Raw genomic sequence first — 57,671 nt, 5'->3', positions numbered from 1 at the left:
TCGGATTATTTCACTACAACCCGTACCCGGCCAAGATTCAATACTTGGGTATACACATCACTGCTATCGCCTTCCCTGTTTGACGCCGCGCGCAATACGGGGAAGTATGTGCCGGGTTTGGAGAACGCATACGTTGCCTCAACAACAACCTGCGTGCCATCTTCACTAACTCGGCTGAAGGTGGCTTCGATCGGAAATGTGGCTTCCGCTTCAAAATCCCATCTTGCAGACACGATCTTACCGGTATTCGGCGGTATTTCGATTATCCCCGATAAGAACACCGGATCGCCTACCGATACTTCAGCACGCTTGCTTCCATTGGCTTCCAGGGTAACAACCGGCTGTATGCCTTTGCGCTGGGTTGCTTCCGGCGGAACGATAACCTGACCGTCGATGACCTCGTAACTCGTGTTAGCGGGAGGGGCAACATCTTTTTCCACCCAGGCGCTCAGATCACGAAGCGCTTGGTGCAGCGCGCCAAGATAGCTTACGTCATGCAGATCTTCCATCCCCTTACTCGCATCGTGATGCAAGGCGTGCTCGATAAACCAAAGTCTGAACCTATTGTCCAATTCTTCTCCCAGCGCTTCTTTCACCTTGGTTCTATACCAGTCGGCCTGCCATGGGAACGCGCTTTCATCCATCAGAGCCTCAACAACGATCATCTTCCCCTCGAAGCTACCGCTTTGAACTGAACCGGCTCCTCCTTTAGCGGTAATCGGTCCCAGCAGGAATGGACGCTGCGGATATAGCGGCTTACCGTTTTCATCCCGGAACTGATCCCATACATAATAATCGCTGGAAGGCACCTGATGGCGATGATAGGTCTGAAGAGCAATGTAATCCGAATTATCAATCACAATCTCATCGCCGGGCTTGATTTTTTCTAGAAACTGACCCGCGAGGTCAAATCCGAATACCGACCCGAAGGTGATAACATTGCCGTCAACCTTACCGAGCGGCAGCTTCTGACCGGCGGCTTCGCCGCTGGTAAAGATGATATAGGCTCCGTCAAAATACTGACCCTCGGTAGGGGCACTTTCCAGTCGAAGGGAAGGTGTGGCTGCAAAACTTGCTAATGATTGCCAAGCATCATCAACTCCCGTTTTCTCGTCATCATCATGTCCCGAATCCCCTTGCTTTGCGGGCCAAATAACCTCTGAAATGACGGTCGTATATTGTACGCGTGCCCGAAAAGCAGAGCTATTAGGGTCTGCACCAAGGTAACCAGGAACGTTCCAAAAATCCTCAAAATACGAGGGATCCATCTTAAACACAATGGGAGAAAGAACCGACAACGAGCCGTCTCCTATCTTGTCATAGGCAAACCAAGCCTTAGGTGGGAACCCCATTCGTGTCACTTCTTCAAGAGCCTGTCTTTCTTCTTCATTCAATCCGGCATACATATCTCCGCTGCCGCCGGGCTCCAGCGCGTCAATGATGGACGGAAACTTATCCTTGAGGATCCGCATGGCATGAACACGTACAGTGAAGACATTAGGCAGAGCCAGGGGCGAGCCAATTACATACGGCACCGCGCCATCCCAAACCTCTGTCGTGTTTTCCATGCAGCTAATGGTTTTGAATCCGCCACCGCTTCCACCGTAAAGATAGCCGTAAGGGCGATGCGGGCCGTACAGCTCAGCAGCTTTGATCCGCGAATACTGCGCCACAGCGGCATTTGCGCGATAAACAAGGGTAGAGTCCGGGGACATACCGCCCATATTGGATTCTACAAAATAGGCACCGCTGGAAATGGCAAAGCCAATTTTGTTTTCCGCGAGGTCGTTGTAGCTTTGGGACGCGTTTTCACTGCCCTGAACTGGAGCGAGAAACTGAAAGAAACGTCTCTCATAGCTGTCTTCGGACGGGAAATAAATCGAAAACCTGGCGTTAGTCCCCTCGAATCCACCGTGGATATAACGATGGCGAACCGGCTGACCCCGCCATTCATCGATGTCCACATAGGGCTGCTGGAACTCAGGGTCTATTAGATTGTTATTACCTTCAGCTTTATAACGTTCCATATTCTACCTCCAGGGTTACTTATTATTTTTGTAAAAAAATTCAGACGTGTGTTGTTTATATCCAACCCAAATGCATCCAGTAACGCCTGCACGAAGGGTTAAAACCGCCGTGTTAACAATTGACATGCCAATGGTCGTCATAATCGATAAGTACTCAATTGATAACTCCTTCACCTCCTCAATGCCTTGTGAAGTGTTTGCAACTACTATTATTACATCTATCAGTTTTGATTTATGGTAGGATGTATAGAATAATTGTATGAAATCGATGTACATACTTTAAATTACGTTCCATTTTTGAACTTGGAACCCTCCTATAGTTCCATCCGATCATGCGCTTCTTTGATATCCCCACTTTGACTTGCTGCACTGACCCTAGCACCCGCTTGTCTCGTGCTAACTCTCAGTACGGTCTACTTATGCCCATAATAGTTACCTTAGTCGATGCGCTGCCAAGCGCACAAAAAAAACGCCACGCGGTTTGCGTGGCGTTCCTTTACCAGTATCTGCATTATGTCTGCGAACCTATATTTAATGGACCCTACAGAGGTTGGTCACTAAGTAAACCTTATTCCGAATCAAGTTTTAACAAATAACATTTCTATTTCAGAGGATCCGTCTTCTTTTTACACTCATAACTTTTCAATGTTTGAATTAACTCTTGTTTACTTAAGAATATTTTATTAAGACCCAGTCTTTCTGGTTTTATATACACTTGGATTCCAGATTCAAATAAGAACTTGTAGTAGTCAATTAAAGTTCCCTTAGTTATCCTAATAAAATATTTTTGTGAATGGTAAAAAACGATTAAGTTAGGCTCATTGATATATATTTTACTTTTATGTTTGAATAAGTCCTCAAGGTTTTCTATGAAGTTTTCTTTAATAAAAAAGCTATGACCTCGTTTAACCGAATTCCCTCTTGTTATCTTTAATGCTGTTCTAATAGATATTCCCAATATTTTTGCAGCTTCCTCAATATTTATATAACCCTGTTTTTTCGCTATATCAGCTTCAATTTTATCTTTATTATATTTAGGTTCTTTCTTTATGTAATGATCTAACGAAAGTTTATCGATTAGTATAAAGTTTTTAGTCGGTTTGTAGATAATTTCACCTGCAATTAAGCCACAACTAATTAGTAATGAGAAATTTATTGATCTCTTTTTCATTCCAAGGAGTTTACATGCTTGAGATTCACTGATATACCCATTGCTTAAACTCGCTTCAAAACCTCTTTGTTCAGTCGCGTCATCCCAAATATATCGTAAATAATTCTGATATTCATCTGTAAGAAATCTAAAGCTAGGGATTAGAGTTAGTTTCTTAATCTCAAAATGAAAACGTCCAAAATCTTTTTTCAAACCTCTTAAAAATTGATTTTTTTTAGGTGCTTTTTTGAAATCATTCAAAAAACTATGTAATGATTGCGGCCAATTAATAAAAATACCGAAAGCTTCGTTTACAATTTTATCATTAAAATACACATCACTAGATTCAGTAAATGCAATTCTTCTCTGATAAAAAACATGTGAAATTTTTATTGATAAGAATATTATTAGATACAATATTAAATCAATCTCTAACTTTTCAAATCCTTCTGAAATTGTAGCATTTATCCGATTTACATTGCCGGATTTTTCAATTTTTGTAGATATTAGTTGTCCTAAATCAGAATTATTACACCCTATAATCAAATTACTCGATATCATGTATCCACATTTACAAAATCCACTTAAAATATCTTGGTTTGTTATATGTCTATTACAATTAATGCATCTACACATTAATAAACAATTATGAATATGACATCTTGTATAAATATTTAAATCCCAAATTTCCCTATAATAGATACTCTCTTTTAAACACAAAGGACAGAACTGTTTTTTTATTTTCCTAATTGCAAATTGATCAATTGTGTTTTGTATTACTGTATTTGAATTTTTGATATTAAAAGATAAGCCGTCAAATACAATTTGATCAATTCCAGTAATTTCAGCGAGAATGGATGTATCTATTTTTCATTTCCCAGTTGAAATCCATGTGTACGTATTTTACTAAGATCTATTCCTAGCAACTCATATATCCAAGCCTTATCATAATTATTTACATTAGCTAATCTATAAATATAACTAACCAAACTTTCATCACCAAAAACTTTGGGTACAAATAGCATTTTCCTTCTATTCATAATTCCACAGCCTCATTCCATCTACGATTATTATGCAAATAGGCAAACGATAAATATTATCGTCTGCCTATGCATATTTATTCATAAATTTGCATAAAAACTATATTCTAAGGAATTCTGCAACAAATCGTCTAAGGAATTATGGAACAATTCTAAAGAATTATGGAATTTCACAAAAAATGTGAATTGTAACTTGTTTTGTCGTTTTTCAAGTACTAATTCTGATGTTATTGCATTTTAGTTTTGGCGCTTTTTGTATTATAATTTGTCGTTTCATATGGATATTGTAAGATGATATGTCGTAAAACAATCGAAGAATGCAAAAAAATCACGATACCCAAGTGGCTCGTGATTTTCTTATCAACATTGATCTTTAAATGCTTCGTTTATAACTAGTATTTCCATCTGAATCAATAATTGGTATCATTCTTTCTTTTTGGCTCACTTTGTATTTATCTTGAAACCAGTTGATAATTTCAGGATTATTTACTGCCATTTCAATGATTTCTGCAGCCAATTGTGTCTTATTTATGGAACATGCTAAGGCAAGCAATTGCAATTTTTTATGTGCATCGCGACTAATTGCTGGCAATACTTTGTGCTTTGTCTCGGATAGGTGCTCACTTTCTTGCTCAATTTTTATTGACATTTAACCTCTCTCCTGTAGTTGCATAATAATTCTGAAGCATCTTACAACAAATACTGGCGTTATAAAAATTAATTGGTTATTAGCACCGTGATCTATTAAAATACTCTTGAATTATTTCTGTTCTAGCCATAATAAATATTTTCATTTTATCCAATGAAAATACGAACCCATCCTCACAAAATTCGTTGTAATCAAATGGAAAAAAACAAAGTGTAATTGCATTCTTTCTTTTATTTAATAACATTGCATTTATCTTTTCAAGATTAAATTTATTTAGAAAATCCAAGAAGTTACTTGGCCAGTTTTCAAGCAAACTTAAAACTAACTTAATAAGCAAATGTAACTCTTGATTTCTCATTGCTCTTAAAATACTTGAGCTCCAAGACCGATTATCCGATTCACTTAGTGATTGAGTAAAAAGTTGACCAATGAAAAATATGATTAGATTCAGAAACTCAAAAAAATGTTCTTGAAAGTTCGATTCTTTTTCCTTCGAATTTAAATATTTGTTATAGTACAACTCTATATAATTAGAAAGTTGAATCTCGTTTTTGGCTATTTTTAACGGCTTAATTTGTGATAAATCAAAACCGCAATTGCAGTAAGTTTTTGAAATGGTATCCCAGTGTAGTAGACTTGAACAATTTGAACATACATCAATAAGTAGACATTTATGTATAGTACAAATAGTAACAAGGTTAATTTCCCACAATTTACGACCGTATATTTTAGATTCATTTAAACATTCTGGGCAAATCTTTCTTTTTTTATTGTGAAGAGCGTATTCTGGGACTTCACGTGTAAACGCATTAAATGTTAGTTTTAAAAGCTTTTTTTCTGCTACTTTTCCTAAACTACTAAGTTTTTTTAAATTCCACTTTGAAGTATCAAACGAATTTAATCGTATTATTACTGTGGCTTTTGAAAATCCGGTTATTAATCCAACTTCTTTGAATAATACTTTCGATGATGAGTATCCATTTGCGTCAGCTAATCTCACAATGTAGCTCCCTAGGCTTTCATCACTAAAGGGAAAAGGTCTTTTTGGTAAAAAATTTAAACTTTCTATTGATACATTTTCATCGTTTATTTTTTGTGAATATTTATTCATAATTAAATAAGTTTCTATAGTAGAAATATTCTCTCCATAACAAACAATACAAATCTAATCATGCCTCTCTCAAAACGATTAATTCATCTCAACTTCTTACTTCATCGCTTCATTTTAATGGACAATAATATCCATATTTATTAACTATAATTTCCGAAATATTCTAATAATAAACACTACTCTTAACATATTTTATATTCGGAGTAGGTTCAAGCTAAAGTTGGCGGCAAGAAGTTGATAGTACGAATAACTGATACAATAACATTATTGACGATACCAAAAAAAGCTAAGCCGCGGTATCTCCACCACAACTTAGCGCTATTTCTATGTACTCATTCTAATACAATCAACTCAAGATATCCTCCTGATATACCAGTGCGAACAATCTTACATTGACTCGAACCCATATAGTTCCGCGAGCGTAGAAGGTTTCTACCGGAACATCCTCGAAGTTTGTACCATTTAGACTGCGTTGCTTGTTTGTTGTACACAACCTCTTGAGGTTGTGTACACGAAGCAACGTAAATTAATATTAATAATGTAACAACCGTGGTCTCCAAACAATTCAAACACGAAAACCCAGACAACAATTTGTCCAAGCCCCTTGAAATTAAAACTTTTACCGTTCGTTGACTAACCTTTGGAACATGTCTGTATGCCAATAGTTATAAAGTTAATCCACCATCAACAAGCACATTAGAACCGGTCATATAACTTAAACGATCCGAAGTCAGTAATGCAATGACATCTGCCAGTTCTTCAGGTCAGCGTATCTCCCAATTCTCATATTCGGGAATTCATTATGCACATAACCGATCTCCTGCAACTGTCCAGGCACACTTGCAGTGACTGCCATAGTAACACCGCCTGGACAAATCGCGTTTACACGAATGCCTTTTTTCACATAATCAAGCGAAGCGGCTTTGGTTAAACCGACAACGCCATGTTTACTAGCTGTGTATGCAGCAAGGCTTTGTTCTGCTCGAACTCCTGTTGTAGAAGGCGTATTTCATTCTGAGGAAATCCCTTTAAGATTCAGATTCACGTCAATAGTCCGTTCGAAGTTTTCCCCATAGAATCAACGGCTCTGTATAAATACTTCCACTAACCTTTAACTTTGATGTAGGTTTCGTCAGTCCTCCACGAGTCGTTCGTAGGCTTCAAAAAAGGGCGGATTTGTTTGTCGATTTCGGGTCCAAATTCATGCACCCATCTTATGATCGTCGTATGGGAAATCCTTAATCCTCGATCACTCATCATTTCAACTATATCTCGAAAGCTTAAACTATATTTCAAATACCATCTCACCGTTAGTAAAATGATTGCAGATTCATATTGCTTCCATTTAAATATATCCAATTTCGTTTCCAAAGCAAGTTGCTCCATCCCATGACTTCAATATCAATTACGTTATCATGAATTAGAGCTTTGCACCACAACCATAAATTTTATTCCCTAGGATCATTCCCAAGACATTTTAATGTGTTTTCTTCATATATAACCTCTTAAATTACTTCTGCAACAATGGTTTATTTGGTAAATAATGCAAGGAGCGTATAAAGCGGATGGTTTTGGTTTGTGCTCTCATAACGATAGAATGAGTCTCAGCACGCTGATCAGAAAAATATTGGACCCCTCCCAAGAATTCACCCGGTGTCACACCTGTAGCAGCAAAAATAACATCTTCATTTCCCACCATGTCTTCCATAGTTAGGACTTTATATGGATCTTCGATCCCCATTTGAATACATCGATTAAATTCATTGCCATCAACTGGCATCAAGCGTCCTTGTAATTCTCCTCCTAAACATTTAAGAGCGGCCGCAGCTAAGACTCCTTCTGGAGCACCACCAGAACCAACATAAAGATCAATCCCCGCTTCTGGAAATGCAGGTGCCATTGCTCCTGCAACATCCCCATCTGACAAAAACTTAATCCTTACACCAACCTTACGCAGCGTTTTGATGATTGATTCATGGCGTGCCCTGTCCAAGATCATGACAGTAAGATCGGATACCTTTTTATTTAGCTTTTCTGCCGCTTTTTTGAGAGTAACATCTAAAGGTTCACTCATGTTGAGATGGCCTACTAGCGCAGGTCCAACCGCCAGCTTTTCCATATACATATCTGGTGCGTGAAGCAAATTCCCTTTTTTAGCAATAGCGATTACTGACATCGCGTTATTCAGACCTTTCGCTACAAGCTCTGTTCCCTCTAGCGGATCTACGGCCACATCTACTTCAGGTCCATTTAAGCTACCAACAACTTCACCGATATAGAGCATAGGAGCTTCATCCATTTCACCTTCACCGATTACGACAGTTCCCTGAATCGAAACCGAGTCAAACATGGCACGCATTGCCGAAGTTGCTGCACCATCTGCATTATTTTTATCTCCTCTGCCCATCCATGGAGCTGATGCCAGTGCAGCCAACTCTGTCACACGGACTATTTCTAATGCTAGTTCTCGTTCCACTGGTTACCCCCATTTATTATGATTTTTCCGCTTGTTTTATAAATATCTGGATATAATGCACTCCAAATGAATCCTCTTCTGCTGCGCAACCAGTAATTATGGCAACCTTTCGTGAAAATTCAGCTTCCCTAAACTACTTCCTTTCAGGCCGTGGAATCTTTTACCGTCGATTTATTAGAAGAATTCCCCCCTTCAGTGCCCCTTCCAAATAACTGATCCATCGAAATCATGTTAAGGCTGATTTCCTCGTCGTTACACCCTACCTGAAGTTAATTCATTGATGTTCGGCCGCCGGATGCTGCTGTCTCTTGGCTGAAGAGCCTTTAACAAAGAACGACAGAATAATTCCAGCTAGCGCAAACAGGGTGGCCAACATGAACGCCGCATTAACGCCTTCAATCATTTCCGCCGGATTAGGCCGCCTTGATATCGTAAACGCGTTGGACATGACAGTAACCAAAAGAGCCGTGCCAATCGAACCACCGACTTGACGCATCGTGTTGTTCATCGCCGTGCCGTGGGAGATCAGCTTGTAATCCAGACGGTTAATGCCCGCCGTCGTCAGTGGCATCATGACAAGAGAAATACCGACCATCCGTATCATATACACTGTTAGAACATAGCTAAAGGAAGTAGCAGGTTCCAGTTGGGTAAACAGATAACCCGTCACCGTAATGATCGTAAAGCCGACGATTGCCATCCAGCGTATTCCAAATTTATCGAACAAACGCCCCGTTATCGGCATCATGACGCCCATCAGGAGTGCGCCTGGCAGCAGCGCAAGCCCAGATTCTAGGGCATTGTAGCCCAGCATGCTTTGCATAAATAGCGGGATCAGCGTTTCAGCGCCGATCATGGATGTGAACGTAATCACGCCAAGAATTGTCGTCAATGAATAGATCGGATCTTGGAATACCCTGAACTCCAAAATCGGCTGCGTTAACCGATACTGCCGGAGAATAAAAGCCATAATGCCTAGGACACCTAGAATCAGGGTCACCATAACCTCCGTGCTGCTCCAGCCGCGCGTACCTGCCTCGCTGAATCCATAGAGCAAACTACCGAAACCGATGGTCGATAGAATAATCGATAGCAGATCAAGCTTTGGATGCGTTCGCTCGGTGACATTCTTCATAATAAACACAGCTAGCAGGATATTCAGCACGACGATCGGCAATATAATAAAGAATATCGAGCGCCAGGGGTAATGCTCCACCATTACTCCGGCAAGAGTGGGACCGATCGCAGGCGCCAAACCGATAACCAGCCCGACAAGTCCCATGGCCGCGCCACGCTTATTGACCGGGAACAGAGACAGGATGACGACTTGGCTAAGCGGCATCATGACCCCTGCTCCAACAGCCTGCAGAATACGCCCAATCAACAGCGTTATAAAGTCCGGTGATATGGCCGCGGTCAACGTTCCAAGACCAAAAAACATCATGGCACCGATAAAAAGCTGCCTAGTAGAAAAGGTACCGATTAGAAAAGCGGTAATAGGAATCATAATCCCATTCACAAGCATAAAGGCCGTCGTCAACCATTGTGCGGTGCTTAAATTAATTTGTAAGTCCTCCATAATCGGAGGAAGCGCCGTCGCGAGCAACGTTTGATTTAAGACTGCGACAAAAGAGCCAATTAACAAGACCAATAAGATAGGACCTTTCTTGAAAATCGATGGAGCTTCACTCGTTCCTTTCATGTTTAAACACCCTCTGATTATTAATTGGATTGAAATGTCTTCCTAAAGGAAGGATGATGCCCTAATCATCTTTGACGATTAATTCCCTCCCTAGTTAATTAATAGAACAATACATATATAGTGATACAATTTCAAAGTGAATTTAGTATTGGGTATGGAAAATAATGTGACCTAGATTCAAAATTATGCGATTTCGGCTAGATGATCGGTATCTTCTAAAATCGGTTCAGCCTTTGGAGACATTTCCGGGATTGGAAGAACCGCTAAGGCACTAAGAATTCCAGAAAAGGCCAGAATACCAAAAAATAGTTTGAATCCACCGAGTCCAATTAATGGATTGGCCATGGTTGGGACAAATGTCCCTGGTAAGGTAGCACCAATGTTCATAATTCCAAAATCCTTAGCGGCATCCTCCTTATTGGGAAGAATCCTAGCAACCAATGCAATATCCACGGCAATGTAAGCTCCATAACCTAAACTAAGAATTGCAGTTGCAAAAAAAACCACATGAATAGAAGGGGCCATAGCCATCATTCCAATTCCAATTGCAACAAGTACAGCTGCCACCGCCACAAAAGGCTTTTGTTTCCTATATTTATCAGATAAAAAGCCCCCCAGAACACTCGAAAGGGCAAGAGCTACTGTACCTATCAATAAAGATAATGAAACTAATGCGATGACTTTATCTTGAGGCACTCCAAACTTTTGCATTAAAAATATTGGTGTAAACGTTTGTGAAGCATAGGCAACCCCCATTAAAAATCGAGTAAGCACTCCCCAAGAGAATGCCGGATATTGTTTGGGATTAGGGTACATCTTTGATAATTTCTCACTCAGTGATTTTTGTTTGTCATGCCGGGCTTTCTCAGTCTTTACTGCACCATCTTTAACTAAAAGACATGTGATGATAGACATGACAACAGAAATTGTGGATATTACAGCAAATTTATTAAACAATGAGAAGTCATTAAAAACATTCATTAATAACATTCCGAGCATGATGGCAATTGGACTAAAAATACCGATAATCCCAGATGCCATACCACGCCGTGACTCTTCGACTTGATCAGGAATCAATGCATTGAGTGCTGAAAACGAAAAGGAATAAAATAAAATTGTCAAACCCCAGTATATACAAACCATCGGTACTGTTTTGGCCATCCCGACACCGAGAAGGGCAAAAGCACCCAGAATGGAGCCAATCAAAATCCAGGTACGTCTACGACCAAACGATACTGAGGTTCTATCACTTATATAACCTCCTAGATATATTGCAAATAATCCAACAAATGCCCCAACCCCTGATGCAAGGCCAAAATTAGCGGTAACATTTTGGGGATCGATTTCTAAAAATTTAAATGTTAACAGTAGAGCTATTGGAATAACAAAGGCTAAATAATATCCAAAATATCCAAAACAGATGCCTGTAATTAATCGTCCGTATGAGGTGGTGGTTTTATTCCCAGTGAGTTGCTCCATACTTTCCCCATCTTTCCTAGTTTAGTTTATTAAACGCTTTCACTTTGATCAGTTATTTTCCATTCAAGTGAAAGCCAAGTGTATGCAATCATCTATGGAATTTTTACGAATACCTATTTTCGACATGAGTGTCGAGGAGATATAAGAAAATATGCCTATCGACCTTAAACTTATTTCAAGCTTTTTCAATCCAAAAAGCATACCTTGCCCTAGCCAAATAAGCTAGCGTAAGGTATGCCCGTCACTAAACCCTGCGAAGTTCCATGAAGGAGCGCTGAAATCTTTCTATTTGCGGCCAATCGGTGAATGGGCAACTACCTTTAAATCAAGCTTATCAATTATGGCCATCACACGATCCATTCTGACCGGAGAGGGCGTCGTTGGAAATGAATAATCCTCTGTAGGATCTCCTACAGCACGAAAGAATGGTTCAAACAATCCTGATGCCAATAAACCAACAAATTTCGTATAATGTGCGTCTAATCTGAAAGAATGTAAGGTCCCAGGTGGCACATGGAGGAAATCACCAGGGTAAATTTTCACTTCTTCATCATTTACCCAAAATGTCATTTGTCCCTGTACACAGAAAAAGGTTTCGGTATGATGCTCATGATAATGTACAACAATAGGATCTCCTTTAGGCCCTTCTGTGGTAAGCATTATATATTCCCCATCTGTATTTTTCTGGGCCGCAAGAAATGCGTTGAGTTGGTCACCACCGATAAACCGATCTCCTTCGCCATTCTCTATAACATACGGAGCAACACAATTAGGTAGGGTATTCCCCTCTACCAACCTAGGAGAACTCCAAGTAAATTTTTCTTGAGTGAAAACGATATCTGCAACTTTGGAGGCATCAATCAATTGGCTGGCAGAATACGTTTTCAGTGGCTGGGGTGGTTGTTCAATATGAGCGTATGGTTCCCCAATGATTTCATATATTTTCGTGAGGTTTCCCTTAACAGAATAAGAGGCAAAGCTGTTTCTGTGTCCAGCCATCCGATAAGCGTGAACGGTTCCAGGTGGAATATGGACATAATCACCAGCTGTTAGCAGGTGACATACACCATCTAGTATAAATTCAATTCTTCCTTCCAAAACATAAACAGATTCATACGTATTCTGGTGAAAATGAGGAGGAAACTCTTCACCTTTTGCACCCGCGATCGTTGCTAGCTCCATTACCTCTCCCGTGCTATTAGAATCTGCGATTATCGTAGCCACCTGACTACCAAAAACGTAACGTCTTCCTTCCCCTCTTCGTATCAGATATGCCACTTTTTCTTCCGGTAGTTTTGTTCCCAATGTATTTGTAATCATGCCTATTTCTCCTTTACTTTTGAGTCGTCTTCGTCCATTCTTCATACTGCTTTTGTTTTTCCGCAATCACTTTGTCAAGTCCAGCCGCTTTCAGTTGCTCTTCGAAAACAGGCAACGTTTTAACCGGGTCAAGACCTCCCGACTCTAGCGCAATTCTGTATTTCTGGTTGACATTGCTGAGAGCTGCTACTTCCGTCTTAACCGTTTCACTGTTAAACAGGAAGCCAAATCCTTTGGATTTCAACGACGAATCGTTCCAAGCCTTCATCTGTTCCCACTTCTTCGGATTCTCCGTATCCCAGACTGCACTCAGATACGGGTTTCCGATCATCATCGTTCCAGCGTATCCTGTATCCACAACTCCAGCAGGCTTCGAGAAGACATTATCTGAGATTTTCACGTATTGCTTGCCTTCCACACCTATCGCCAGAAGATTTATAATTTCTTTATCGGTATACGCAAGATTCAAGAACTCCATCGCCTTCTGAGGCTTTTCGCTGTTCTTTGCAATGGCCGCCATAAACAAACCCGCTTGTATCGTCCCCAGGGATGGCTTTGTAATTTGAACTGCTACCATTTCTTTTCCTGCAGCGGCAGAGATTTCTTGTGCAGTTGTTGCCGTTAAGCTTGAAATAAGGGCAAATGCTTTTCCTGCCTTGATCAAATCTACACCGGACTGTTGCGTAGTGGCGGCATCCTTTTGCATATACCCTGCTTCAAACCATTTACGAACCAAAGTGAGCGTATCCATATATACCTGAGACTCTAAAGGATTTACCAGCTTTCCATCATTGGAGTTCAAGCTTAGAGCACCCCATTCGGTACTCAAGAAATCGAAGTTCTCATACATGGCCAAACCAGATAGCGAAACCTCTTTCGCGTTATGAGCCAACGGGGTCATACTTGGCTCGTTCGCTTTAATTGTCTGGAGAACCGGCTCCAGATCAGCCCAATTCTTGATTTTCGCTATATCAACTTGATATTTGTCCACAAGATCCTTGCGGAGGAGATAACCGCCAGCTTGACCCGCGGCTGTTGCAGTAGGAATGGCGTAAACCTTTCCGCCTACTGCTCCTGCTTTCAGAAGACTCGTATCCAACGTTGATTTAATCCCTTGACCGTACTTGTCCAGCAATTCATCGAGCGGGAGCAGCTGGCCTTTCACAGCTTGACCCACATAGCCGAAGGGAATTCCTGTCGTGATAACATCCAGTTTTTCGTTAGCGGCAAGCATTAAGCTAGACTGCTGGGTATAAGCGGAAATCGGGATCGCGGACAGCTTGACAGTCGCGTTGATCTTTTTTTTCGTAATTTTACTAATCGCTTCAGAAACCGAATCAATATCGGCATTGTTGCCAAAGGTCATAAAAGAAATGTTGATCTGATAAGGCTTTTCCGATGTAGCCGTATCTGGGTCGCCAGATGCTGCCGTTTGTGTCTCTTTCTTAGAGCCGCCGCTGCTGCAAGCAGCTAAAGCGATTGCTATAGCAGATACGAGAGCAACTGATTTCACGCCTTGCTTCCAATTCAAGACCATTCGTGATTCCCCCAATGTATAAAATTATATGTGCCAACCGAGTGAAACACTCGAGAGCGGCCAACTGTTTCGTGAATCCAAACCTGGATTAGCCTTTGACGGCACCAATTGTCAGCCCACCGATTAAAAACCTCTGAAAGAACGGATAGGCAAAGGCGATCGGAAGGAAGCCCAGGACACCTATGGCAAGCCTGACCGATTCGAGAGGAACGTTGGCCTGTAGCTTGGTTGCTTCACTGCCAAGATTGTTTGACTGTAAATATTGGGCATCCTGCAACATTTTGTTCAACAAATTTTGCATACTGAACAGTTTAGGATCAGATAAAAAGATAAGTCCGTTATTCCAATCATTCCAATAGAAGATCGCAATAGTGAGCCCCGTTGTTGCAACGATCGGCAAAGAAAGCGGCAGCGCAATACGCCAAAATATTTTAAACTCCGATGCTCCATCGATATAAGCCGATTCAATGAGCGCATTCGGAACAGTGAATCCAAAAAACGTCCGAACCATAAAAATCATAAAGCCATTCGTTAGAAAGTTAGGAATAATCAGAGCCCAAATTGTATTTTTTAAATGAAATACTTCCGTATACACCAGATATGTCGATACAAGACCTCCATTAAAGAGCATGCTGAAGAATACAATGAATGCAATTATTTTCCGAAATGGTAAATCGCTTCTGGATAATGGATACGCAACCAAAGTAGTAATAGCAAGTCCAGTTATAGTTCCTACTACCGTCACGAATATCGTTATTCCATACGCATGTATGATGGCGCTCGATTGGTTCCACAAATATGAATAAGCAGAGAAGCTAATATGATCCGGTAAGAGTGCATACCCATGCAGAACTAACGACTGATCATCTGTTAAAGATGCTGCTATTAAAAGTATGAATGGAAAGACACACGCCATACAGAGCAGGACAAAGCTTGTATTCAGAATCCATTGGTTCATTCTAACCGAGTGCATGTAATCAATCTCCTCCCCTTCTAGAACAAAGCCTGTTCGCGGTTTCGTTTAGACACGATGTAATTGGCGATGATGACCAAAATAAAACCTACTACAGCTTGGTAAAGGGCGGCGGCGGAAGACATCCCGTAATCGCTTAATGTCATCAACCCGCGGAACACGTACGTATCTATCGTGTCCGTCGTCGATTGCAGTGGCCCGGAATTAAGGGGCACCTGGTAAAACAAACCGAAATCGGAATTAAAGATTCGTCCGACTTGCAGCAATAGGTTCATTATAATGACCGGCATAATCATTGGTACCGTAATGTTGCGAACTTGATGCCATTTGCTCGCCCCATCAAGCGTAGCTGCCTCATAATATTCCTGGTCGATCCCGATAACCGCTGCAAAGTAAAGGATACTAGTATAGCCTACACCCTTCCACATGTTGACAATCGTTAAAATGTAAGGCCAATATTTCGCTTCATAATACCAGTTCACCGGCTCAATGCCTAACAATGGGAGGACATGACGGTTAAGGAATCCGTTCTCCACATGCAGGAAGGAAAGGGTCAAGTAAGCGACGATGACAGTCGAGATCAGGAACGGGAGCAACAAGATCGCTTGATATAAGCGCTTCAGGAAATGACTCCTCACTTCATTAAGGAGAATTGCAAGAAGAATGGCCAGCACTGTTCCTAACGCTATAAACACGACATTATAAAGGACTGTATTTCGAGTAATAATGAAAGCATCCGAGGTACTAAAGAGGTACTCGAAATTTTTAAACCCTACCCATTTGCTATCCCGGAGCCAATGCTCGTGAGAAAAATTAATTTCCTTAAACGCAATAATGACGCCAGCCATTGGCATGTAATTGTTAATCGCCAGGTAAATAAGTGCCGGCAACGTCATCACGAGTAAAGGGCTGTAACGTTTGAGTTTCTTCATGGTGCTTCCCCTTCTCCTATGCTAGTAGGTGATTGTTATTTGTCTTTATTATATCGGGTCACATTAAGACTAAACCGACCAACCTATAACACAGATCTGACCTTATTTCCTCACTCCTTCATACTTAAACGGAATTCATTCGGTGTCATATGGGTTACCTTGCGAAACGTTTTGGCGAAGTAGGACATATTGTTAAAGCCTGTTTTTTTTGAGATCACACCTATCGACAAATCAGATTTCAATAACAGTTCTTTGGCCAAGGAAATACGCTCGATTGTGATATAATCCATTAAGGATAATCCAGTTTCTTTCTTGATCAATCGGGTCAGGTAATCCGGGTGTAGATACAAATGATTCGCAATATCCTCTCTTGAGATCTCTTGGTCAAGCCGAGGCTTCACATAACGTCGCACCTTCTCTGATATGCTGGCTGTTTCCTCACTGACGTAGTCCATGATTTTCTGAACCACTTCCGTCATCCAGAGAATCATATCAGGGACGGAGCTTGTCGCGCGTGCTGTTAATTCTAATGTTGCTCGCTCCCGGAAGAGCTGGTCCGCCTCAATGCCTTTCTTATTAAGGAATGAGTAGATCATTTGCAGAAAATTTTGATGGAAACGGTTTAGAAAGCTAGCATCCATACCCGGCCCCTTGGAAACGTGCAAGAGATAGCTTATCGCTTCGTCCAGCATCTGCTCCATTTTTCCTTCACCCAGCATTGCGGACCATACTCTCATATCAGGTAGAGAAATCTGTAGTGTCGTCGTCTTTTCCTTGTCCGATAACGTAAATACCCGATTGTAATAAGCCACATTGCTCTTATCCAGCTGATAAAGCGCATCCAACATATCCGGAATAACGTGAACGTCCGCTTCACTTCCTATATAACAAGATAAATCGCAATAAAAAAAACCATGGCACGACTGGATATACTTCCGGAGTGTAGTATACAGTTCTGCATGCTCGAGCTCATGCTGCTCGAGGTTAAGAAGAGCAACCAGCGTTCTCCCATCGATCGTCAGGAGTTGAACGTCATAATCCTTTCCTTGTAATACCTCTTCGGCCGCATTACTTAGAGCATACGCAAGAATACGCTCCTCACGCTGCGTAACAACCTTATTCCATCTATTAATCTTAACGAGTACCGGTAAAGCCTTCATCCATATCGTCAACCCGCGTTCCGCCGCAGCTTGTTTAATGGCATCCGCACGCGAGGGAATATTGCGATTGATGACATCCTGCCAGAACCGCTCCAACAGATGCGGTTGGTTCTTCTCCCACGATTTGTTAACCTGCTCCGTCCGGGAATCGGCTTTGATTTTCTGGATTGCCTTCTGAGCAGCATGCTCAAGCTCAGCCGGAATAACCGGCTTTAACAAATAATCCAGACTTCCGAGCTGGATCGCTTGCTTCGTAAAATGGAAATCAGCATGACAAGTTAGAAACATGCATTCAGTTCGGGGATAATGCTCGCGCACCCAAGCGAGCAGCTCCATTCCGCTCCCTTTCGGCATTTCGATGTCACAGATCATGAAATCAATCTTATATATTACAAAAATATCCTGCGCCTGCTTCATGCTTCGCGCCGTATAAATTTCACAAACTCCTAATTTTCCCCATTCTATTGCATGCTGTACGGCTCGAATGGCGGCCGACTCGTCGTCAACAATCAATATGTGGATCATCACAGCTCCTCCTATTTCTCCGGTTGAATCGGAATACTGATTTGTACAATAGCATCACGCGGAGGTTCATTGGCGAATCTTATGGATGCTTTTCCGTTGTACAACAAATTCAGACGAGCTTGCACGTTCCAGACTCCTATATGCTCTCCCAGTTCGTTCTTCATCGTAAGCTCATCTTGCAGCCTCTGAAGAACCTCCTGCGGAAACCCTCCACCCGAATCCTGGATAATAATTCGCAGAGATGGCTCGATATTGGTGTCATCCAGTTCGACAGATACCGCCAACCGAATTTGTTCATCCATTGAAACTGCATGTTTGATCGAATTTTCGACGAACGTGTGGATCATCAGCGCCGGAACCGGCGTCCGCGCCACAATATCAGGTGCTTGCAGGTCAAAAATAAAACTGTCCGGATAGCGCAACTGCTGAATGTGGATATAATTCCGTACATGCTCTAGCTCGTCCTTCAAGGGGACGAACGTCAGATTGCTGCGGAACATATAACGGAAATACCGTACAAGGCACAAGGTCATTTCCCGAATGAGCTCATAATTTTTTTCTTGGGCAAAGTTATAGATAATGTTCAACGAATTCAAGAAAAAATGAGGATTAATTTGCAGCTGTAGATGCTGAAGCTCTGCCTTTTGTTTGTTAAGCCGCTCCTCATATACATCTATCTTTAGCTCTTCGATTTGGGACATCATCTTGTTAAACGATTGGTTCATGATCATAAACTCATCGGATGTTGGAGTAGCCGGAATTCGATTCGAGACATTTCCTTCTCCGATTCGTTTCATCACCTGGATGATGCGGTAGATGGGAACCAATACGGTTTTTCTCAGGAATAGGAAAAAAGCCGGAATTAACAAAATACCACACCCAATCACCACGAATACGATCCGATTCAAATAAGGAAGATTCTCCAGTATCGATTCATCGGGTATGACGGCAATTAATCGGAACGCCCCCTTCTCTGAAGGTTCCCCAACTACCAAATAACGATTGTACTCTCCCGACATGTAATACTGCTTCAAATCCTTGCTTAGATCGATGTGATTGCTCTCGATTAACTCAAAGCTGCTCATAGGTGCGCCGCTTTCTGAAGCAAACAGGGCTGCTCCCTGTTTCCCCATATGGATGAAGGTAAGCGGGACAAGCAGTCTGTTCGCTTTCACCCAGGCACCTACGAAGGTATTCCCAGATGGAACAACCCGAAACAAATAATACTCTCCATCGATCTGCTCCGAGAACCAACGCTTCGAAACCTTGCCCGGATCTGACAACAGGTTCATTAAGTAATCGCGGATCTTCTCTTGTCGTAATATGGACTCGCTAGTATCCCCGGACCGATCTACCTTTATCCACTCCTTGTTCACCATTGTAATGACAAACATAGAGTCGATCGACTTATAGGTATGAATATCATTAATGAATTTATTAAACACATTAACTTGGGCGAGAAGAAATTGTTCGGGATCTGCATTCGGATTTACAAGGGTGTTGATGCTGTTCTCCAGTACAGCGAAGTTTTCCAAGTATTGATCCGCCTCCTCTAAGCCGGCATCAATCAGCTTGAGGTAAAGCGCCATCATGTCCTTATTCGTGCTCGCCACTTGGGTTCTTACGACATCAATCGAGTAAAAGTTGTTATATAATAGCAGCGCGAAAATAGGCAAGGTGATGCCCAATACACCGATTGTCAGCTTCATCCGGATCGAATTCCTTGAAATTGGAAGCCATGTTAAAAGCATAATGTAACCCTCCAAGCATTTAGTTAACATGATTATATCGCAGGAATCACTGCCTGGAGTAATCGTTCATCCTTTTACATCGCTTTCAAACCTTTAAATTACATGGCGGAATTAGTATCTCCTAAAAAAATAAAAAGCAACGAAAGCTTCACTCTATTACAGAGTAAAGCTTTCGTTGTATAAAATCGATCACCTAGCCGTGCAAATCCGATAAACCAGCCAAAATGGCTTCATACTGTTCTTTTGTCATAATCGACATGGGATGATTGTATATTTGCTTTAAGCTTTCCTTCCGAATGAAGTTCAGCGCCGGCCCCGATAGAATGTCTGGAATATGCTTTCTGAGCACGTCCAAAACCGCTACATCCGCCATAAGTTCCTCGAAAACCGTATCGCACGTATAAGAGATTCGGAAAACAGCTGTACTCTCATAGGTGAAATGATAAGTGCCGGAGCCGACCTCGAGCTTCACTCCTTCTTCCGACTCTGTAACCGCAAGGATTCCTTTTGCACTCCCAATCGGTTCTCCGCTTTCCATCAAGCCGGTTTTCAAAGCACCTTTCAGTAATACTTCACCTGTGCAGTTGGCCGGAATGGTTACCGTTACATTGATTTGCTTTCCGTTAGTTATGTTCCAGCCGGATTCGATTCGGCCATACAACGAGTTGTGTGCAGCGCGCGCATGAGTCAGCTTGTTCAGACCGAACATCGGCTGAATCCGGATCCGCTTGAATGCCGGTATGGAAGGATCCATATCAAGCCCAGCTACCTTCCGGTAAAGCCAGTCACCGATAGCGCCATAAGAATAATGGTTAAACGAATTCATATCGTCACTCCAGAACGATCCGTCCGGCTTAATACTGTCCCAATGCTCCCAGATCGTTGTAGCGCCCTTGGACACCGAATATAGCCATCCCGGGTAGCTTTCATGCAGCAGGAGCTTTACGGCTGTATCGTGATATCCGGTATTCGAGAGTGCCAGACAGAGATACGGGGTGCCGACAAAGCCTGTGGTCAGATGGTACTTGTTGTCAACAATCATTCGATTCAGTTCTTTAGCGATCCGCGGACGCACGCGTTCTTCCACTAGGTCGAACATAAGAGCAAGTACATGGGCGGTCTGCGTCTGCACGGCCACTCTTCCGTTTACCGTTACGAATTCATCGCGGAACGCCTGAACAATATCACCTAGAAGTTCCTCGTAAGCTCGAGCATCTTCCGCATACCCTAAAACTGCAGCAGTGTCGCGCAAAATGCGGGTCGAGTATGCATAGTAAGCCGTAGCGATGAGCTCAGTCGGCGTAGCTCCAATGTAGCTGTTCTCCTCGGCATCAAGCGCCAGCCAATCGCCGAAGTGGAAGCCGGTATTCCACATATATTCGTTATCGCCTTGGGCGCGAATGTATTCGACCCAGGCTTTCATACTTTCATATTGCTCGGCCAGCAACTGCCGATCGCCGTAATATTGATATACTGTCCACGGACAGATGACTGCGGCGTCTCCCCAAGCTGCCGAGTTCTCCCCAGGCATTACTTTCGGGATCACGAACGGGACGCCGCCATCCGGATACTGCTCCGCTTTCAAGTCATGAAGCCATTTCGTGAAGAATGGCCCCCCGTGATAATTGAATAATGCTGTACTGATGAACACCTGCGCATCGCCCGTCCAGCCGAGGCGCTCATCTCGCTGCGGGCAATCGGTCGGTACATCCACAAAGTTGCCCCGCTGCCCCCACTTAATATTGCTTTGCAGCTGATTGACCCGGTCGTCGGAGCATTCGAACTCCCCGGTCGGCTCCATGTCGGTGTGAATGACTTCACCGGTAAATGCGTCAAGCGGCAATCCGTGCTCCCTTCCCGGGAATCCCTCTACTTTGACATAACGAAAGCCCATGAAAGTGAAATGGGGAGCATAGTTTTCCGTCCCTTCTCCTTTCGCTGTGTAGACGACGGTTTGCATTGCGGAACGAAGATTGCCGAAATAAATGTTTCCATCTTTGTCCAGCACCTCCGCATGTTTGAGAATAATTTTGGTACCTTCAGGCGCCGTCAGTGTGAAACGGATGCGGCCGACCATGTTTTGTCCCATATCGAGCACATGATCTCCAGCCGGAGTAACGAAGCTGGAAACCGGATGGAGGGTTTCCGTAACACGTGTCGGCCAGTTTTCCTGCGCGACCAACACACTCATCGGCAGGTTATACATCTGTACCGGCTTCCAATCCGCCACTGTGGCTCCTGCCTCACTCCAACCTGTAAGCTCAAGACGCGCGTCATAGGATTCACCGTTATAGAGATTTGAATAAAGAATCGGTCCAGTAGTCGCCCTCCAGCTTTCGTCGGATGTGATAATTGCTTCTTCACTATCCTTATATACCACATGAAGCTGAACGAGAGCCGAGCGATGCTCGCCATAAATAAATCGGTGTTGTTCGTGGCTCAAACCGCTCTTGTACCAGCCGTCACCGAGCTGCACTCCGATCGCGTTCTCGCCTTGCTGTAGATATGCCGTTACATCATACGTCTGATACTGGATTCGGTTCGGATAACTCGTCCACCCTGGAGCGAGCAGGTCCTCCGAAACTAACGAACCGTTGATGTAAAGCTCATACACCCCGGCAGCTGAAGCAAAGACGCGAGCAGAAGCAATTTCTTTTTGAAGTTCAAAGCCTTTACGTAGAAGAAAGGTAGCCTCTGTCTGGGGATTGATCTGGTCTGTATTCGGGGTGATCCAATTCGCCTGCCATTCTTCGGTTTTGAGTAGTCCCGTTTCAAACCAGGAAGTCTCGCTCCATTCGGATTCCTCACCATCCTGATTCCAGACTTTTACTCTAAAGAAATACCGGCTTCGGGATCTCAATGCAGGTCCTTCATAGGTAATCTGGATCGATTGATCTGACTCCACACGACCGGTATCCCAAAGCGGTTCCTCAAAAATCCCGTCTGGGCCGGCAATCTGAAGGTGATATGCTCTTTGGAGCATATCACGGATACTGGACTCGATTCGCCAGCTTAAACGCGGATTCACGTTACCGATTCCAAGTGCTTCTCTTCTATATTCGCATGTTAAATTGGTTATAAGCATATTGAAACCCCTTTGTTCGCAGTCTTCGGTTGCTCCGATATAAATAGGCTATCATAGTCTGCTAGTACGATTCTGACATATCGTTGCGACTATTCCGACTTTAAACATACGACTTCTATAAGAACTTTGATAACAGAACGCCCATTTAATTAGCAAAGCCCACTGAATCGAATAAGCGGCTGCCTAACGGATTTACCGGACAAGGGAACGAAATTGGCAACGTTGCAGCACGTTGTTCGACAACTAAACATTAGCGATTACCAAACAAGCGAAGCAAAGATCTATCATTGCAGGAGCCTATAGTCACGGTTAAGGAGGGAAAGTGTCGTATACAAGCTATCACTGAAGATTGAGAAGAGTAAAATCTACTTCAAACAGGATATTTTTGATGACGGACAAGGGAGACTGTAGTTGGCCTTTTCCGTACAGTTATTGATGGCCGATAAAATAGAACCGTGAATCAATTTATCTTAGCCAAGTCTGTCTGATGAGTCCTTTTATCAATTGAAAGCGGTCTTTAGTCAGTCGATTTGTGTGATTTTGGTTCTATTAAAACGGAAATCGTGTGGAGTCATGCCGCACCTTTCTTTAAAAAGCCTATAGAAATATTTTATATCTTGAATACCGACCTCTAAAGCGTTTGTCTGCACACTCCAATCCGTGTCGAGAAGCAGATCAAAGCTTCGATGAAAACGTATGTCCTTTAATATTTTAGTATAGGTTACTCCGGTAACTTCTTAAATTTTCGTTGAAAATGTCGAGGGCTGATCATGAACATTTTAGAAATTTCTTCAACTGTCTGCGGATTTTTGTAATGTCTCGTCATATTGTCAATACGTGCTCCGATGTACAAGAAAGCCCCAATATGCCCAAAATTATCGTTATCGATATTTTGCTCTATTTGGAACAACATTATCCTTGTTGTTCCGCTATATTTATTGCTTCAGTTTCTCTAATCAAAAAAGAGTAGACGATTTACCAACAACCTGTTGTAACTACAAGATCATTGCCAGAATCCTTTTCTGAATGCTGGACTAATGCACAGGTCAAGCAAATGAACCATATAAATATTCTAAATACGGTTAAACAGGTTGGCCTGGTCTTCGAACAAATTTTTTATTGAACAACGATTGAAAATAAGGACTCAAGCGTAAAGGTGATTATGCATGCGATTTAAAAGGGTCGGCAATGAAATGCACGAATGTTGCGCATTCCTTCCTGGGACTGGAGATACTCACGGTATTCAAGGAGCTCCAGCAGGATTACTTCGGCACGCTTAAGAAAGTCGCGGAAATGGGCTATAAGCTTGTAGAGACTGTCAGTTGGAGTTATCTAACTCTTCCAGCTAATGTACTACGAAATATGCTGGATCAAGCAGGATTAAGACTTATATTGACATTTGTAAGCGACGTTCTATTAGAGGCTGATTTACAAAACCAAATTAATTACGCTCGGACGATTAGCGCTCGTTACATCATTTTCGGGTCAACAAAAGAAAGGATCGCCGATGAGGCGGCGCTTCACGCCACCATTTGTTTATTACGTAATATCGGAGAAAAGGTCAAGCTTCAGGGAATGCAGCTTCTCTATCATCCTGAGCTTGACGATTTTAACCTAATGAACGGAGTAAGAGTCATCGATCGAATTCTTATTGGAGTTGGAAGTAATTTGCAATTGGAGCTGGATTTAGCCTGGGTAAAGAAGGCTGGATTGGATCCTATTCGTACACTAAAGAAGTATAGAGGCATAACTCCGATTGTCCATGTAAAGGATGTTGACCAGAGCGGTAATTTCACAGATGTTGGAAGCGGTGTGATTGACTGGACTTCGGTGTTTCAAGTGATGAAGAAAGTCGGCGTCCAACATTATTTCGTAGAATTTGAAGTAAGTCCCGAACCATTAAGAACCGCTGCTAACATCCACGATTATTTGAAATCGATTGGCGAAGCATAAGCCTTTCCTAACCGCTACCGCCTTTAACATCTAATTCATCGTTTAGTTAAAACATATCCCCTTCGTTATCACATATAATTAATGGTAGCGTGTATGAAAGGCTGTGATCCAATGAGAATATATGTCGCCCGTGATGGTGATTCTCTTCGTATGATCGCCGACAAATACGATATTGAATTGCAGCTTCTGTTAACCCTTAACCCCCGTATTCCCGGTGCTGATACGAATGTTGCAGGTCAACAAGTAAAACTCCCCTCTTCCGAAGGCCCGACTGTAAGTGATGGTGCGTCTATTCTAAGCTTTTTGGCTAAACCATTAAATGTTAACCCAAATGAACAATGGATACCACTAACGTCTCTTGAAGATATGCAGAGCAAGGAATATGATGTACTAATTGTAGGAACTGGGGCCGGAGGGGGAGCTGCCCTCTGGAGAATCATGCAACAGCTTGGAAATAGCGGCAAAAAAATCGGTATCATCGAAAGAGGGGGTTTACTGCTTCCTACACATGTGAACAATATTGCGACAATGGATAGTTCTCGACCATACCTTTATAAATTGAGCATAGCTAAACATCCCTCTCCCAATTATTTGTCTCCACAAGTATACGCATTAGGAGGCAGAACCTTATTTTGGGGAGTAACCAGTCCCCGAATGCCAACTCCATTCATTGCCAAATGGCCTATTCCCATTCAAGAGATGGAGTACTATTACAATATTGCTGAAAAGATCATGAACGTTACACAAAACTTTACCAAAGGCGCTTCCACGACCCAATTTATGCTCAACCGCCTTCAGCAAGGCGGTATCCACGATGCAACAGATGAGCCGCTAGCCATTAATCTAGAACCGCCTAGCCAGTTTGGCGTCATTAATTCAAATCCATTTTTCAGTTCCATTATCTTTTTAGCCCAAGCGATGAACTCTCCTTACGATTTAGCGGTTCATGCACGTGCCGTTAAAGTCTTGACGGAGAATAACAAAACCGTAGGCGTTGAAGTAGTCACACCAGAAAAAAAGCAGTACATTTTAAAAGCAAAACATGTTGTATTAGCAGCGAGCACCTTCGGAACGACACAAATATTGTTGAACTCGGACATACAAGGTGAAGCAATCGGTCATTATTTGACCAATCATTCAAAGGTTTGGGGAGAAGCGAGAATTAGCCGGGATGAGTTTCCAGAGGTTCTAGGCCCCCTTCGTATTCTGATACCGGGAAAGGAAAATCGCCCTTTTCAAATTCAAATTCACGGGTTAAACATGGATTGGACCCAGCATCAAATTCAACCGCTGCAAAAAGAGTTATATATATTATTTGCAGGATCAGGCGAAATCGAATCACAGTTTAACAATAGAGTCACTCTGAATTCACACAAACGAGATGAAGATGGAGTGCCTGAAATTGAAACTAATTTCACTTATAGTGATAAGGATAAAGCAATTATTCGGCGTATGACTCAATTGGTGAAACATACAGCATCGATAATGGGCTTGACCAGACCTGGCGAGTTGATCGTTCGCCCACCGAATTTTGATTCTCATGAAATGGGCACCTGTCGAATGGGAGACAACCCTGCGACGTCCGGAACGAATCGTTTCGGTCAAGTTCATGGCGTTCAAGGTCTTTACGTTGCGGATAATAGCGTTATTCCCTCCAGCGGCACAGCCAACCCAACATTGACATGTGTAGCTTTAGCTATCCGTACAGCGGATTATATTATCCAGAAGTTAAAGTAAGGTCCTTGGAAGGCAAGGAGACAATACGGTCCGATATTGGTTCACTAGCGTTGCATAAAACCTTTAGCCATTCATGCAGCGCAAGACCAGCGCTGCACCACAGAGGATGAAAATGGATAAAATCTGTCAATACTTCTACTATGGCTGGGAGAAGAAGTTCTATAAACTATGGTGCCATTAGAGCCCAACCGTTAGTCTGACTCCAACCATCACGGTGCATCACAGACTGTCGCACCCAATATGGGTAACACTTGTGGGAGATAAATCCTTTTTTACTGGTTAAACCAGCCTTACCTTGTCCAGGTCTGATAGATTGGTAATTTTGCAGTGTACGTACACTCCCCTAGTCATAAAATCTATTTTATTGAGATATCAAAAGTAATAAAAATCAATTGTGACTAACTCAAGGATATGTTGCCAGCATTGAACCGAAAAGATGTTATCCAAATCGCAATGCTTGTACTTCCAAATCACCGACATTGGTAAACAGTAATCTTACTTCATGTTTGCCAGAAGCACTTGTAAGCGTTGAAGAAATAATCTGCCCATCACGAATTGTTACACTTCCCCCTTCTTCGTACTCATCATCCAGATAAATCGTAATATCTCCGCTGCCTGTAGCCTCAATTGAAACCTCACTTACGGTCTTATCCCACTGCACATATCGATAAATCGCCTGATCCCAATCCTGGATCCCCTTTAACACTTCCTGTCCGTTGCTTGTAGGAGCAATGTATACACTTCCCAACAATTGGCATGCTCGATAAGCCTCTATCGTTTCGTTGATTCCGAACGGCCTGCCTGCACCTTGCGAGGTCATCGGCACTTCCTGAATCGTACCGTCTTCATTGAAGGTAATTGGTTCAATGCAAAGCCTGCGCTTTTGCTGCCTATTTTGAGAGCTTCGGTGGTAGAAGACATACCACTGCCCATTCACTTCCTCAATGGAGCCATGGTTGTTCCAGCTCTGCGGATCACAGCCGTCATTATCGACTATAACCCCTCTATACTGAAAAGGGCCCAGCGGTGATTTGCTGGTCGCATAGGCTAACGATGTTGGTTTGCCGCGCACCATGCTGGAATATACGATGTAATACGTATCGCCGCGCTTGCGGAGAGAACTGCCCTCATGGAAATAATGTTCTTCTTCCGTTACGAGATTGTGGACGGTCGTTCCTTCCTCGAACTCGACCATATTCTCTTTTAATTTCACACCATGCGCATAGAATTGGCCCCAGTAGAAATAAGCCTGTCCATCATCGTCGATAAAGACGGCCGGATCGATTCCTCCGCATGGCAGTTGAACCGGACTATGAAAAGGCCCCTCCGGCTTATCTGCTACGGCAACGCCTTCACTCGAATCCGACATGCAAAAATATAAATAGTATTTGCCGTTTTTGCTAATTGCGTCTGGTGCAAAGAGCAGGTCTTTCGGAAATTTGGGAATCTCAATCTTTCTATCCTTGGTGTCTCGCTCAATCATTTTTTTAAGGAATGGAGTTGGCTTCGACCAATCTACTCCAGGGTATTTAGGTGCGTTCTCGTCAAAAACCCACGGAACCATGCTTGAATCGTAGGATACGCCATGATCCATCCAGTCGACCATATTGGAAGAGGATAACACCCGATACTCCTTGCTGCAGAAAATATTTTCCTCTTGATCCCAAGAGCCATATACGTACACTCTTCCGTCAGGCATAACATGTGCCTCCGGATCAGGAATGTGCAGATTTGTTGGTAACACCGGATTGCGGCAGTCTTTGAATTCACTCATTTTTATCTTCCTTTCGGTTTATTATTATTTGATACAGAACCCGGCATATGAATTTCGTCAGTTGTACCGTCCTCGCAGGACGGTACGCAGCCCATATAATATTCACTGACTACTCTTCTCCCTCAGCAAAACCGTTATCGGCTATGACTTTCTGATACCAATAAGCACTGTCTTTCCAAATTCGTTCCTGTGTCTGCGAATTGAGATGGATCAGCCCATATCTTCGGTTAAAGCCTGCCGCCCACTCGTAATTATCCATTAATGACCACGCATAATATCCGCGAATATCTGCTCCATCTTCAATTGCTTTGTGAATCCATCTAAGAAACCCTTCAATGTACCGAATTCTTTCCAGATCGTGAATACGGCCATTATTTACCTCTTCTCCACAGTTGTAAATACCATTCTCCGTAATATAGATGGGAATGGACAAATTGTATTCGTTCTTGAGCAGCATGACCGCATCGTAAACCGCTTTCGGGTAAAACTCCAGTCCGTTATCCATGAAGTTTCCGCCAGCGTGCTGCTCTCTCTTCCCTTGTACAGCCGGATCCGTCGACAATGCGGGGTCGGAAGATGCCATGATTCGGCTATAAACGTTCAGACCATAGTAATCCATAGGCTGGGAGATGAGCTCCATGTCCCCCGTCCGAATGTCGGGAAGCGTCCCGTCAGCTTCCATCTGACCAATGATATAGTCTGAGTAACTTCCCTTTAAGAGCGCATCCAGGAAAAACTTGTGCCCATTCTCGTCGCCGCGGCGGGCGATCTCATGATCCTCCGGAAGGTCGCGCGCAGCATGTCTTTTCCAAATATCAACGACAATCCCAATTTGAGAATCCTTCATCCCTTCTGCCCGAAAAGCCTTGACCCCTTCCCCGTGTGCGAGCAGTGCATGATGCATGGCTGCCTTTGCATCTTTCTGGTTACTACGCCCCGGTGCGAAGATCCCAAATCCATAACCAACATATAGAGCAATCGGTTCATTAAGCGTGGACCACATCGGAATCAAACCGTTAAATTCTCGGAACATAAGCGCAGCGTACTCTGCAAACCAATCCTTGATATCCCGATTTGTCCAGCCTCCCTTATCCTCCAACGCTTGTGGAAGATCCCAATGATACAGTGTAGCGTTAGGTCGTATATCATTCTCAAGAAGTTCATGTACAAGCCGTTTGTAAAAATCGAGCCCCTTCGTATTTACCTTCCCAGTCCCTTCCGGAATGACACGCGGCCACGAGAAGGAGAATCGATACGTATCGAGACCCAATTGTTTCATATGGGCAATATCTTCTGGATAACGATTGTAATGATCGCATGCCACATTGCCAGGAATATTCCCCCAAACTTTTCCAGGCGTTTGAGTGAATGTATCCCATATCGAAGGACCTTTCCCGTCTACATTCCATGCTCCTTCTATTTGGTAGGCGCTTGTGGCAACTCCCCATTGAAAATGCTGTGGAAATTGAATATGTTTCATCTCGCCATCTTCCTCCTAAGTGATTACTTTTATGGTTTGTTCAGTGATGTCTTTCATTTTACAAGCGCCTATTATTCATGTTCCGACCTCTTGTTATCCTGAATCCGACTATTGGTTTCAAATAAAAGGAGCGTTCCGGCAAATTGCCGAAACGCTCCTTATCATAATCAGTCCGCTACTACTTCTTGGACCACTCATCGAATTGCTTCTGTTTTTCTACAATAATTTTCTCGAGACCCGCAGCCTTGAGCGCTTTATTAAACTCGCCCAGTTTCTCGGGACTTACCATACCGGTTTCTAGCCCGATCCGATACTGGTTGGTTACGTTCGTGACCGCAGCGACCTCTGTCTTCACCGATTGCGGATCGTAGGAGAAGCCAAGAGCTGGAGATTTAACCGAGTTTGCATTGAATTCTCTATACTTATCCCACAATTTCGTGTCATTACCTTCCGCCACATAAGCCAGGAAGTTGTTCCCCACAGCCCATTGATTAAATACCCAACCGACTTCGGGTACACCAGCCGGTTTGCCGGCAGTACCGTCGCCTTTCACCTCGTAATGCTTTCCTTTAATCCCGTAATCAATCAAATTGACGATGTCTTTGTCGGTATACATCAGGTTCATCAATTGCATCGCTTTATCCGGGTTTTGGCTATTTTTAGCAATTGACATCATAAAAGATGCGACGTTAATCGTTCCGGTAATCGGCTTTGTTAGACGTACGGCAACCATCTCTTTGCCGATAGCTATCGTTTGCTCTTTTTCAAACCCCGGGTTTATATTGGTAAGATAGCTAAAGGCTTTGCCAGACTTTATGATTGTTGCGCCTGTTTGCTGTGAAGTAGCAGCATCTTTACTCATATAACCAGATTGATACCATTTGTTCACCAGGTTAACGGAGCTTACGTATTCCGGCATCTCGAACACGTTAATGAGTTTCTTGTCCTTGGATGTCATCGGAATGACACCGGAGCTGTCACCAAGAAAATCTACTTTATCATTCATCATCACACTTACCGGCGTATTTCCAGCACCCGCGTTTACCAATGGCGTTATTCCAGGTTCATTATCCTTGATCGTTTTGAAGATAGGCTCTAGGTCTTCATAGGTTTTCACTTTCGTCAGATCGATGTTGTATTTATCCACCAAATCCTTACGCATCAAAAGACCGTATTCGGCGGCAAAATCACGGATACTCGGGACACCATAAATTTTTCCGCTTATACGTGTTGCATTAAGGACATCTTCACCAACAACATCTTTAATGCCCTGTCCTTGCTTCACCAAGAGATCATCCAACGCTACAAGCTGTCCCTTGGCTGCTTGGGTACCATAACCGAAGAAAGGCGTGGATACGAACAGATCAAGCTTCTCATTGCTTGCCAGCATCAGGTTGACTTGTTGGGCGTAATTAGAGAAGCCGAATGTCGTAAGCTTAACGGTGGCATTGATCTTCTCTTTCGTAATCTTGCTGATGGCCTCTTCAATTAGCGGCATATCTGTTGCATTCGTAGGCGGCCACAGAACGACGTTCAATTCAGTAGGCTGTTCTGTCGCAGTTTGTGTACCTTTGCTTGCGCTGCCTGGCGCTGGACTGCTGCCGCCGGACGAAGAGCATGCAGTGAAGAGCAAGGACAGAATGGAAATACTACCGATGAGAGCCGAAAGCTTTTTCTTGTTTCTTTTCATGTAAGGCTACCCCCTAGTAAATTTGTTATCTATGTCTACCGAATCGTGAAATTCGGAATAGACCTTACCCTTTCACCGCACCAAGAGCCAGTCCGCCAACCAGATATCTTTGAAAAAACGGATAGGCAAAGGCAATCGGAAGAAAACCGATCGTACCCATGGCCATACGAATGGATTCTATTGGCACATTAGCACTGGTCGACGAAGAATGTCCTCCCATACTGTTCTGTTGAAGGAATTGTGCGTCGCTTAGCGTCTTGTTCAACAGATTCTGCATGCTGAAAAGCTTGGGATCCGTCAGGTATAACAAGCCGTTATTCCAGTCATTCCAGTAAAAAATCAACATCGTTAACCCGGCAGTTCCCAGCACAGGCAAGGAAAGCGGAAGGACAATCCCCCAGAAAATTCGGAATTCACTCGCTCCGTCAATATAAGCGGATTCAATTACTGGAGTCGGCACGGAGAAGCTGAAAAATGTCCGAATCATGAAAATGATAAATCCGTTTGTCAAAAGTCCCGGCACGATTAAGGCGAAAATGGTATTTTTGATATCAAACACCTGAGTATAAACGAGATAGGTGGATACGAGCCCGCCGTTAAACAGCATGCTGAAAAACACGATGAAGCTAATGGCACCACGATGCGGCATATCATTTCTGGATAGCGGGTAAGCGATCAGAGCGGAGATGAAAAGCCCTACAGCCGTACCCACAAGGGTTACGAATATCGTATTTCCGTAGGAACGGAGGATTTCTTGCGATTTTGACACCAAGTAGGAATAAGCATCAAAGTTAATTTGATCTGGAAGTAGAGAATATCCGTTCTTGATTAGACTCTCATCACTCGTTAACGATGCCATGACTAACAATAGAAATGGGAATAAACAGGCTATACCGGCCAGAATAAAAGCTCCGTTTACCAAAAATTGATTCAATCGATTTGCAGCCATTCGAAAACCCCCTCCTATTTAAAACAATGCTTGCTCACGGTTACGTCTTGAGACGATAAAGTTCGCAATAATAACCAGAACAAACCCGACAAATGACTGATAAAGTGCAGCAGCTGAGGACATTCCGTAATCGCTTAAAGTCATCAAACCGCGGAATACGTATGTATCAATGGTGTCGGTCGTCGGTTGAAGTGGACCGGAATTTAGTGGCACCTGGTAGAACAATCCGAAATCGGAATAGAAAATCCGTCCTATGGCTAGTAGCGTCATGAGTGTGATAACCGGCATGATCAAGGGAACGGTGATTGTGCGAATTTGCTGCCATCGGCTCGCGCCGTCGATTGTCGCGGCTTCATAATATTCCTGGTCGATGCCAATGACGGCCGCAAAGAAGATGATGCTCGAATAGCCGACGCCCTTCCATAAATTAACTAAGGTAAGGATGTAAGGCCAATATTTCGGTTCACTGTACCAGGAAACAGTTCCTAGGCCGAAAAATGGAAGGATGTGACGGTTCAAAAATCCGTTCTCTACATCCAGGAACGAAAGTGCGAGATAAGCCACAATAACCATGGAAATAAGAAACGGTAGAAGCAGGACTGCTTGATAGAGCCGCTTCATAAATTGACTTTTGACCTCGTTAAGCAAAATAGCTACGCCTACCGCAACAAGGGTGCCCAGAATAATAAAGATGCCATTATAGAGCAGCGTATTGCGAGTAATGACGTAAGCATCTTTGGTAGCGAACAGGTATTCAAAATTTTTGAATCCGATCCATGAGCTGTCTAAAAACCAATTGTCGTGGGCAAAATTGATGTCTTTAAAGGCGATGATGATGCCAAACATCGGCAAATAGTTATTGATAAGTAGATAGACAAGAGCGGGAACTGTCATCAGCAGAAGCGCCCGGTAGCGCAGATATCGTTTCATCATGGTTCCTCATTTCCTTAAGTGTATAGTGGTCACGGTTGATTGTCTCTATTGTACGCTGTCTGCTTATGCTGTTTCCGACCTCTTGTTATTGCATTGCCTACCTCTCTCCTCGACCTTGTTCCTTCTGAGTCCTGTATTCATTCGGAGTAACACAGAGATTCTTTCGGAATGTGCTTGAAAAATGAGCAAAGCTCTGGAACCCTGAACGCTTCGCCACAAGCCCTACAGGCAAATCCGTATTTGCGAGCAGATCCTTTGCCAGCGATAATCGTTCCGAAAGAAGTAATTCCGACAGGGTCATTCCCATCTCTTTCTTGACCAACCGGGTCAAATAATCGGGATTCAAATAGACGTGGCCTGCAATATCGTCCCGGTTAATATCCTGATCTATGTTGAATGCGATGAAACGTTTGACCTTGACGATGATCGTATTCGATTCCTCGAATAAGTGCTCGATCAACTTCGGTATGATGGCGCCAATCCATGAGATCATGTCCGTTACAGAACGAAGAGGTTCGTCTATGTGCTGCCATGCGCTGTCCTTGAATAGCTGACGGGCTTGAATCCCCTTGCTTGCAAGTAACGAATAAACCAACTGAAGAAAATCCTGATGGAAGCCTTGCAAAAAGTTGGAATCCACCCCTGGTCTTTTGGACAACTGCACAAGATATTGCGAAGCTGATTCCAGAACAGCTTCCTTCTTGCCTTCACTAAGCAGAGTTGACCACAGCCTCATATCCGGATGAGGAAGCTCCAACGTCGTCTGGAACTTGTCCCCCATGAAAAAAACTTTATTCTCGTAAGCAACATTCATATTATCCAGACGTTCCAGATAATCTGCCGTATCGGGCAAAGCTTGAAGTTCTACGTCGCCGCTTACATAGCAAGCAATATCACAATAAAAATACTTGTTACAGGAAGCGATATAACGGTTAAGGACTTCATGCAGATGATCCTGATCCGCCTTCTTGTCGTTTCTGGTCAGAATAATGGCAGATAAAGAGCCGCGGCCACCTGAAATAAGATGGACCTCATACTCATTTCCCTTCAAAAGCTCCTCGGCGGCATTCCTTAAGGCAAATTCTATGATTTTCTCTTCGCGGAGTGTCAACGGCTTCCGCCATCTTCTTACCTTAATCAAGACATGGGTAACTCGAGGATGGTCTCCCAAATAAACGTTTCGTTCCTCCGCTTCTTTGCGGATCGCTTCTTCATGAGGCGGAATGTTTCGGCTAATCAAATCCTGCCAAAAGCGCTCGAACAATTGCGGCTGTTGCTTCTGCCAGAAGCTTCTGTCCTTCATCATTGCGGTATTGGCCTTTATTTTATCTAACATCTTGACAATGACAGGCTCCAAATCCTCTGCGAATACAGGTTTCAGGAGATAATCCATGCTGCCCAGTCTTATCGCTTGTTTGGAGAAATTGAAATCCGCATGACAGGTCAAAAACACGCACTCCGTCTGTGGAAAATTTTCTCGAACCCACGTTAATAGCTCCAGGCCGCTGCCCTGCGGCATCTCGATATCGCAGAGCATCATATCAATCGGGTGTTCTTGAAACATGTCCTGTGCCTGCTTCATGTTCTGTGCAGTATGGATATGTCCGATTTCAAACTGGCTCCACTCTAATAAAGAGCTAACCCTCCTGATGGCCGAGGCTTCGTCATCCACAATAAGCAGTTGAAACATCACGTATCCCTCATTTCTTAAGCATTTAATGGCAAAACGATCTGAACCAATGCTCCATTTGGAGTTGCATTGGCATACTGTATGGTTGCTCTTCCTTCATAAAGTAAACGAAGGCGGTTCTGTACGTTCCAAATGCCGATATGCTCACCTTGTTCATCTGCAATTTTGACGCCGACCTGAAGCTTCTCCAATATTTCCTGTGAGAAACCTTTCCCCGTATCACGAATCGTGATCCGCAAGGATGTCTCGCTTTCGCCTAAGACAAAATCAATCGTAACGAATATGGTTATCGTTTGGTCCAGTGACATGGCATGCTTGATTGAGTTCTCGATAAAGGTTTGAATCACTAAGGGAGGTACGGGTGTAGGCAGCAGTATTTCCGGTGCCTCCAGCTCGTAGAGCAGACTTGTTGGATACCGAAGCTGCTGAATGCGAATATAATTGCGAACGTGCTCCAGCTCATCCCGTAACGGGACGAACGACAAATTGCTTCGAAACATAAATCGGAAATAGCGAATCAGGCTAACGGCCATCTCTCCAATCAATTCGTGTTTTCGCTCTTGGGAGAAATCGAAGATGACATTTAACGCATTCAAGAAAAAATGAGGATTGATTTGCAATTGCAAGTGCTGAAGCTCGGCCTTCTGCTTGTCGATCCGCTCCTCGTAGACGCTGATTTTCAGCTCTTCGATCTGAGACATCATCTCGTTAAAAGTCCGGTTCATCAGCGAGAATTCCTCAGATGCTCGGAGAATCGGAATCCGGAGATTGACATTCCCGTCCGCTACTCGTTTCATTACGTTAACAATTCGATTGATTGGAAGCATCACGGTTTTGCGGAGAAAGAGGAAGAACGCCGGAAGTATCACAATCCCGCTAATTAGGATGAGGTAAATGATCTTGTTCAAATATGGAAGGTTCTCCAGAATCGCCTTGTCGGGAATGACCGCAACCAGGCTGAAGTCTCCCATTAGCGAATGCTCCCCTAATACAAGATAATCGTTCTTTTTCCCCGACATATAATAGTTCCCCAGGTCGATTTTGCTTAAATCAACTTCATTCTGCTCCACCAACTCGACATTACCCATAGGTTGTCCCTGACCGGTTGACAGCATGGCGGCGCCTTCCTTGCCGATATGGATAAATGTCAAAGGCATCAATAGTGTCTCCGCTTTGACCCAAGCGCCGATATAGGTATTTCCCGATCGAAGCACACGAAACAAATAATATTCTTGGCCGATTTGGTGGGCGTACCATTGGCTCGATCTATTCGTTGACTCGGTCAAGCTTTCCTCGAGATAAGCTCGGATGGCATCCAATTTTTCCTGCGGTTCTTCGAAATCCTTCTCCCTGTTTGCGCTGATCCATTCCTTGGTCGGCAGTGAATAGACGAACAGGGAGTCAATCGATTTATAGTTGTCGATGTTCTTGACAAGTTTATTGAACAAATTAATTTTGGAAAGCGCGTAATCATCTGCCTTCGTCCCCGGATTCTCCATGATGTCCAAATTGATATCACTAGTAGCAAGCGACAGCAAGTATTGATCGGTCTCCTCCAAACCATCGTCTATTAATTGAATGTATAGTGACAGCATGTTGTTATTAGAGTCAGCAACCTGGCCGTGGACAACGTTTATCGCATTCATATTGATGTAGATCAATAGAGCCAGTAACGGGACAATGACCGAAATGACTCCAATCGAAAGTTTTAACCAGATTGAGTTTCTGGGTATGCGAAAGATGCTTAAATTCATTGGACTACCCCCAGCTTCATGATTGCGAAATTGATAAACTTACCCACTCTTCATTATAATTGACTGATTTTCTCAATCCAGACCAATTTGTATTGATTTTACGACTTTAGCTATGAGAAATAATTTAGCCTCTAACGGTACCTTCCTAAGGGTACAACTAACTCAATGAGCAATTTCCGCACAAAAAACTACTTAGATTAATTGAATAGTGATGTCGACTGCATGGATTTACCCGGAGTTCGGATTTATTAGATCGCCCAGGCCATTCAAGCCTAGTTGCAGAATTGTCTGGATAAAAAAGTGGCCCTCTCTACTTCGGAACGTATTCAGAATATTCAACAAATTAAATAAGTTCAGCCAGCTCTACGAAGATGTGAAGCGCTGGGCACAACCGTTGCATCATGTTGCTGCCATACTCAAACCGGAAGTCGATCAACGCGGTGAAACCGTGAGACTCCAGATGCAATGCCTAATGCAATGGCTAGAACGAACATACATTTTGGAGCATGACAATCCAATAATTTCTAATTTAAAAACTACACCAAAGGGTTCTGCAAAGAGCTCTTTGCTTGCGATGACCATCCCTACATACTTCGGACAAACATATGACGAAATCAAAGCTGAAAGACAACACTGGACTACACCGGCCGGCATACTCCTGTTGTCGTTATTTATTAAGTTCTTCAATCAGCACGGCGAGCGTCTGTTCAGTGACCGCTCCTTGGCTGAAAGCTGCTAGCGCGTGCAGCGGCATATATCTCGTCATCGCCTCCGTCAGTTCCGCATGCGCATGGTCTTCCTGCATGTCGTCTCCAAATTTTCATGATCAGAGTTATTTCATTAAAGCTTTCAAGAAACAAACCGGAATCACGCCCAAAAGATGCAGCGGAACGGATCATAAGAAAAACCGTCAGGGAAAAACATCCTGACGGTCCTTTTGCGTGTAAACCCATACTTTTGTGCATGGGGAGAGATGGATGTGGGGTTCCAACCGCTGTTGAAGTCGTGTTTTTTTAAATTTATTATGCGGTATAAACACGACTTCAGAGGCGGCCAGTAAACTTTCCACCCTCACACCCATCCCTCTTCTGTTCTACTTTGAGCTGCGGCAGTCAAACCACATCTCAACTACACGATAATACGAACATCCATTTACTTCTTGAAGAACTTTGGATGAAATAATTCTTCGTACCTAAGACATCTTTGAAAATTCTTTCAATCTATTCTAAAAATTAGAAACCACAATTATTTTAATATTACAAAGTTCTTTATTACACTCTTTGATTGGTTCATAAATTATTCACCTGGTTATCCAGTACAGCAATATTTTTCTCCTTAACATCCTTGTGACTAACTGTTAGATATCCCAAAATAGCAACAATAATGATGGTTAATACCAAACTAACCGGCCCACTACCTATACCAAGCCCGCCATCACTAGTAGAAGCACCCATCCAATCTGCAAAGGAAGCTCCTAGTGGACGCGTCATTATATAAGATAGCCAGAATGTTATAGTTTCGTTTAATCCAAAGAACTTTCTTGCCAGAATCGGTATAATAAACATAACTGCAAATATCACGCCTGAGGAAAAATAGCCCCATTGAAAGTTTCTCGCGGTAAGGTCACCTACTGCAGTTCCCAGTGCAAAAGTTATTAATACTATGGCCCAATAAAAAGTTTCACGTCGATGGGTGTAAATACTATGTACAGATAAAGTTTTTTCACTAGCGTACCAAGCACCAAATATAACTATCATTGCAATAATAAATGCTAAAGATGATATAGGTAATGGAATATCAAGTACTCCATTCAAAACATCAGAGAACATAGTCCCAAATATACTTACCATTATAATCGTTAACCAGTAAATCCATGCTACATAACGTCGTAAGGAACACTGTAATTTTAAAGCTACAATCAAGCCAACTAATCCTAAGATTACGGCGATTATTGGGGTCACAGCCCCGTATAGAACGTCCGCAAATACCTCACCCATTCCAGTGGATAGTATTTTCACAATCCAGAAAAATACGGTAATTTCCGGAACCTTGTTAAACATTATCTCTTTGTAATTCATATTGTTTTCTAAGAGTTTATTCATATTCAACTTCCTTCTCTAATTTCTTGATATCCTATTTTCACATATATTTTTAAAATCACCTTAAAAAATCAAGAATTTAAAATCTTAAGGTTTTTTTAATTGCCCATTGGACATCCACAGCTAAATCCTAAAATCTTTTTTTCATTTTACTACCTCCAAGTCTTGTTATTTGTTTGCTTGTGTGTGTTCGAATATAATTATATTTGAACACACACAAGTAAAACTATGTCGTCACAAGACATAGTCCGTTACAAAATCGGACATAAAGAGGTAAGCATATTATGAGATATTTTAATATTCAGCAAGAACTAGAACTAAGTATGCTTGAGAAATGCTTTAAGACACTGTGTGAGAGTCACCCCGAATATAATTTTCAGCAACCACAAATGTTTTGTGAAACAAAACATTTCATTGAAAACATACCAAACTATGCTAATCTTCCTAATGTGGATAATATATTAAATATTTTAAATGAAGAATCCTTCATTCCAAATGGTTTTGACGTTGCTGTTTATAAACATCTTCGTTATCTTCCTGCGTACTGGCATTCTCATGACTTTTTTGAAGTATTATACGTCTTAAATGGTAACTGTGAAAATTATACAATGAATATAGTTCACAAAATGGAGAAAGGAGACGTTTTTATAATTGCACCAAGCACTAAGCACACACTCAGTAACTGCTCCGATGATTGTATAATCTTTAACTTTTTAATTCGACGCACTACTTTTCATACAGCCTTTATTGAAACTCTAAATGATCAAAATGTTTTATCTAATTTCTTTTCAAGACATCTATATAACAAAAAAAATGGTTCTTATTTGCTTTTTCATACCGGTGATAATACAGATTTACAAACATTTGCTTTCTATGCATATTGTGAATATCACGAAAACCGCCTTTATAACACAAAAGTATTGAATCACCTTATTTCTAGCTTTTTCATTTTTTTGCTCCGTGACTATGAGAATGATGTAATATTAGATATAGAAACTACTCATCAGATGGATGAAAACTTGATTTTGATACTGAACTATATTCAAGACAACTACAAAACGTTGACTATGTGCCAACTTGCTACTTTCTTTAATTACAGCGAACGTCATTTATCGCGCCTTTTAAAAGATCATACAGGCCATTCATTCAAAAGGCTAATTCAAAGCGTGAAATTGCAGAAAGCCGAGAAATTACTAAAAAACCCCAATCTTTCAATTCAAGAAATTGCTGAAGCTGTTGGATATACAAATATAACTAATTTCTACCGGTTATTTAAAAGTGAACATGGAATATCTCCATCCGAATTTAGACATACCATTGGTTCCTAGGAGTGGGCTTTTGTCATATATAGAAACTACTGGTGATATTTGTTTTACATTTTACATTGTACTAATCGTTGAAGTTTCGACATACAATGGTGTAAGGATTAAGTTTTTGTCAGATGGGGATGTCGCAGGGGCAATGGCACCTGCATTTCCAGAAGCAGGGATTGATCTTTATGTTGGTTCTGGTGGTGCTCCAGAAGGAGTCTTAGCTGCGGCCGCTCTTAAATGTTTAGGAGGAGAATTACAAGGACGCTTGATGCCAGTTGATGGCAATGAATTTAATCGATGTATTCAAATGGGGATCGAAGATCGGCGCTTGGGTCAAAGCGGTGACACTATTGATGCCTTTGACATTTATCCCTATCGGCTAGGAAGGCGCCGCCATGCTGGCAACCGGTCAGGGACAACCTATGGGTAATGTCGAGCTGGTTGAGTAGAATGAAGTTGATTTAAGCAAAACCGACCTGGGGAACTATTATATGTCGGGGAAAAGAACGATTATCTTGTATTAGGGGAGCATTCGCTAATGGGAGACTTCAGTCTGGTTGCGGTCATTCCCGACAAGGTAATTCTGGAGAACCTTCCATATTTGAACAAGATCATTTACCTCATCCTAATCAGCGGGATTGTGATGCTACCGGCATACTTCCTCTTTCTCCGCAAAACCGTATTAAATTTACGACTTTATGCTATGAGAAATAATTAAGCCTCTAACGGCACCTTCCTAATGGTACAACCAACTCAATGAGCAAGTTCAGCACAACAAATTACTTAAATTAATAGAGTAGTGATGACGTTGACTGCATACATCCTCTAATTTCCTTGTGTATTACTTTGTATTTACCTTCCAATCAGGTCCTGCTTTTTACGGCAATGAATACATGTTCTTGTCCAAATCCACTTTAGTCGGTAGATCAAGTCTTCTGTCTCCCTTTAAACAAAAAAGCTGGCTGCCGATTTGCCGGCACCAGCATGTTCCTGGAGTTATTGAACTAATGGCCCCAAAAGTGGAACGCCTACTTTAATGGTTTTGTGGCTTTGAAAAGTTCACTTTCCTCCTGCGATAACAATCAACTGATCGTTTGTTCGGAGTAAATTAACTTGGAAACAACAGTAGATTTCTTCAAATGGAAACATTATGAATCGGAATTTATTTTGTTAACTGTCAGATGGTATTTGAAGTATACCTTAAGCTATCGGGATCTAGCAGAAATGATGAAAGAACGATGGTTACGTATTTCGCATACGACGATCATGCAATGGGTACATCAGTTCGGACCTGAGATAGACAAACGAATTCGCCTACTTGAAACCGACTAACGATTCTTACAGGGTCGATGAAACTTACATCAAAGTTAAAGGAAAATGGAAGTACCTATACAGGGAAGTTGATTCCGAGGGAAGCTCGATTGATTTCATGCTTTCCGAAAATCGGGATATTCACGCGGGGAAACTCTTTTTCAAGAAGGCGTTATCCTCTCCTCACAATCAATCGCCGCGAGTGATCACACATAATTTTTTTATCATCTATGATTAAGCCTATCGTTTTAATTTTTTGCAACACAACCCCCTTCAACCGCATCTAAACGTTCTCTCCAATTGGATGTTCGATTGGCAGATTTTTTGAGCTCCTCATAGTTTGAAGGTAACTCACTTTTAACTTCTATATGATTCAACAGCTTCAATCTCCTTTTGTTTCTATAATACGTAAGGTTCCTTATTGTACTACTTTCTTACACAATAAACACACATCGTTGTCTAAGCATTTTCATTTTACTTATTTAGTTTTATATATACCCAAACGATATTGACGATAACCAGCACCATGAGGAGGCTATAAACGGTACCAAATGTGGACGGGTGGCCGACAGCTGTTAGGTTTAAGTTGCTCCAGTCGAACTCAACCGCTTTGGTGAGCACAGCGCCGCTGATGGCGCCTGCCAGGAAGTTGTTGAGGTTATACACACCCATGCCGATGCCCGTCCGTTCCTTGGGGAGCGCCGATGAGATGACTTTGGCGAGTGATGCCTGCACGAACGTGAATGGAATATTAACTAACGGCAGGCAAAGTGCAATAACCCAGGGATTTACTCCCGCAAATACGGACAAGCCCAGTAAGCCGACTGCTAGTAACGCGTACGCCACATACAGCATGTACTGGCTCCCCCGCGTATCGACAATCTTACCTCCATACCGCCCGAAGATCGCGGCTAGCATAGCCGCTGGAAACAACACGAATCCGATGGATTGCGGGTCTAGTCCATGAATAGCTTTCAGCATCATCGGCGTGAGCAGAAACACACCGAATACCGCGAAGAAACCGATAAATGCGACGATCAGACCGTTCGAAAAGCCCGATATCCGGAACAAAGAGAGCTGAATAAACGGATTCGGTACGCTGCGGACACGTATAACAAACAGTACCAGCAGGACCATGCTGCCTGCCAAGAACCATCCGTTGAATTGGGTGACGGAAAGCATGAATGTCGCTACGCCGAGGCCAAGCAGTCCTGCACCAATCAAATCCAGCTTCTCTCCCTCTCTTACCTGCTCCTGGGGCAGTGATTTACGGATGAAGGGCAGGACGATTGGAGCCGCCAAGGAAATTAGAAATAAATAATTCCAGTTCAAATGCCCTGTAATAAAACCGCCCACAATCGGTCCGAGTCCAGAAGAGAATGCGATTGTCGAAGCGATAACACCCATGACTTTGCCCCGCTGATCCGTTGGAAAGAACCGTACAGGAATTAGCATGACCAGCGCAGGTACGCAGGAAGCCCCAGCTGCCTGTACCAGCCGTGCTGCCAGCACCATCGCATACGAATCTGAGAGAAATCCTACTGCAGAAGCCGCAGCAAACACAAGAAGTCCTATTGTAATCAGCCGCTTCAACGGATACTTGTCAGCCAATTTACCGAACAACAGTGAGCCTAACGCATACACAATGGAATATCCCGTTACGAGCCAGCTTACAGAAGAAGGCTTTTGCTTGAATTGCCCCGCGATATCTGGTAGGGCTACATTGAACATTGTGGCATTCATTACCGAGAAAAAGAGGACGAAACAAAGAGCCGACACCAATCGGCCACTCACAGCCGCTTCTTCGCTACTTGATATTATTGCTTCTTGCTGTATCATACTCACTCCACTTTCCGTTGTAAAAGTAACCATTGTAACAGGATTGGCGTTTGTAAAAATCGAGCCCCTTCGTATTTACCTTCCCAGTCCCTTCCGGAATGACACGCGGCCACAAGAAGGAGAAGCGATACGTTTTGAGACCCAATTGTTTCATATGGGCAATATCTTCGGGATAACGATTGTAATGGTCGCATGCCACATTACCGGGAATATCCTTCCACACTTTACCGGGCTTTTGAGAGAATGTATCCCATATCGAAGGACCTTTACCGGCATTCCATGCTACTTCTATTTGGTAGGCGCTGGTGGCAACCCACCATTGAAAATGCTGTGGAAAGTGAATATGTTTCATCTCGCCATCTACCTCCTAAAACACTTTCTATCCGTAATGTAGATTAATCCATAGAACCAGTCGTTCCAATACAGAATTTTATAAAAAAGACCAACTGTCGCTAGCAACGGCGTGGAAAGCGGCAACACGAAGATGCTTTCCTGTTTCATACTATCAGAATTCGCTCATGCCTGCTTTCAGAATTCCGTCAATATCTTTAAGTATTAATTTGTTTTACACCGCAATTTAGGTCCGTTCCTACGGCTAAGGATATAAGTTCCATCAGAGGATATATGTTCTTATCCTTCACTTTGGACAAGGACATAAATCATTTAAAGACAAGCACATACTTGTTCAGTGTGTTGGGGATGGCAAAGGCAGAATCCATGTCGTTGATACAGTGGATAGATCAAGATTTGTTCAGCAGCCTCGTAATTATAAGACCCAAAACGTATACTTGATAAAATCCTGTTTCTCAGTTTTTACAAATACTTCTGGAGCTCCTCTTTTACGATCTCGTAACCCTTGACAGTCAAATGAAGGCCGTCATACGAATAATCCTTACGCAATTGTCCTGTCTCATCAATCAACTTTTCAAAGAGGTCGATATAAGTCATTTTGTTGTTTGTCGCTATTTCACGAACGTCATTATTTATCCGTTGGATATCCTCATTGGTACGGTTACCCACCACTGGAAATGGGGTTATATTTACAAATTCACTTCTATTTACCGGGTATATGGATTGAATATATAGTTCTACTTCTGGCAGTGCATGCTTTATGCGTAAACATATTTCCTCGATTCTTAGGACGATCTCTCCTGATTCTTTACCATCCCCCAGGTCGTTCGTTCCAATCAGCAAAAACACTTTTTGCGGCACCAAATCGAATACTTCATCCTTCAGTTTATTTAAAACACCACTAGAAGTATCGCCGTTAATGCCTCTGTTGTATATAGGCTTATCACATTGGAGCATTTCATGAATGGGGAAACCCTCAGTAATGGAATCTCCTACAAACACGACTCCCCCTTTTTTAGCACGTTGATTTAACTCTGTGAAAGAGGCTAGCCGTTGATTTCGGTTAAATTCTAAAAAAGCTTTTGCAATATTAATATTGAATTGGCTTCCCATATTGTTTTCGCTCATCTCAATAACCCCACTTTCATGTGTTCCTTACTTAATTGGTCCATATCTTCTGATTCGTCCATCCCAGAAGGCATCACTTGAAATCAATCCCTAGAGATCGTTATGAGTTGTTTTCAGAAAACACGTGGTTCTCTGATATCCGGTTATAGTACAAAATAAGGAGAACCCTTGATTCGTTCAACTTTTTTAGAATCAAGGGTCTTCCTTTGACTAAAACATGCAGTTGTAGAAAGTCTCACTGCTATTCGTAGTCTTCTACACGCCACTCATCTTTCCAATCCAAGTAAGCCATCTTCCCGTCAAATCGAATTGGCAACCATACATAATTCGCCTCGGATGTATTTTGCTCTAATTTTATTTTATTAAAATCCGGTCGAGGTTCATCTTGTCGATTGGGGTTAAATACACGATCAGTAAAATTACTGACTTCTTCATAACTCACCATTTGCGCTTCATCTGTAATCCAGCGATCCGCCAAAGCAATGTATAAATCCTTCTTTCCCGGGTGCTTGAAAACCGATGAGATCTGAGAACGATATGAGTTGTTTGACCTATCATTGACATGCGGGTTACCAAGGACTTCAAAAGGACCGTGATAGCTTCTGGCACAAGCGACCTCGGATGGATTCGGGTAGTATCCAGTCGTACCCGATGTAATCAGATAGTGTAATCCTCTTCGCTCGAAGTAAGCAGGCGCCTCGCGTACCAGAGGAGGATGGATATTCGGGAAATGGGTGGAATAATTCCCCGTTACATCCGTATAATCCTCGGTAAGGTCGGCGCAAATTAATTCAGAATGAACACGTTCGTAGTAATAATAAGCCTTTCCATCCGGCGCTACGGCCAGATCAAAATCACCAGCACTCATATTTAACGGACGATATTTTGTTTTTACCATCGTATATGGACCAAGCAAATGATCTGCAGTTAATATGGTTAGGGCTTGGGTATGTTCCTTCTCCATTATCTTAAGAAAACAAACATACTTTTCGGTTTTCTTATTGTAAATAATATGCGGTCGATCCATCATGCTGGCAGGATGAAGCGGTGATGTAACGTAGTCTTCGTCCGGCGGAATGATGATTCCTTCATCCTTCCAGTTATAGAGGTCCTTTGAGGAATAACACCGGACTCCCCAGTGCCATATTCCGCTTCCAAGCGTCGTTTTTTCCTTGTTTTCTCCATACCAGTAGAATGTCTCATTTTCATAAAAAACGGATCCGCCGTGCGCGTGAATCCGCTTCTCTTCCGTATCCATCCATAACTGTCCAGGTCTGATAGATTGGTAATTTTGCATTGTACGTACACTCCCCTAGTCACAAAATCTAATTTATTGAGATATCAAAAGTAATAAAAATCAATTGTGACTAACTCAAGGATATGTTGCCAGCATTGAACCGAAAAGATGTTATCCAAATCGCAATGCTTGAACTTCCAAATCACTGACATTGGTAAACAGTAGTCTTACTTCATGTTTGCCAGAAGCACTTGTAAGCGTTGAAGAAATAATCTGCCCGTCACGAACTGTTACACTTCCCATTTCTTTGTGCTCATCATCCAGATAAATCGTAATGTCTCCGCTGCCTTTGGCCACTATTGAAACCTCACTTATGGTCTTATCCCACTGAACATATCGATAAATCGCCTGATCCCCTTCCTGGATTCCCGTTAACACTTCCTGTCCATTGCTTGTAGGAGCAATGTATACACTTCCCGACAATTGGCATGCTCGATACGCCTCGATCGTTTCGTTGATCCCGAACGGCCTACCTGCACCTTGCGAGGTCATCGGCACTTCCTGAATCGTACCGTCCTCATTGAAAGTAATTGGTTCAATGCAAAGCCTGCGCTTTTGCTGCCTATTTTGAGAGCTTCGGTGGTAGAAGACATACCACTGCCCATTCACTTCCTCTATGGAGCCGTGGTTGTTCCAGCTCTGCGGATCGCAGCCGTCATTATCGACAATAACCCCTCTATACTGAAAAGGGCCCAGCGGTGATTTGCTGGTCGCATAGGCTAACGATGTTGGTTTGCCGCGCACCATGCTGGAATATACGATGTAATACGTATCGCCGCGCTTGCGGAGAGAACTGCCCTCATGGAAATAATGTTCTTCTTCCGTTACGAGATTGTGGACGGTCGTTCCTTCCTCGAACTCGACCATATTCTCTTTTAATTTCACACCATGCGCATAGAATTGGCCCCAGTAGAAATAAGCCTGCCCATCATCGTCGATAAAGACGGCCGGATCGATTCCTCCGCATGGCAGTTGAACCGGACTATGAAAAGGCCCCTCCGGCTTATCTGCTACGGCAACGCCTTCACTCGAATCCGACATGCAAAAATATAAATAGTATTTGCCGTTTTTGCTAATTGCGTCTGGTGCAAAGAGCAGGTCTTTCGGAAATTTGGGAATCTCAATCTTTCTATCCTTGGTGTCTCGCTCAATCATTTTTTTAAGGAATGGAGTTGGCTTTGACCAATCTACTCCAGGGTATTTAGGTGCGTTCTCGTCAAAAACCCACGGAACCATGCTTGAATCGTAGGATACGCCATGATCCATCCAGTCGACCATATTGGAAGAGGATAACACCCGATACTCCTTGCTGCAGAAAATATTTTCCTCTTGATCCCAAGAGCCATATACGTACACTCTTCCGTCCGGCATAACATGTGCCTCCGGATCAGGAATGTGCAGATTTGTTGGCAACACCGGATTGCGGCAGTCTTTGAATTCACTCATGTTTATCTCCCTTACGGTTTGTCATTATTTGATACAGAACCCGGCAGATGAATTTCGGCAGTTGTACCGTCCTAGCAGGACGGTACGCAGCCCCTATAATATTCACTGACTACTCTTCGCCCTTAGCAAAACCATTATCGGCTTATTGAACTAATCCCCCAGCGGAACTCAAGACTCCATAACATCATTCCATTTAGCCACAGGAAGATGAATGATCGCGGTCGTGTTCGCCGTAATCGTTTTTTGCAAAGTTAGTTCCTGATTCCTAATGCCACTCCTATTTCATCGAAAAGCTTATTTTTTCAAAGAGAATTTGATTTTGGGTAAGGATCATAATGTGATTTAGATTCAAAATTATGCAAATTCGGCAGGATGATCGGTATCTTCTACAATCGGTTCAGCCTTTGGAGACATTTCCGGGATTGGAAGAACCGCTAAGGCACTAAGAATTCCAGAAAAGGCCAGAATACCAAAAAATAGTTTGAATCCACCGACGCCAATTAATGGATTGGCCAGCGTTGGGACAAATGTACCTGGTAAGTTAGTACCAATGTTCATAATTCCAAAATCCTTAGCGGCATCCTCCTTATTGGGAAGAATCCTTGCAACCAATGCAATATCAACGGCAATGTACGCTCCATAACCTAAACTAAGAACAGCAGTTGCAATAAACACCATATTGATAGAAGAGGCCATAGACATCAATCCAATTCCAATTGCGACAATTACAGCAGCCCCAGCAATAAAAGGCTTTTGTTTCCTAAACTTATCCGATAAAATGCCTCCCAATATACTCGAAAGGGCAAGAGCTACTGTACCTATCACTGAAGTTAATGAAGCTAATGCGATAACTTTATCTTGAGGCACTCCAAACTTTTGCATAAAAAATATCGGTACAAACGATTGTGAAGTATAGGCAACCCCCATTAAAAATCGAGTAAGTACTCCCCATGAGAATGCAGGATACTTTTTGGGGCTAGGATATATCTTTGATAATTTCTCATGCAATGATATTTCTTTATCTTGCTGAGCTTTCTCATACTTTACTGCGCCGTCTTTTACTAAAACACAGGTGATGATAGACATTACAACTGAAATCATTGCGATAACACCGAATTTATAAAACAAAGAGAAGTCATTAAAAACATTCATTAATAACATTCCGATCATAATGGCAATTGGACTAAAAATCCCGATAACACCTGATGCCGTTCCTCGCCGTGATTCTTCGACTTGATCAGGAATCAATGCATTGATAGCTGAGAACGAAAAAGAATAAAATAAAATCGTCAACCCCCACATTAGACAAACCATCGGAACTGTTTTTACCATTCCAACACCGAGAAGGGCAAGAGCACCGAGAAGGGATCCAATCAATACCCAGGTACGCCTTCGTCCAAATGATACAGAAGTTCTATCACTGACATAGCCCCCCAAATATATAGCAAAGATTCCAACCAATGCTCCAACCCCAGATGCAAGACCAAAATTAGCAGTTACGTTTGCAGGATCAATTTCCAAAAATTTAAACGTCAATAGTAATGCAATCGGAATCACAATGGCTACGTAATATCCAAAATATCCAAAACAAATACCTGTAATTAATCGTCCATATGAGGTGGTGACTTTATTTAATACTTGCTTCTCCATAGTTCCCCTTCTTTCCAAATTTCGTTAATTATAAGTTTAGTTTTTAATTCTAGAAGCGCTTTCATTTCTGATCTGAGAAGATTGAAAAATGTAGAAAGTACAAAACGTTACTAACTTGCTATTCTTCTGACAAAGGCATCAATAGGAATACCTCCTCCAGAAAAATATGTGTGACGTATTCAAACATTATAATCGAACTTCGGAAAACGCTTTATAATCAATGATACATGAATCACATCTATATATATATAACATAAGCATTGATCTTTTTTTAACATATTCAAACCAATTCACTTGTGGCATAATATTTATTGAAATGCTTATTCTACAATCATTAGAAAGGGACATACAAAATGGACATAAAAGATTTAATACAATACTTATTTTCTTTGAACGATATCGAACATGAGGCTCTCAAAGATCCAAGAATGCCTAGATTTTTCCCGGAAAAATCCTTTATTAATATTGCTCAGGATGACTCCTTTTTAAAGCCAGATCAAAAAATCGTATTTTTGAAACACCCACGATATATGTTAACCCCTGAACACAAGCATGATTTTCTGGAACTCAATTATGTATATTCCGGAAGCTATGTCCAAACCATTAACGGTAAAAAGGTAACCCTCAAAGAAGGTGAATTCTGCCTACTGGATACTAACGTGGTACACAGCATCGCAGCAGCTGGAGAAGGGGACATCATCATCAATTGTATGATGAGAAAGAACTACTTTGATTCCGATTTATTACGCCGTTTGCAAGGCAATCATCTGATATCTGAATTCATTATTAACACGATTTATAAAAATAAAGAATATAACCAATACATTATTTTTCATTCAAGTGAAAGTGAAAAGATTAAGCATATAATGAATGAAATTCTTTGTGAATATTTTGATCCTGGCATTTGTTCGATTGAGATCATTAATAGTTATGTAATGATACTGTTTTCGGAATTGTTGCGAGTATATAAAGCAACCAATGGAACAAACAAAGCTCTGAGTGTGGAGAAAGTGCTTATCACAGATATATTGCTTTATTTAGAACAAAACTATTCCTCCGTAACCCTTACTTCTGTAGCACAGCATTTTGGTTTTCATCCCAATTATTTAAGTAGACTGCTAAAGAATCATGTAGGCATGTCTTTCATTAAAATAGTTCAAGATCTTAAATTAAACAAAGCCTGCGCCATTTTGGAAAATACTCAAGTTCCCGTTTTAAAAGTAGCTCAGGAGGTAGGAATCTCAAATATGAATACCTTTTATGAATTGTTTCAAAATAGTTTTGGACTAACACCAAGAGAGTATCGATTAAATAAACAAAAAAATGGTTGACTGTGATGAAGTCAAGTAAAGAGGTGCCGGGTGGAACAGCCATTTGGCATCTTAAACAAACAGGCACACCTCACTTTAGCCCAATAAGCTAACGCAAGGTATGCCGAAGTTCTAGGTTATCTTAAGACTCGTTGGAATCCACTTTGTTTGTTTCATTGTAATTCGGAGCTGAAACCTTATTCTTTACGGCCAAAGGGTGAATGAGCTACTACCTTTAAATCAAGCTCATTAATTATAGCCATCACACGATCCATTCTGACCGGAGTTGGCGTCGTTGGAAATGAATAATCCTTTGTAGGATCACCTACAGCACGAAAGAATGGTTCAAACAATCCTGATGCCAATAAACCAATAAACTTAGTATAATGTGCGTCTAATCTGTAAGAATGTAAGGTCCCAGGCGGTACATGGAGAAAATCACCAGGGTAAATTTTCACTTCTTCATCATTAACCCAAAATGTCATTTGTCCCTGTACACAGAAAAAGGTTTCAGTATGATGCTCATGATAATGAACAACAATAGGATCTCCTTTAGGGCCTTCTGTTGTTAGCAGTATATATTCCCCATCTGTATTTTTCTGGGCCGCAAGAAACCCGTTGAGTGAGTCACCACCGATAAACCGATCTCCTTCCCCATTCTCTATTACATACGGAGCAACACAATTAGGAAGGATATTCCCCTCTACCAACCTAGGAGAACTCCAAGTAACTGTTTCTTGAGCGAAAACGATATCTGCAACTTTAGAGGCATCAATCAATTGGCTGGCAGAATACGTTTTCAGTGGCTGGGGTGGTTGTTCAAAATAAGCGTATGGTTCCCCAATGATTTCATAAATTTTCGTGAGATTTCCTTTAACAGTATAAGAGGCAAAACTGTTTCGGTGTCCTGCCATCCGATAAGCGTGAACGGTTCCAGGTGGAATATGGACATAATCACCAGCAGTAAGCAGGTGACATACACCATCTAGTAAAAATTCAATTCTACCTTCCAAAACATAGACAGATTCAAACGTATCCTGGTGATAATGCGGAGGAAACTCTTCCCCTTTTGCACCCGCGATCGTTGCTAGCTCCATTACCTCTCCCGTGCTATTGGAATCTGCGATAATCGTAGCCACCTGACTACCAAAAACATAGCGTCTTCCTTCCCCCCTCCGTAGCAGATATGCCACTTTTTCTTCCGGTAGTTTTGTTCCCAATGTATTTGTAGTCATGCCTATTTCTCCTTTAAGTTTATACTATTAGTTTATTTGTTTTGGAGTAAGGATTTTGCTTTAAGAGATGTTTATACATGCAGTTTAAACGCAATCTCAAGATCATGGATATTACTCTTATCAATATGCACGATGTCACCTAAAGCTTTAGCAGCTAGGATAGATTTGGCGCTGTACTCTGCGACTTCCAAACGGTCAAAAGTAGTCAAAAGGCCTTGTCCTGTAACGACGATACAATTATTATTGATGATCGCTATCGGGGTTGACGGACCAAATACTGCTGCCGTTCCCTCCGGATCATTATACACGGCATCAAAAGGTAGCTTGGGCATCCCGCGTAATAAAATGTAACTCTCCGGAATCGTCCGGGAATCAAATACAGCATCCGTAATAGCGAATGCCATAATATTCGGAGGATGTGCGATGATAATTGAATTCACGTGAGGGTGCTGCCGATAGATTGCTTGATGCAAGAGAACGGACTTGCTTGGTGTTTTTCCTGACTCCGTTTGGCCATCCTTGATTTTCACCAAATCTTTCGGCGTGATATAATTCCGATCTAAACCATAAGGTGTAATCAGGAATCCGGAATCGTTCAGTCGATGCGAAAACGTTCCCTGGGTGCTGGTAAATAATCCTTGATTATAGGCGCGCCGGATAAATCTACATATCTCCCCCCTTGTTTCCCTTTCCTCCGCAGGGCAGGGCTCAGGTTGATTTACGGACAAAACAACGTTCTTTGACCGAACCAACTCATAATCTTCATCCGTCAGAAGAGTCGGTTTTCCGATCCGGGTAGCTTCAATCTCGAGCCGCGCACAGAAATCAAGCGTCTCAAACACTTTAAAAGCTTCATACAAATTCTCAGCACCAACGACCACACCATGGTTTTCCAGCATAACCGTATTAATCCCCGTTGCAAAAACAGAAGCGATATTGTGGCCCAACTGTTCGCTTCCTGGCAGTGCATAGGCCGCCATGCCGATCGGTCCACAAATTTTTCTTTCATTCGGAAGTATTCGAGTGTCCGGAATTCGTCGTACGATACTGAACGACACCAACGCCGGTGGATGTGCGTGGACGATCGCTTTCAAATCAGGTCTGGTTTCATAAATAAGTCGATGAAACGGAAATTCACTGGACGGCTTATGAAAGCCTATAATGGTGCCATCAGCTTTGACTTTAACCATATCTGCTCTGGAGAGCGATCCCTTATCCACACCGGCAGGCGTTATCCAAATATCACCATTATCGTCTTTAATGGAAAGATTGCCTCCAGATGTTGTCGTCATGCCATATTGATAAATTCTCTCCATCATTTGCAGAAGTTGATCAGCTGGATGCAAGTAATCCAGATTCATTTTTATCCCCTCCATTAAATACAGTCCCTAAAGGAATCCGTGTTAAGTTAATATCCGTTATTCTTCTCAGGTTTTTCGTGAGCTTCTGAAATTTTAGCTAAGAGAAGCGCGGAATTTGCATTCAAGCAAGCAGCCACTAGCTCAAATATTTTCATGACTTACTTATGTCATTTAATTTTAAATTGCTTAACCATATCTTTAAGCTCATTAGCGAGGGTTGTTAATGATTCTGCAGAAGCTGTTATTTCAAACATCGATTGCTGCTGCTCCGAGGTAGATGATGAAACCAGTGTGAGCTTTTCAAACGACTGACTTGCAACTTGAAGCAAATCCAGCATGGAGGCAGAAACCTCCTCCGAGCTTGCTGATATCTGTTCAGTTGCAGCGGATACCTCTTGAACTTGGTTGTTTGTATCCTCTATAAGGTGAACGATATGTTCAAACATATCACCCACTTTTTCTATTTGTTCAACCCCATATTTGACTTCCTTCAGTCCATTGTCCATGGAACGGGACGTATCAATAGTGATAGCTTGGATTTCATCAAGAATATATGAAATATGCGCAGTAGCTTCAGAGGATTGTCGGGCTAATTTTTTCACTTCCTCTGCTACGACTGCAAACCCGTGACCGTGTTTGCCTGCTCTTGCTGCCTCAATTCCTGCGTTAAGAGCTAGAATATTTGTTTGACTGGCGATGTTAGCGATAGATTGTACGATCGTATTAATGTCTTTTGAACGACTCTCTAATGTCTTCACCATCTGTGCTGAAGTCACGAAAGATTGACTTATGATTGCAATCTGAGTGACTACACTCATTATTTCCGATTTTCCTTGTACAACTTTTCGGAATATGTGATTTGTATTTTCCGAAGCAGATGAAGAAGATTCTGCGATCCGAAGTATACCGCTCGTAATCTCTTCCAAAGCCTTTGCCGATTGCTCCGAGCCTTCAAGCTGTGCTTTCGATCCTAATGCAACGTTTTGAACAGTTGCAGCGATATATTTAGCCGATTGCGCTGTTTGTTCGGAAATGGCCGTGAGACGCTCAGAAGAGTCAACAGTGACAACAACGGATCTGTCGATTTTGTCGATCATTCCCACAAAAGAATAAAGCATCTCGTTGATGTTACCCTTCATCGTATCTAACTCATCTTTCGATGTAACAGCAAGCCTCTCTGTTAAATCGCCAATTGCGACTTTCTTCATTAAATTTGAAATTTTTATCACTGGACGAAGAATAGATCGCGATACCAGAAGAGTAATGACTCCGATTACTACAGCACAGACCAATAAGAAGAGATAGGAAATATTCCGTGCATTGGAAGCCTCCGTTAAGAGCACTGCAGGATCTCCAGACGCCACAACCACCCAACCCGTTCGCTTAACAGCAGCAAAAGCAGCTAGAACTTCTTTGCCATCATTCTCCGTATAAGCGATATTACCCGCTTCTTGCACCAACACCTCACTGTCGAATAACTCTATCGTATCCCTGTCCGCGAGTTCCTTAACAGATTTTCCGATCAATTCTCGATTGGGATGAGCTAAGTATATCCCTTTTGATGACAACAGATAGGCAGACCCACTGTTACCTACTTGGACAGCATTGATCTCTTTCAGTAATACGGTTACATCAATTTTGGAGGATACTTGGCCTTTATAGACATCATTGTGATCCCATAAAGGAAAGGAGACAAAGATGATATCATGATCATTCTCGTGAATCACATTAATGACATTTGGCTCCTTATTCTGCTTGAGTGTATCCAGCATTTCACTAAGGTCTGCTTCTATTCCATCCGTTCCAAAAGCCATTCCCTTGTCGTTCATAAAGATGTAAGCCAATGTTTCAGGATCTGTTGCTTTCAGAAAGCCTAACACAGGCAATATTTGTTTGGTTTCACCGCTCATAAAAACAGCGTTGCGTTGCTGAATCGTTTCATGAACGGAAGCTATTTTCATATCTAGCCATCGATCTAGACTCTCCGCCTTTGAAAGGGCAACAATATTTTGCTGCTCAATAACCGCATGTTTTAACGCGCTATTGTACAGGCTAGTGACCAGTAGAATTGAAATGAGAACAGGGAGAACTGAAATCGTAAGCAATAACGTTATTAGCTTTGTCCTTAGATTCATATTCCGAAACATGATGAACTCCTTCGCAAGTCTCAGAGATGCATGATTATGATATATCACGTTAGAAGAAACCAATCATCTTTTAGAATGACTTGTAACTACTCAATACGCCAGAGGTTATTGTCATGTCATTCCGGTGAATTCTCTCGATCAGAAGCAATAATCTGATCAGCTGGATGCAAGTACGCAAGATTCATTGGATATCCCACTTAATCATTACGTATATATTGGAACGTGTAACTGCCGCTGCCTACTTGTATACACAAATCCTTCCCACTAGATACAATATGGAAATCCGCATTTCCATTGACTACAGTACCGGACTCTATCACTCGTTCCAACACAGCACCCGGCAGATAGATATCCGCAGTGGTATTAACCGGAACCTGAATACTACAGATTAATTCCTTGCCGTTCCGTTTCCATTCCGAGGATATCGTCCCATAGACGGAATCATACGATGCTTGCGCCCATTCGAGTCCGCAATCCGGGTTGGGGCGAATGACGAAGGACTTATAACCGGGCTTGGTTTGCTTGATGCCGGTAATATGCGTATAGAGCCAGCTTCCGACACAGCCGAAGGCATAGTGGTTCTGGGAAACGGGGAGGACGGTTCCATCCGGCATTATCGCATTCCAGGTTTCCCATATGGTTGTTGCCCCCTTCTCCACCTCGTAGAGCCAGGATGGGCATTCTGTCTGATAAAGCAGCTTGTATGCAATATCCTGGCGGTCATGATCGCAAAGCACGTCCATAAGAAATGGAATAGACATAAATCCGGTATCCAGCTTGTAGCCGTTCTGCTCGATTAGTTGGATGAGATGTTCGAGAACCTCACCTCTCCGGGCATCCGGAACCATCCGATGCTGCAGCGCCAGGACGTAAATCCCTTGTAAATGTACTTTCAGCTTACCGTCATCCTGCAAATATTCGTCGGCAAATGCTTTCCGGATCTTCTCATTCAATTCGCTGTACCGTTCCGCCTCGTCTTCATATCCTATAGCGCCTGCGGCCTTCGCCATCAGATCCGTGGTATAAGCGTAGAAGCAAGTAGCCACTAATTCCTTCGTGAGGATTGCGCTGTTAATCATGTTCACACTTCGGCCGTCCAGACTGATCGTGAGGCTGGGTGTCAACCAATCGCCAAAATGAAAGCCGGTATTCCACAAGTATTGCTGCCTTTGAAGTTTGTCCGCATCTGTGGTGCCCTTAACCTCTTCCGGCATGCTACCGGATGCCGTCCTCTCAATGTAGGCCGTCCATCTCGACATTGACGCATAGCATTCCTCAAGTATGCTTTTGTCTCCATATGCCTGGTATAAGACCCAAGGTACGATTACTGCAGCGTCACCCCAGCCCGCAGAAGAAATGTTCCCACTCTGCTCATCCCGCTCACGATCGCTGCGATGCCATGGCACCGTATTTGGCACTTGTCCGTCTTCCGTTTGTTCAAGTGCTAGGTTACGAAGCCACCTTTTCAGGAATGCCTGCATATCCATATTAAGGGCAGCAGTCGGGGTGAAAACCTGAATATCTCCTGTATAGCCCAGTCTCTCCCGCTGCGGACAATCCGTCGGAATGGAAAGCATATTGCCTCTCTGGCTCCAGACGATGTTCTCCTGCAGCCGATTGATTCTCGGATCAGAGCATTCGAACGAGCCGGTCTGCTTCAAATCCGATGAAAGCACGACCGCCGTAAAAGCTTCCGCCGATACATCGCCAGGATATCCCGTTACCTTCACGTACCGGAACCCATGAAAGGTGAACAGCGGCTCATAAACCTCTTCTTCGCTGCCGCAGAGGATATAAACATCTTTCTGTCCCTTGTGTCTGCCCATGATATTGAAAAGAAAATTCCCCTCTTGATCTAGTGTTTCGGCATGCTCCATTACAATTTCGGTTCCAGCTTCGCCGGTAACCTGCATGCGAACCCGCCCAGCAATAACCTGGCCAAAATCGATGACGGTTTCCCCTTTAGGCGTCTGAAGGACAGACCTGGCAGGCAGCTCCATAACGACGCGTACCGGATCTCCATAGGCAGCTACCAAATTACCGAACCCATAATCGGCTTCACGTACAGGCTGCCAGTCTGAGGCATCGTAGTCAGCCGTGCTGAACCCTCTTTTCTCCAGACGAGCATCGTATTTCTCTCCGATAAAGAGATCCGAGTATTTCCACGGACCTGTTGTGGATAGGAAAGATTCGTCCGAGCCGATCACCTCTCTGCTCCCGTCTTTGTATTCCACCTCCAGCTGTAATAATAATCCCAATTGAGTTCCATATTGGCCGCTGTCGCCCGTTAAACTGACACGTCCTGCA

39 protein-coding genes and 7 pseudogenes (1 of these 46 running past the window's edge) are annotated in these 57,671 nt (G+C 42.7%); 6 read left to right on the top strand and 40 right to left on the bottom strand.

All coding sequences use genetic code 11. The annotated features are described in order from the left end of the window. Nucleotides 1–5 precede the first annotated feature (5 nt). The 20 genes and pseudogenes from AC58P7_RS02745 to AC58P7_RS02650 all read right to left on the bottom strand — a co-directional run bounded on the left by AC58P7_RS02745 (nt 6) and on the right by AC58P7_RS02650 (nt 23,615). Nucleotides 6–1,715 (bottom strand): Tat pathway signal sequence domain protein, encoded by a 1,710-nt coding sequence (locus AC58P7_RS02745; protein WP_497339863.1) that lies wholly within the window; start codon nt 1,713–1,715, stop codon nt 6–8. Between the two features lie 913 nt (nt 1,716–2,628). Next, nucleotides 2,629–3,738 (bottom strand): hypothetical protein, encoded by a 1,110-nt coding sequence (locus tag AC58P7_RS02740; RefSeq protein WP_497339862.1) that lies wholly within the window; start codon nt 3,736–3,738, stop codon nt 2,629–2,631. Between the two features lie 87 nt (nt 3,739–3,825). Then, a pseudogene (locus tag AC58P7_RS02735) lies at nt 3,826–3,918 on the bottom strand (TniQ family protein); the annotation flags it as partial. A 122-nt stretch (nt 3,919–4,040) separates the two neighbouring features. Continuing rightward, nucleotides 4,041–4,217 (bottom strand): hypothetical protein, encoded by a 177-nt coding sequence (locus tag AC58P7_RS02730; protein WP_497339861.1) that lies wholly within the window; start codon nt 4,215–4,217, stop codon nt 4,041–4,043. 373 nt (nt 4,218–4,590) lie between these two features. Beyond that, nucleotides 4,591–4,866 carry a hypothetical protein gene (locus AC58P7_RS02725; RefSeq protein ID WP_497339860.1) on the bottom strand — a complete coding sequence of 92 codons (276 nt, stop codon included), beginning with the start codon at nt 4,864–4,866 and terminating at the stop codon, nt 4,591–4,593. Nucleotides 4,867–4,945: 79 nt separating this feature from the next. Beyond that, nucleotides 4,946–5,977, bottom strand: coding sequence for a TniQ family protein (locus tag AC58P7_RS02720; RefSeq protein WP_497339859.1), 1,032 nt, complete (start codon nt 5,975–5,977; stop codon nt 4,946–4,948). Between the two features lie 665 nt (nt 5,978–6,642). After that, nucleotides 6,643–6,711, bottom strand: coding sequence for a hypothetical protein (locus tag AC58P7_RS02715; protein WP_497339953.1), 69 nt, complete (start codon nt 6,709–6,711; stop codon nt 6,643–6,645). Next, nucleotides 6,708–6,926, bottom strand: a pseudogene (locus tag AC58P7_RS02710) (SDR family oxidoreductase); the annotation flags it as partial. The pseudogene AC58P7_RS02710 and the gene AC58P7_RS02715, both read right to left, overlap by 4 nt. Nucleotides 6,927–7,084: 158 nt before the next feature. Next, nucleotides 7,085–7,363 (bottom strand): annotated as a pseudogene (locus tag AC58P7_RS02705) (transposase domain-containing protein); the annotation flags it as partial. A gap of 124 nt (nt 7,364–7,487) precedes the next feature. Next, nucleotides 7,488–8,453 carry a class II fructose-bisphosphatase gene (gene glpX / locus AC58P7_RS02700; RefSeq protein ID WP_497339858.1) on the bottom strand — a complete coding sequence of 322 codons (966 nt, stop codon included), beginning with the start codon at nt 8,451–8,453 and terminating at the stop codon, nt 7,488–7,490. 274 nt (nt 8,454–8,727) lie between these two features. After that, nucleotides 8,728–10,155 (bottom strand): DHA2 family efflux MFS transporter permease subunit, encoded by a 1,428-nt coding sequence (locus AC58P7_RS02695; protein ID WP_497339857.1) that lies wholly within the window; start codon nt 10,153–10,155, stop codon nt 8,728–8,730. A 183-nt stretch (nt 10,156–10,338) separates the two neighbouring features. Further along, a complete protein-coding gene (locus tag AC58P7_RS02690; protein WP_497339856.1) occupies nt 10,339–11,634 on the bottom strand; it encodes an MFS transporter in 1,296 nt (431 codons plus the stop codon). A 285-nt stretch (nt 11,635–11,919) separates the two neighbouring features. Continuing rightward, a complete protein-coding gene (locus tag AC58P7_RS02685) occupies nt 11,920–12,954 on the bottom strand; it encodes a quercetin 2,3-dioxygenase (protein WP_497339855.1) in 1,035 nt (344 codons plus the stop codon). A 13-nt stretch (nt 12,955–12,967) separates the two neighbouring features. Continuing rightward, nucleotides 12,968–14,491 carry an ABC transporter substrate-binding protein gene (locus tag AC58P7_RS02680; protein WP_497339854.1) on the bottom strand — a complete coding sequence of 508 codons (1,524 nt, stop codon included), beginning with the start codon at nt 14,489–14,491 and terminating at the stop codon, nt 12,968–12,970. Between the two features lie 88 nt (nt 14,492–14,579). Then, nucleotides 14,580–15,449: a carbohydrate ABC transporter permease gene (locus tag AC58P7_RS02675; RefSeq protein ID WP_497339853.1), complete on the bottom strand. Its 870-nt coding sequence runs from the start codon at nt 15,447–15,449 to the stop codon at nt 14,580–14,582. 35 nt (nt 15,450–15,484) lie between these two features. Beyond that, a complete protein-coding gene (locus tag AC58P7_RS02670; RefSeq protein WP_497339852.1) occupies nt 15,485–16,396 on the bottom strand; it encodes an ABC transporter permease in 912 nt (303 codons plus the stop codon). Nucleotides 16,397–16,506: 110 nt separating this feature from the next. Further along, nucleotides 16,507–18,081 carry a response regulator transcription factor gene (locus tag AC58P7_RS02665; RefSeq protein WP_497339851.1) on the bottom strand — a complete coding sequence of 525 codons (1,575 nt, stop codon included), beginning with the start codon at nt 18,079–18,081 and terminating at the stop codon, nt 16,507–16,509. Nucleotides 18,082–18,092: 11 nt separating this feature from the next. Beyond that, on the bottom strand, nt 18,093–19,832 hold the full coding sequence (locus tag AC58P7_RS02660; protein WP_497339850.1) for a sensor histidine kinase: 1,740 nt from the start codon (nt 19,830–19,832) through the stop codon (nt 18,093–18,095). 193 nt (nt 19,833–20,025) lie between these two features. Further along, nucleotides 20,026–22,917, bottom strand: a complete 2,892-nt coding sequence (locus AC58P7_RS02655; protein ID WP_497339849.1) for a family 78 glycoside hydrolase catalytic domain — start codon at nt 22,915–22,917, stop codon at nt 20,026–20,028. A 521-nt stretch (nt 22,918–23,438) separates the two neighbouring features. Then, entirely contained in the window at nt 23,439–23,615 is a 177-nt protein-coding gene (locus AC58P7_RS02650; RefSeq protein ID WP_497339952.1) for a helix-turn-helix domain-containing protein, read from the bottom strand. 490 nt (nt 23,616–24,105) lie between these two features. On the opposite strand from AC58P7_RS02650, the gene AC58P7_RS02645 reads away from it, so the two are divergent. Next, nucleotides 24,106–24,870: a sugar phosphate isomerase/epimerase family protein gene (locus AC58P7_RS02645; RefSeq protein ID WP_497339848.1), complete on the top strand. Its 765-nt coding sequence runs from the start codon at nt 24,106–24,108 to the stop codon at nt 24,868–24,870. A gap of 111 nt (nt 24,871–24,981) precedes the next feature. Next, the gene (locus AC58P7_RS02640) at nt 24,982–26,607 is read left to right on the top strand and encodes a GMC oxidoreductase (RefSeq protein WP_497339847.1); all 1,626 of its coding nucleotides are present in this window, start codon (nt 24,982–24,984) and stop codon (nt 26,605–26,607) included. Between the two features lie 439 nt (nt 26,608–27,046). On the opposite strand, the gene AC58P7_RS02635 is transcribed toward AC58P7_RS02640, so the two are convergent. From AC58P7_RS02635 to AC58P7_RS02600, 8 genes are all read right to left on the bottom strand, one after another. Continuing rightward, the gene (locus tag AC58P7_RS02635; RefSeq protein WP_497339846.1) at nt 27,047–28,381 is read right to left on the bottom strand and encodes a family 43 glycosylhydrolase; all 1,335 of its coding nucleotides are present in this window, start codon (nt 28,379–28,381) and stop codon (nt 27,047–27,049) included. 109 nt (nt 28,382–28,490) lie between these two features. Continuing rightward, complete coding sequence (locus AC58P7_RS02630; RefSeq protein WP_497339845.1) at nt 28,491–29,861, bottom strand: GH1 family beta-glucosidase; 1,371 nt, start codon at nt 29,859–29,861, stop codon at nt 28,491–28,493. A 178-nt stretch (nt 29,862–30,039) separates the two neighbouring features. Next, entirely contained in the window at nt 30,040–31,551 is a 1,512-nt protein-coding gene (locus AC58P7_RS02625) for an ABC transporter substrate-binding protein (protein WP_497339844.1), read from the bottom strand. A 64-nt stretch (nt 31,552–31,615) separates the two neighbouring features. Then, the gene (locus AC58P7_RS02620) at nt 31,616–32,500 is read right to left on the bottom strand and encodes a carbohydrate ABC transporter permease (RefSeq protein ID WP_497339843.1); all 885 of its coding nucleotides are present in this window, start codon (nt 32,498–32,500) and stop codon (nt 31,616–31,618) included. 18 nt (nt 32,501–32,518) lie between these two features. Beyond that, nucleotides 32,519–33,430 (bottom strand): ABC transporter permease, encoded by a 912-nt coding sequence (locus tag AC58P7_RS02615; protein ID WP_497339842.1) that lies wholly within the window; start codon nt 33,428–33,430, stop codon nt 32,519–32,521. 100 nt (nt 33,431–33,530) lie between these two features. Further along, entirely contained in the window at nt 33,531–35,123 is a 1,593-nt protein-coding gene (locus AC58P7_RS02610; protein WP_497339841.1) for a response regulator transcription factor, read from the bottom strand. A gap of 17 nt (nt 35,124–35,140) precedes the next feature. Further along, complete coding sequence (locus tag AC58P7_RS02605) at nt 35,141–36,877, bottom strand: sensor histidine kinase (RefSeq protein ID WP_497339840.1); 1,737 nt, start codon at nt 36,875–36,877, stop codon at nt 35,141–35,143. Nucleotides 36,878–38,166: 1,289 nt separating this feature from the next. Then, on the bottom strand, nt 38,167–38,979 hold the full coding sequence (locus AC58P7_RS02600) for a COG4705 family protein (protein ID WP_497339839.1): 813 nt from the start codon (nt 38,977–38,979) through the stop codon (nt 38,167–38,169). A gap of 281 nt (nt 38,980–39,260) precedes the next feature. Between AC58P7_RS02600 and AC58P7_RS02595 the strand changes: the two genes are divergently transcribed. From AC58P7_RS02595 to AC58P7_RS02585, 3 genes and pseudogenes are all read left to right on the top strand, one after another. Further along, entirely contained in the window at nt 39,261–40,304 is a 1,044-nt protein-coding gene (locus AC58P7_RS02595) for an AraC family transcriptional regulator (RefSeq protein WP_497339838.1), read from the top strand. 88 nt (nt 40,305–40,392) lie between these two features. Next, a pseudogene (locus AC58P7_RS02590) lies at nt 40,393–40,611 on the top strand (fructose-bisphosphatase class II); the annotation flags it as partial. Nucleotides 40,612–41,402: 791 nt separating this feature from the next. Then, a pseudogene (locus tag AC58P7_RS02585) lies at nt 41,403–41,811 on the top strand (IS6 family transposase); the annotation flags it as partial. A 61-nt stretch (nt 41,812–41,872) separates the two neighbouring features. On the opposite strand, the pseudogene AC58P7_RS02580 reads toward AC58P7_RS02585, so the two are convergent. The 8 genes and pseudogenes from AC58P7_RS02580 to AC58P7_RS02545 all read right to left on the bottom strand — a co-directional run. Beyond that, nucleotides 41,873–41,977 (bottom strand): annotated as a pseudogene (locus AC58P7_RS02580) (HEAT repeat domain-containing protein); the annotation flags it as partial. A 97-nt stretch (nt 41,978–42,074) separates the two neighbouring features. Continuing rightward, nucleotides 42,075–43,439, bottom strand: coding sequence for an MFS transporter (locus AC58P7_RS02575; RefSeq protein ID WP_497339837.1), 1,365 nt, complete (start codon nt 43,437–43,439; stop codon nt 42,075–42,077). Continuing rightward, on the bottom strand, nt 43,408–43,791 hold the full coding sequence (locus AC58P7_RS02570) for a family 1 glycosylhydrolase (RefSeq protein ID WP_497339836.1): 384 nt from the start codon (nt 43,789–43,791) through the stop codon (nt 43,408–43,410). The genes AC58P7_RS02575 and AC58P7_RS02570 overlap by 32 nt, the downstream gene beginning before the upstream one ends. A gap of 17 nt (nt 43,792–43,808) precedes the next feature. After that, nucleotides 43,809–43,919: pseudogene (locus AC58P7_RS02565) on the bottom strand (carbohydrate ABC transporter permease); the annotation flags it as partial. Nucleotides 43,920–44,252: 333 nt separating this feature from the next. Beyond that, nucleotides 44,253–44,918, bottom strand: coding sequence for a GDSL-type esterase/lipase family protein (locus AC58P7_RS02560; RefSeq protein WP_497339835.1), 666 nt, complete (start codon nt 44,916–44,918; stop codon nt 44,253–44,255). 241 nt (nt 44,919–45,159) lie between these two features. Then, complete coding sequence (locus tag AC58P7_RS02555) at nt 45,160–46,215, bottom strand: family 43 glycosylhydrolase (protein ID WP_497339834.1); 1,056 nt, start codon at nt 46,213–46,215, stop codon at nt 45,160–45,162. A gap of 111 nt (nt 46,216–46,326) precedes the next feature. Next, entirely contained in the window at nt 46,327–47,661 is a 1,335-nt protein-coding gene (locus AC58P7_RS02550; RefSeq protein ID WP_497339833.1) for a family 43 glycosylhydrolase, read from the bottom strand. 354 nt (nt 47,662–48,015) lie between these two features. Next, nucleotides 48,016–49,311, bottom strand: coding sequence for an MFS transporter (locus tag AC58P7_RS02545; RefSeq protein ID WP_497339832.1), 1,296 nt, complete (start codon nt 49,309–49,311; stop codon nt 48,016–48,018). A 353-nt stretch (nt 49,312–49,664) separates the two neighbouring features. Between AC58P7_RS02545 and AC58P7_RS02540 the strand changes: the two genes are divergently transcribed. Then, complete coding sequence (locus AC58P7_RS02540; RefSeq protein WP_497339831.1) at nt 49,665–50,642, top strand: AraC family transcriptional regulator; 978 nt, start codon at nt 49,665–49,667, stop codon at nt 50,640–50,642. Nucleotides 50,643–50,818: 176 nt separating this feature from the next. On the opposite strand, the gene AC58P7_RS02535 is transcribed toward AC58P7_RS02540, so the two are convergent. The 4 genes from AC58P7_RS02535 to AC58P7_RS02520 form a co-directional block, all read right to left on the bottom strand. Next, entirely contained in the window at nt 50,819–51,856 is a 1,038-nt protein-coding gene (locus tag AC58P7_RS02535; RefSeq protein ID WP_497339830.1) for a quercetin 2,3-dioxygenase, read from the bottom strand. Nucleotides 51,857–51,927: 71 nt separating this feature from the next. Continuing rightward, nucleotides 51,928–53,217, bottom strand: a complete 1,290-nt coding sequence (locus AC58P7_RS02530) for a class II aldolase/adducin family protein (RefSeq protein WP_497339829.1) — start codon at nt 53,215–53,217, stop codon at nt 51,928–51,930. Between the two features lie 167 nt (nt 53,218–53,384). Further along, a complete protein-coding gene (locus AC58P7_RS02525) occupies nt 53,385–55,352 on the bottom strand; it encodes a methyl-accepting chemotaxis protein (protein WP_497339828.1) in 1,968 nt (655 codons plus the stop codon). Nucleotides 55,353–55,561: 209 nt separating this feature from the next. Then, nucleotides 55,562–57,671, bottom strand: the 3' portion of a protein-coding gene (locus AC58P7_RS02520) for a family 78 glycoside hydrolase catalytic domain (RefSeq protein ID WP_497339827.1). The gene runs 719 nt beyond the window's last position; 2,110 of the gene's 2,829 nt are visible here — the last part of the coding sequence; the start codon falls outside the window, past its right edge; its stop codon occupies nt 55,562–55,564.

The sequence above is a fragment of the Paenibacillus sp. J22FR5 genome (assembly GCF_059691975.1).
The sequence above is the reverse complement of the archived record's forward strand: the minus strand, read 5'-3'. Positions and strand labels throughout refer to the sequence as shown.

Coding starts and splice junctions, on each gene's coding strand:
- AC58P7_RS02555 (WP_497339834.1), bottom strand. CDS start 46,215: ATGCAAAATTACCAATCTATCAGACCTGGACAGTTATGGATGGATACG.
- AC58P7_RS02560 (WP_497339835.1), bottom strand. CDS start 44,918: ATGAGCGAAAACAATATGGGAAGCCAATTCAATATTAATATTGCAAAA.
- AC58P7_RS02635 (WP_497339846.1), bottom strand. CDS start 28,381: ATGAGTGAATTCAAAGACTGCCGCAATCCGGTGTTACCAACAAATCTG.
- AC58P7_RS02545 (WP_497339832.1), bottom strand. CDS start 49,311: ATGGAGAAGCAAGTATTAAATAAAGTCACCACCTCATATGGACGATTA.
- AC58P7_RS02730 (WP_497339861.1), bottom strand. CDS start 4,217: ATGAATAGAAGGAAAATGCTATTTGTACCCAAAGTTTTTGGTGATGAA.
- AC58P7_RS02570 (WP_497339836.1), bottom strand. CDS start 43,791: ATGAAACATATTCACTTTCCACAGCATTTTCAATGGTGGGTTGCCACC.
- AC58P7_RS02675 (WP_497339853.1), bottom strand. CDS start 15,449: ATGAACCAATGGATTCTGAATACAAGCTTTGTCCTGCTCTGTATGGCG.
- AC58P7_RS02525 (WP_497339828.1), bottom strand. CDS start 55,352: ATGAATCTAAGGACAAAGCTAATAACGTTATTGCTTACGATTTCAGTT.
- AC58P7_RS02690 (WP_497339856.1), bottom strand. CDS start 11,634: ATGGAGCAACTCACTGGGAATAAAACCACCACCTCATACGGACGATTA.
- AC58P7_RS02680 (WP_497339854.1), bottom strand. CDS start 14,491: ATGGTCTTGAATTGGAAGCAAGGCGTGAAATCAGTTGCTCTCGTATCT.
- AC58P7_RS02535 (WP_497339830.1), bottom strand. CDS start 51,856: ATGACTACAAATACATTGGGAACAAAACTACCGGAAGAAAAAGTGGCA.
- AC58P7_RS02540 (WP_497339831.1), top strand. CDS start 49,665: ATGGACATAAAAGATTTAATACAATACTTATTTTCTTTGAACGATATC.
- AC58P7_RS02655 (WP_497339849.1), bottom strand. CDS start 22,917: ATGCTTATAACCAATTTAACATGCGAATATAGAAGAGAAGCACTTGGA.
- AC58P7_RS02695 (WP_497339857.1), bottom strand. CDS start 10,155: ATGAAAGGAACGAGTGAAGCTCCATCGATTTTCAAGAAAGGTCCTATC.
- AC58P7_RS02725 (WP_497339860.1), bottom strand. CDS start 4,866: ATGTCAATAAAAATTGAGCAAGAAAGTGAGCACCTATCCGAGACAAAG.
- AC58P7_RS02640 (WP_497339847.1), top strand. CDS start 24,982: ATGAGAATATATGTCGCCCGTGATGGTGATTCTCTTCGTATGATCGCC.
- AC58P7_RS02630 (WP_497339845.1), bottom strand. CDS start 29,861: ATGAAACATATTCAATTTCCACAGCATTTTCAATGGGGAGTTGCCACA.
- AC58P7_RS02550 (WP_497339833.1), bottom strand. CDS start 47,661: ATGAGTGAATTCAAAGACTGCCGCAATCCGGTGTTGCCAACAAATCTG.
- AC58P7_RS02615 (WP_497339842.1), bottom strand. CDS start 33,430: ATGAAACGATATCTGCGCTACCGGGCGCTTCTGCTGATGACAGTTCCC.
- AC58P7_RS02740 (WP_497339862.1), bottom strand. CDS start 3,738: ATGATATCGAGTAATTTGATTATAGGGTGTAATAATTCTGATTTAGGA.
- AC58P7_RS02745 (WP_497339863.1), bottom strand. CDS start 1,715: ATGTCCCCGGACTCTACCCTTGTTTATCGCGCAAATGCCGCTGTGGCG.
- AC58P7_RS02600 (WP_497339839.1), bottom strand. CDS start 38,979: ATGAATAAACTCTTAGAAAACAATATGAATTACAAAGAGATAATGTTT.
- AC58P7_RS02625 (WP_497339844.1), bottom strand. CDS start 31,551: ATGAAAAGAAACAAGAAAAAGCTTTCGGCTCTCATCGGTAGTATTTCC.
- AC58P7_RS02665 (WP_497339851.1), bottom strand. CDS start 18,081: ATGATCCACATATTGATTGTTGACGACGAGTCGGCCGCCATTCGAGCC.
- AC58P7_RS02610 (WP_497339841.1), bottom strand. CDS start 35,123: ATGTTTCAACTGCTTATTGTGGATGACGAAGCCTCGGCCATCAGGAGG.
- AC58P7_RS02660 (WP_497339850.1), bottom strand. CDS start 19,832: ATGCTTTTAACATGGCTTCCAATTTCAAGGAATTCGATCCGGATGAAG.
- AC58P7_RS02645 (WP_497339848.1), top strand. CDS start 24,106: ATGAAATGCACGAATGTTGCGCATTCCTTCCTGGGACTGGAGATACTC.
- AC58P7_RS02620 (WP_497339843.1), bottom strand. CDS start 32,500: ATGGCTGCAAATCGATTGAATCAATTTTTGGTAAACGGAGCTTTTATT.
- AC58P7_RS02720 (WP_497339859.1), bottom strand. CDS start 5,977: ATGAATAAATATTCACAAAAAATAAACGATGAAAATGTATCAATAGAA.
- AC58P7_RS02595 (WP_497339838.1), top strand. CDS start 39,261: ATGAGATATTTTAATATTCAGCAAGAACTAGAACTAAGTATGCTTGAG.
- AC58P7_RS02605 (WP_497339840.1), bottom strand. CDS start 36,877: ATGAATTTAAGCATCTTTCGCATACCCAGAAACTCAATCTGGTTAAAA.
- AC58P7_RS02670 (WP_497339852.1), bottom strand. CDS start 16,396: ATGAAGAAACTCAAACGTTACAGCCCTTTACTCGTGATGACGTTGCCG.
- AC58P7_RS02685 (WP_497339855.1), bottom strand. CDS start 12,954: ATGATTACAAATACATTGGGAACAAAACTACCGGAAGAAAAAGTGGCA.
- AC58P7_RS02530 (WP_497339829.1), bottom strand. CDS start 53,217: ATGAATCTGGATTACTTGCATCCAGCTGATCAACTTCTGCAAATGATG.
- AC58P7_RS02575 (WP_497339837.1), bottom strand. CDS start 43,439: ATGATACAGCAAGAAGCAATAATATCAAGTAGCGAAGAAGCGGCTGTG.